At 39.7% G+C, this 57,671-nt stretch carries 33 protein-coding genes (1 of these 33 running past the window's edge); 15 read left to right on the forward strand and 18 right to left on the reverse strand.

Annotation, left to right across the window (positions count from 1 at the left end; translation table 11 throughout):
* The first annotated feature begins 51 nt into the window (after positions 1–51).
* From DW173_RS15585 to DW173_RS15615, 7 genes are all read left to right on the forward strand, one after another.
* A complete protein-coding gene (locus DW173_RS15585) occupies positions 52–1,578 on the forward strand; it encodes a TonB-dependent receptor domain-containing protein (protein ID WP_233562190.1) in 1,527 nt (508 codons plus the stop codon).
* 12 nt (positions 1,579–1,590) lie between these two features.
* Positions 1,591–3,273 carry a SusD/RagB family nutrient-binding outer membrane lipoprotein gene (locus tag DW173_RS15590; protein ID WP_120144728.1) on the forward strand — a complete coding sequence of 561 codons (1,683 nt, stop codon included), beginning with the start codon at positions 1,591–1,593 and terminating at the stop codon, positions 3,271–3,273.
* Between the two features lie 12 nt (positions 3,274–3,285).
* The gene (locus DW173_RS15595) at positions 3,286–4,380 is read left to right on the forward strand and encodes a glycoside hydrolase family 99-like domain-containing protein (protein ID WP_120144752.1); all 1,095 of its coding nucleotides are present in this window, start codon (positions 3,286–3,288) and stop codon (positions 4,378–4,380) included.
* Positions 4,381–4,448: 68 nt separating this feature from the next.
* On the forward strand, positions 4,449–6,473 hold the full coding sequence (locus DW173_RS15600; RefSeq protein ID WP_120144729.1) for a metallophosphoesterase: 2,025 nt from the start codon (positions 4,449–4,451) through the stop codon (positions 6,471–6,473).
* Between the two features lie 120 nt (positions 6,474–6,593).
* Positions 6,594–9,218: a hypothetical protein gene (locus DW173_RS15605; RefSeq protein WP_120144730.1), complete on the forward strand. Its 2,625-nt coding sequence runs from the start codon at positions 6,594–6,596 to the stop codon at positions 9,216–9,218.
* Positions 9,219–9,350: 132 nt separating this feature from the next.
* The gene (locus DW173_RS15610; RefSeq protein ID WP_120144731.1) at positions 9,351–11,942 is read left to right on the forward strand and encodes a zinc-dependent metalloprotease; all 2,592 of its coding nucleotides are present in this window, start codon (positions 9,351–9,353) and stop codon (positions 11,940–11,942) included.
* Entirely contained in the window at positions 11,939–14,437 is a 2,499-nt protein-coding gene (locus tag DW173_RS15615) for a zinc-dependent metalloprotease (protein ID WP_120144732.1), read from the forward strand. Before DW173_RS15610 ends, DW173_RS15615 begins: the two co-directional genes overlap by 4 nt.
* Before the next feature lie 100 nt (positions 14,438–14,537).
* On the opposite strand, the gene DW173_RS15620 is transcribed toward DW173_RS15615, so the two are convergent.
* Genes DW173_RS15620 through DW173_RS15635 form a run of 4 tightly spaced genes read right to left on the reverse strand, consistent with a single transcriptional unit; the run spans position 14,538 to position 20,786 of the window.
* Positions 14,538–15,824 carry a hypothetical protein gene (locus DW173_RS15620; RefSeq protein ID WP_120144733.1) on the reverse strand — a complete coding sequence of 429 codons (1,287 nt, stop codon included), beginning with the start codon at positions 15,822–15,824 and terminating at the stop codon, positions 14,538–14,540.
* Positions 15,825–15,836: 12 nt separating this feature from the next.
* Positions 15,837–16,043 (reverse strand): hypothetical protein, encoded by a 207-nt coding sequence (locus tag DW173_RS15625; RefSeq protein WP_008646870.1) that lies wholly within the window; start codon positions 16,041–16,043, stop codon positions 15,837–15,839.
* Positions 16,044–16,069: 26 nt separating this feature from the next.
* On the reverse strand, positions 16,070–17,455 hold the full coding sequence (locus tag DW173_RS15630; RefSeq protein ID WP_008646868.1) for a RagB/SusD family nutrient uptake outer membrane protein: 1,386 nt from the start codon (positions 17,453–17,455) through the stop codon (positions 16,070–16,072).
* A gap of 13 nt (positions 17,456–17,468) precedes the next feature.
* Positions 17,469–20,786 (reverse strand): SusC/RagA family TonB-linked outer membrane protein, encoded by a 3,318-nt coding sequence (locus DW173_RS15635; RefSeq protein ID WP_120144734.1) that lies wholly within the window; start codon positions 20,784–20,786, stop codon positions 17,469–17,471.
* A gap of 1,193 nt (positions 20,787–21,979) precedes the next feature.
* Between DW173_RS15635 and mutS the strand changes: the two genes are divergently transcribed.
* Positions 21,980–24,568 (forward strand): DNA mismatch repair protein MutS, encoded by a 2,589-nt coding sequence (gene mutS / locus DW173_RS15645; protein ID WP_032849410.1) that lies wholly within the window; start codon positions 21,980–21,982, stop codon positions 24,566–24,568.
* Between the two features lie 128 nt (positions 24,569–24,696).
* Here mutS and lgt read toward each other — a convergent pair whose 3' ends face one another.
* The 14 genes from lgt to DW173_RS15715 form a co-directional block, all read right to left on the reverse strand.
* Positions 24,697–25,533: a prolipoprotein diacylglyceryl transferase gene (gene lgt / locus DW173_RS15650; protein ID WP_008641392.1), complete on the reverse strand. Its 837-nt coding sequence runs from the start codon at positions 25,531–25,533 to the stop codon at positions 24,697–24,699.
* Positions 25,534–25,550: 17 nt separating this feature from the next.
* Complete coding sequence (locus tag DW173_RS15655; RefSeq protein ID WP_004322665.1) at positions 25,551–26,468, reverse strand: ketopantoate reductase family protein; 918 nt, start codon at positions 26,466–26,468, stop codon at positions 25,551–25,553.
* 47 nt (positions 26,469–26,515) lie between these two features.
* On the reverse strand, positions 26,516–27,619 hold the full coding sequence (ychF, locus tag DW173_RS15660) for a redox-regulated ATPase YchF (RefSeq protein WP_004322666.1): 1,104 nt from the start codon (positions 27,617–27,619) through the stop codon (positions 26,516–26,518).
* Positions 27,620–27,778: 159 nt separating this feature from the next.
* A complete protein-coding gene (locus tag DW173_RS15665; RefSeq protein WP_004324099.1) occupies positions 27,779–29,140 on the reverse strand; it encodes a DUF4302 domain-containing protein in 1,362 nt (453 codons plus the stop codon).
* Between the two features lie 6 nt (positions 29,141–29,146).
* Positions 29,147–30,145, reverse strand: coding sequence for a putative zinc-binding metallopeptidase (locus DW173_RS15670; RefSeq protein WP_004317346.1), 999 nt, complete (start codon positions 30,143–30,145; stop codon positions 29,147–29,149).
* A gap of 1 nt (position 30,146) precedes the next feature.
* On the reverse strand, positions 30,147–31,829 hold the full coding sequence (locus DW173_RS15675; RefSeq protein ID WP_049701427.1) for a RagB/SusD family nutrient uptake outer membrane protein: 1,683 nt from the start codon (positions 31,827–31,829) through the stop codon (positions 30,147–30,149).
* Positions 31,830–31,843: 14 nt separating this feature from the next.
* The gene (locus tag DW173_RS15680) at positions 31,844–35,164 is read right to left on the reverse strand and encodes a SusC/RagA family TonB-linked outer membrane protein (RefSeq protein WP_049701426.1); all 3,321 of its coding nucleotides are present in this window, start codon (positions 35,162–35,164) and stop codon (positions 31,844–31,846) included.
* A 21-nt stretch (positions 35,165–35,185) separates the two neighbouring features.
* Positions 35,186–37,315: a DUF4906 domain-containing protein gene (locus DW173_RS15685; RefSeq protein WP_120144735.1), complete on the reverse strand. Its 2,130-nt coding sequence runs from the start codon at positions 37,313–37,315 to the stop codon at positions 35,186–35,188.
* Positions 37,316–37,599: 284 nt separating this feature from the next.
* A complete protein-coding gene (locus DW173_RS15690; protein WP_004324097.1) occupies positions 37,600–39,222 on the reverse strand; it encodes a hypothetical protein in 1,623 nt (540 codons plus the stop codon).
* Positions 39,223–39,338: 116 nt separating this feature from the next.
* The gene (gene araJ, locus DW173_RS15695) at positions 39,339–40,481 is read right to left on the reverse strand and encodes an MFS transporter AraJ (protein WP_049701424.1); all 1,143 of its coding nucleotides are present in this window, start codon (positions 40,479–40,481) and stop codon (positions 39,339–39,341) included.
* 248 nt (positions 40,482–40,729) lie between these two features.
* On the reverse strand, positions 40,730–42,037 hold the full coding sequence (locus DW173_RS15700; protein WP_008023589.1) for a Fic family protein: 1,308 nt from the start codon (positions 42,035–42,037) through the stop codon (positions 40,730–40,732).
* A 148-nt stretch (positions 42,038–42,185) separates the two neighbouring features.
* Positions 42,186–43,592: an alpha/beta hydrolase family protein gene (locus tag DW173_RS15705; protein ID WP_120144736.1), complete on the reverse strand. Its 1,407-nt coding sequence runs from the start codon at positions 43,590–43,592 to the stop codon at positions 42,186–42,188.
* A gap of 24 nt (positions 43,593–43,616) precedes the next feature.
* On the reverse strand, positions 43,617–46,001 hold the full coding sequence (locus DW173_RS15710) for a hypothetical protein (protein ID WP_120144737.1): 2,385 nt from the start codon (positions 45,999–46,001) through the stop codon (positions 43,617–43,619).
* Positions 45,998–47,029, reverse strand: a complete 1,032-nt coding sequence (locus tag DW173_RS15715) for a hypothetical protein (RefSeq protein ID WP_120144738.1) — start codon at positions 47,027–47,029, stop codon at positions 45,998–46,000. Before DW173_RS15715 ends, DW173_RS15710 begins: the two co-directional genes overlap by 4 nt.
* Positions 47,030–47,309: 280 nt before the next feature.
* On the opposite strand from DW173_RS15715, the gene DW173_RS15720 reads away from it, so the two are divergent.
* From DW173_RS15720 to DW173_RS15750, 7 genes are all read left to right on the forward strand, one after another.
* Positions 47,310–48,836: a sulfatase-like hydrolase/transferase gene (locus tag DW173_RS15720; RefSeq protein WP_120144739.1), complete on the forward strand. Its 1,527-nt coding sequence runs from the start codon at positions 47,310–47,312 to the stop codon at positions 48,834–48,836.
* Between the two features lie 113 nt (positions 48,837–48,949).
* A complete protein-coding gene (locus DW173_RS15725) occupies positions 48,950–50,608 on the forward strand; it encodes a hypothetical protein (RefSeq protein WP_120144740.1) in 1,659 nt (552 codons plus the stop codon).
* A gap of 21 nt (positions 50,609–50,629) precedes the next feature.
* Positions 50,630–51,040, forward strand: a complete 411-nt coding sequence (locus DW173_RS15730; RefSeq protein WP_074556622.1) for a hypothetical protein — start codon at positions 50,630–50,632, stop codon at positions 51,038–51,040.
* A 12-nt stretch (positions 51,041–51,052) separates the two neighbouring features.
* Positions 51,053–52,684 (forward strand): DUF1735 domain-containing protein, encoded by a 1,632-nt coding sequence (locus DW173_RS15735; protein WP_120144741.1) that lies wholly within the window; start codon positions 51,053–51,055, stop codon positions 52,682–52,684.
* Positions 52,685–52,719: 35 nt separating this feature from the next.
* A complete protein-coding gene (locus DW173_RS15740; protein ID WP_118408732.1) occupies positions 52,720–53,703 on the forward strand; it encodes a glycoside hydrolase family 43 protein in 984 nt (327 codons plus the stop codon).
* Between the two features lie 140 nt (positions 53,704–53,843).
* Positions 53,844–57,032: a SusC/RagA family TonB-linked outer membrane protein gene (locus DW173_RS15745; protein ID WP_120144753.1), complete on the forward strand. Its 3,189-nt coding sequence runs from the start codon at positions 53,844–53,846 to the stop codon at positions 57,030–57,032.
* A 20-nt stretch (positions 57,033–57,052) separates the two neighbouring features.
* Positions 57,053–57,671: the start of a RagB/SusD family nutrient uptake outer membrane protein gene (locus DW173_RS15750; RefSeq protein WP_049701418.1), read on the forward strand. The gene runs 1,268 nt beyond the window's last position; 619 of the gene's 1,887 nt are visible here — the first part of the coding sequence; the start codon lies at positions 57,053–57,055; the stop codon falls past the right edge of the window.

A 57,671-nucleotide genomic window follows, 5' to 3' on the forward strand; every position in this document is an offset into this window, starting at 1 on the left:
AATAACAATTTAACTAACTGAATCAGCTAGTGATTTCAACTACTGATTCGCATGTATAATAAAACATTTCATAAAATATCAGTCAATGCCATTGCCGGTATTAGCCGATATGAACGCAACTCGGAGAAAAGAACGGAAAGCGTGAATAGCATATTGGTTCCTGATTTCAAGAATATTTCTAACTCGAATGAGTATCCTAGTGCCACTCAACTGCAATCTAAGAAGATAATCCGTTCTGCTTATGGCTCGGTGTCATTAGGTTACAATAGTTATGTTTATTTAGATGTAACGGCCCGCAATGACTGGTCGTCTACTTTACCACTGGATAATTGCTCTTATTTTTATCCTTCTTTTGGTGCTACGTTTATTTTTACCGATGCATTTAAGATCAAATCACCTATCTTGTCGTTCGGTAAGATTCGTGCTTCTTTTGCTTATGCCGGTTCTGACACAGATCCATATCGGATTAATCAAACCTATAAGTTGGGTAGCATTTATAATGGTTCACCTTTGCAAACCATTAGTACAACTTTAAATAATGATCAACTTTTGCCGGAACGTAACCGTTCTTTGGAACTTGGAGCTGATCTCCGCTTTTTCCATAATCGTTTGGGTGTAGATGTAACTTATTATCGTTCTGATGCCTATGACTTGATAACGAAAGTCGCTTTGCCGGTGCCTAGCGGTTATAGTTTTAAATTCTTGAATACAGGTCATGTACGTAATCAAGGATGGGAAGTTGTGTTGTCTGCTACTCCCGTCAAGACCAAATTGTTTGAATGGAATGCGAATATCAACTGGGCGCGTAATCGGTCGAAAGTAATTAAGGTAGTGGACGGAAATCCTAATGTACAATTATTGAAATCAAGTAATGTCAGTATCATGTTGGAAGAAGGCATGCCTTATGGAGTCATTCGGGGACGTGCTTGGAAACGTGATGACCAGGGACGTAAATTAGTTGATTCTTCAGGTAAAATATTGGTAACGGATAATACGCAATATTTAGGCTGTGCCGAGCCGAAATGGACGGGAAGTTTTGGAAGCAATTTCAGAATCCAGAATTTTACAGTTAGTTTCCTGTTTGATGCACGTATTGGAGGAACTCTTTATTCGGGAACATGGAATAGAGCGACAACAGCCGGTGTTGTTGCCGAATCTGCCGAAGGACGTGAAGGATATTATTTGAGTAATGTGATTTATGGTGAGAGTAGTGCGAAGGCAACTTCCGGTTATCAATATCCGGACGCTTATTTTGAAGACGGAACGCCTTGTCTCTTGTTTGTCAAACCTAATAACCGCTATGCTAGTTTTGATGAAAGATCTGTATTTGATGCTTCCTATATTAAATTCCGTGAACTCTCTGTTGCCTACAGTCTTCCGAAGTCTATCCTAAAGAAATTGCCGATTAGTGGTCTACGACTGGCTGTGGTAGGACGTAATTTGGCTATTCTTCATCAAAATACTCCTAAAGGCATAGATCCGGAGGCTTCTTCTTCATCAGGAAATGCTCAAGGTATAGAATATGGAGGAATGCCGCCCGTATCTTCTGTCGGATTTGATATTAAACTAACCTTCTAAAGATAGAATATTATGAAACAGATTAAAATATTATTAGCCGGTTTTGCTGCAATGGCCATTTCTTTCGTTTCGTGTACGAATGACTTTGAATCTGCCAATGCCAATCCCAATGAACTTAATGAAATTAATCCTGAATATTTGTTCAATACGAGTTCTTATTATACGCTGAATGCTTTTTGCGGAAGTATGAAAAAAGTGTTGTTGGCCAACTATAGCCATTATTATGGTGGAGCTACCGGTGGACAGGTACAACGGTATGGAAATCAAGGTTCAACCAATGATTCATATTGGAAGAATGTATATAACTATGCTATTTTTCCTGTTCACTTTATACAAACGCAAATGGAAAATGACGAGCAATATCACAATCGTGTACTTATTGCTAAAATATGGGAAAATTATCTTTTTTCACAAGCAGTTTCTATTTGGGGAGGTATTCCTAAAAGTCAGGCTTTTAATGCCGGCGAGAGAGTGCCTTACGATAAGGAATCGGATATTTATTATGCTATGCTGAATGATTTGAAAGCATGTGCCGACGGGTTGAAGATGGATGGAGATGTTTATAAAGCAGACCCTATTTTTCCTTCAGGACAGAAATCCAGCGACTTATTGAAATGGAAGAAGTTTGCCAATTCACTACGTTTGCGTTTGGCCGTTCGTATTTGTAATGCTGACCGTTCGAAAGCGACTGAAGTGATTGATGAACTTATGGAAAATGAACAGAACTTGATGACAAGTAATGAAGATAATTGTCTTTTGCAATGGGGAGATAATGCAGATACAAGAAATTATTTTTATGATTATCTGGTCATCAACCGTGAAAGTAATTTGGATAAGCTTCACTCTGCCGGCGAATCGATTCTGATGTATATGGCTCCCTATGCTGATCCGCGGTTGGAGAAATTTTTCACTCCTGCCAATGCTGCTTCTATGCCTGATAACTTCCATTGGGCACCTTATTGGGGACAACCGAAAGTTTCTAATTTGCCTTCGGGAGTCAGCTTGTCTCCCAATCCGCATAGTGGAAAGACGGCTGATGATTACTCTCAATTACAGGATAAATTCACGGAGCAAAGTTATGAAGAGGTAATTATGAATTATGCAGAAGTGTGCCTGTTGAAAAGTGAATTGGTTCATAAAGGTTTGGGAAGTGGTTCGCAAACAGCCGAGGCTTATTACAATGCGGGTGTGAACGCTTCAATGGCTCAATATGGCGTAGATGGTGGAAAAGTGAATAATTATCTTCAGACTCCAGGAATTAAATGGAATACATTGACAGATCTCACAGTCACAGAAGAAGGTGAAGATTATTATAAAGATTTTATCGGCATTGTATCTTCTGCTATTACTTCTGATGAACCTGATCCGATTTATCGTCAGATTATCATGCAGCAATATATAGCTATGTTTTATCAATCGTTGGATGCGTGGACACTGATTCGCCGTAGCCAAGTATTGGAATTTCCGCCGCATTTCCAGCCGGAAACCGGATATGGTGCTGTGAATGCCGGCACCAAGGATAATCCTTATGCTTATATTCCACAGCGATTGGTATATCCCGATAGCGAGAAAACAAACAATGAATATGAATTGACGAAAGGTATTGCAAATCTCGATGGTGGACAAGATGCAATGTCGACTAAGTTATGGTTTGCATTGCCGACTAAGACTAACCCTTATTTGACGAATAATTAAAAAATGAAGGATATGAAAAAGATAACTATTATATTGCTCGGATTCATCGCTTTGTTAGCTGTATCTTGTGATAAAGACGATCATTTGGCTCCTGATAAGAGCAAATATGTGTATGATATACCACAGACGGATTTACCTGTGGATGCGATAGTCGGTGCTTATTATACCAATATAACTTCCTCTTCCAGCTGGTTAAAGTCCGGTAAGAAAATATATGCCGGTACTCCTTTGTTGGGTGAATATTTGTCTACAACTAGTGGAGTGTTACAGCAACAGCTTGCTTGGGCGGATGAGGCTGCCTTGGACTTTCTGATAGTTACTTGGGATGCTGCTTCAGCAGATAATACATTGATTACAAACTTTAAGTCTGTACGTACGGCAACCAATGCAAAAGTCCGCTTGGTGATCAATTATAACACCAAACATCTGAAAGTATCTAATGACAAACCGCTTCAAGAGGAAGAGAATTTGAATAAGATGATCAATGACTTTACGAATACTTTAGTGCCTTTATTTAATGATGAGGCCTATTATAAAATGAACGGAAGACCGGTTATTCTAATAACTCCGTCTAACCTTTCTTCTTCTGCATTGAAGAGTATTGATTATTCTTTGGTCATCCCGGCATTAAAGAAGGCTGTATCAGAATTGGGGTATGATCTTTATACGATTGGAGAATTTACTACCGGTTGGGTAGCTCCGGTGAATTATGAGGAACATCAGATTGCTTCTTTTGATGGAGTGACAGTGAACGACTGGTCAACGAATATGTATGACCGTTATTATGCCTTTTTCAGTTTTGTTGATTTGAATTGGGCCAATTGGAAGGCTACAATAGCCAAATGGAATACAGACTTTGTTCCTTGTATCTTTCCTTCTTATAATGACCGTATCAATTCAACTTCAAGTTATAAATATACTTTCGGGCAAGATGGAGAGACTGCTGATTATATTAATTTCTGTAATGTGGCTAAACGGAATATCGGAAGTAAAAACATTGTGTTAGTCAATTCATGGAATAATTACCAGAAAGGAACGAATTTGGAACCGACGGAGGAAAACAAATCAGAATTTCTGAAGATAACCAGAAATCAATTTAAGAAGTAATAGTTATTAATAACGGGATACGACACATCAGGCAGATCGTCGTATCTCGTGATAACAATAAATAATTTATGAGAAAGAAAATAATATCGGTCGTTTGTTTTCTCTTGGCTGTTTTTGTATCTCATGGGATAGCTGCGGATTCTGCTCCCTTTTTCTTTTTGCAATTAAGTGATCCCCAATTTGGCTTCATGGATAATAATAAGAGTATTTCGGCAGAAACAGAGGCTATGAATAAGGCTGTGACAGCTATAAATCAGTTAAAACCTCCGTTTGTGGTGATAACCGGTGATTTTGTAAATAATTCGAAGAGTAAGGAACAGATTGCTGCTTATAAGTCGATGATTGCTCAAATAGACTCTTCAGTAAAGGTTTATATGATTCCGGGAAATCACGATATAGGTAAGGTCAGCCGAGCTTCTATAGATAATTATAAAAAAAACTACGGAGAAACCCATTTTTCATTCAGGTATGGTGATTGTGCATTTATAGGTATTGATTCAAATATAATAAAAGAGGAGGACAAGGAGAGGGAAGAAGTTCAATTTAAGTGGCTGGAACAGGAATTACAGAAAACGAAGGATGCCAGATTCAAGTTTGTTTTTACCCATTGCTCTGTTTTTCTAAAGCGGATGGATGAACCTGTGAATTATTCGAATTTCTCTTTGCCTATGCGAGAGAAATATGTGCGTTTGTTTCAGAAATATGGAGTAAACGCAATATTTGCGGGGCATTTACATAACAATGCTTATGGAAAGGTGGACGATATGGAAATGATAACGATAGGTCCGGTAGGAAAGGTGCTGGGGACAGGGTATCAAGGGATGAATCTTGTGAAAGTATATCCGGATCGGTTTATCAGTGAATTTATTGCCTTAAATCAACTTCCTAAAGAGGTGGTGATGTCTGATCCGGCGACAAAAACGACGGAGTCGATGAGTCGTGTCCGTTTCAAATCAATAAAGAATTTAGTGATGGCAGGGTATCAGGGTTGGTTTAATACTCCTGAAGACGGTGCTGGTTTGGGTTGGAAACATTTTGAAAAAGAAAAAGAGTTCAAACCGGGCAAGTGTACCATTGATCTTTGGCCGGATGTTTCTGAATATGAGAAAACCTATGAAACGGCTTTTAAGTTACCTGATGAGACACCAGCAAAGGTTTTTAGTTCGTATGATGCTTCTACTACAGATCTGCATTTTAAATGGATGAAGCAATATGGAATTGATGGGGTATTTATGCAACGTTTTGTTGTTTCTATACGAAATCAGAAAGGGAAGGATAATTATAATAAGATACTGAATAATGCTGTTCTTTCGGCGGAAAAGTATGACCGGGCAATTTGCCTGATGTATGACCTTTCCGGTATGGAAGCCGGTGAAGAAGATATATTGATACGTGACTGGAAAGAGCTGTGTGAGAAGTATAAACTAGTTTCCCGGAACAACAATCATTATGTTTATCATCATGGTAAACCGTTAGTTGCTGTTTGGGGAATAGGGTTTAATGATCGCCGTAAATATGGATATGAGCAGGTAAAGAAAATCATTGATTTCCTGAAGAGTGAAGGTTGTTCCATATTGGTAGGTGTACCTACTCATTGGCGGACATTAACGATAGATGCTGTTTCTGATACGAGATTACTTGAACTGGTAAAACAGGCGGATATTGTCCATCCATGGTTGGTAGGACGTTTTGATAATAATACGTATGAGCCATATCGTAAATCGATAGAGGAAGATATAAAGTGGTGCAAAGCGAATGGTAAAGATTATATACCGGTGTTGTTTCCGGGCTTTAGTTGGCATAACATGAAAAAGGATGCTCCGCAAAACATGATTCCGAGATTAGGGGGACGTTTCTTCTGGAAACAGGTAAAAGGTGCTGTAGATGCAGGAGCAGAAAGCCTTTATTTGGCAATGTTTGATGAGATAGATGAGGGGACAGCTTTCTTTAAATGTACAAATACACCTCCGGTGGGTGAAAGTTCTTTTATAACTTATGAAGGAGAAGCACCCGATCATTATCTTTGGCTGGCAGGTGAAGCTGCTAAATATTTGAGAGGAGAACTGCGTTCGTCCCGGATGCCGGTTCGATAGGGATGTGGAGTATAATAGCCGGATATATTTCGTTATTGGTGCAGAGTAACTATATTATTTTAATATCCTAAGATTGAAAAAACATATTTTTTATATCTTTGCTTCAAATAAGCTTTTGCTATGAAATATATCCGACTGTTATTTTATATTTTATTTATCTCGAAGACTATAGTCACTTGGGGTGGTGAAAATATCGGAGGCCTTTCTTTTCGTGCTTATGAATATTCAAAAGATGAACGTACTTCATTCATCATACCGTCCGGCAATCAGGGAGTGAGATTCAAAGATTATTTATCTGTTTCTTTTGATTTGAAGATTAGGGAAAAAGGCGAGCATTTTGGTTATGTATGCCGTATGATTGTTGACAATAAAAATAGCCTCAATCTGATATTGGTTAATCCTGTGAACGAAGAGCCTTATTTGTGTTTGATTAAAGACCAGCAATATTTAGGAAAGATACATTCTTCTGCGACTATCGATATTCATGAGTGGAATAGGATAAAGATAGAATTGGAGTATAAAAATGATACGTTATATGTCAGAAATAATGGTTCTCTTATTTCTAAAGAGAAAGTTGCTGCCCCGGATAATCATTCTGTTAAAGTCTGCTTTGGTGCTAATAAATTAGCTTCTTACACAACTTCGGACGTGGCACCTATTATTTTGAAAGATGTACAGATCGGTCTGGAACCTGGGAGCATAAAATATGAATGGTCGTTGGAGCAAGCAGTATCTGACACTTTGCTTCAGGACAAGTTTCGGCAGATGACAGCTTTTATATCAAATCCGGAATGGATTATTAATAGTCATATGTATTGGAAACATAAGAAAACGTTATCTTTTTCATCCAAGACTTTTCCTGTCCCGTGTGAAGATCAGTCGGCATGTTATTTTATTGCAAAAGATCGTATTGTCAAATATGATTTAATACGGAGTACAACAAAAGAATATGTTTTCTCGCCATTGATTGATGTAAATCGGATCACTAACCAGTTTCTTTTTGTTCCTTTGAAAGATAAAGGTAGTCAGTTGGTTTATTATGACTTTGAGAAGCCTGATGGGGAGAATTTGTCTTTCTTCAATTTTCAAACAAAAAGTTGGTCTATTCCTATCCAACGGAAAAGGCAGTCTTCTTATACACAACATAATCGGTTTTTCAATCCAAAAGATTCATCAATTGTACAAATTCTGGGATATGGATTTCATTTGTATACCCGTGAGTTGAATAGAATATCTCTATCGGGTGAAGTGATAAAGGGAGAGTTGCCGGATGTGATTACTCCTCGCTATTTGAGTGCCATAGGGAAGACCGATTCGCTGGTTTATATTTATGGAGGATTGGGAAATGACTTGGGCAAACAGGAGTATGGGGTCGTTCATTATAAGGATTTGTATAAATTGAACTTGAATGATTATTCTTTGGAAAAAAAGTGGGCTATGCCGGAGAATCTTTGTGATGAGGTAGCTGCTTCTACGTTGATAGTTGATGAAATAGAAAAAGGTGAACATGCAAAAGGATTGTTTTTTTCTTCAGGTCGTTTTCTATCTTCTCTAGTTTTGAAAGATTTAAATTTGGAGAATGGACAAGAAACTGTTTTAGGTGATACAATACCTTATACTTTCTTAGATGTTAATTCTCATGCAGATTTAATTTATCTTGCTTCAGAAAAATGTTATTACGCTGTAACAGTTCACCAAGTAGAGGGGAATAATTATGAAGCTAATATTTATTCTATTGCATCTCCAGTGTTGCCTATTCAAAATATAACAGTACAGGAAAACAGGGGGACTTGGTGGAAATTACTGTTTATATGTATTTGTGTAGCAGGTTTAGGGGGAATTGGGTGGAGATTAAAGAATAGCAGAAAGCATGATAAGAAAGAAGCTATATCTATTTCACAACAAGATATTTGTGAAAAAGAAGAAGGGGTTGTTTCAGATATAAATAGTGAAAAAGAAATTCAAGAAAATGACCACCTATATTCCTCGTTTGAAGCTCCTGTATTGAACACCACACCAGGAATTTATATGCTAAACGGATTTCAGGTTATTAATCGGGATTTAAAAGACATTACCGGAAAATTTACGCCTATTATGCGTCAATTATTATCTGTTATTATTCTTTATTCCAATCAGAATAATAAGGGGATTTCTAATATCAAGTTAAAAGAATTGTTGTGGTATGATAAGTCCGAGGAGAGTTTCTCTAATAACCGTAGTGTAAATATACGTAAGATACGTCTTTTGTTGGAAGAGGTAGGAGATACGGAGATATCATCAGCAAATGGTTATTGGTACTTTCTTAATAAGGGGCATGTATATAATGATTATACTATAGCAAATCAATTGATGCAAAAGATGGCGCCTTTAGATGTGGTCCATAAGGAAGATCTAGAAAAATTATTGAGTCTGGCTTCATTTGGTCAATTGCTTCCTAATATGCAATTTGATTGGGTAGATAGTTTTAAAGCAGATTATTCCGATTCAATGATTGATCTTCTGAGTCGGTTAAGAGATAGCAAGCAATTTGTAGGAAATGATAACTTGAGAATACAAATCTCAAATTGTATTCTGCGATTTGATTCATTAGATGAAGAGTCTGTTCGCGTTAAGTGCCGTGCTTTAGTGGATTTGAAACGTATGGGAATGGCATATACTGCATTTGATCAATTCACCAAGGAGTATAAGCTAATATTGAATGAGGATTTTAAATATAGTTTTGAGCAGTTTATAAGTGAAGTGTAATTTATAGGTTGATGTATTACAAAAAATATTGTGTAGTTTTTCTGGAGGAAAAGTCGATTTTATTGGAGTTAATTCTTTATAATTCTTAAATTTGTATCCTATTACAGAATATGAATTAACACTATTATCAAAATGAAAAGAATTTGGGTGGCTCTTTTGGTGTTTTCTATACTAGGAGGGAGTGTATCAGCAAATGCTATTTCTTTTAAACGCAAAAAGTCAAAAAAGAAGGAGTCTGTTGAGAAAGAAAAAACTGCTTATGATAAACTGTTCTCATCTAATCATTCAAAAGCAGAAGGTTTTATCACTGTACATAAAGTAAAGGAGAAAGTTTATTTTGAACTTCCCTTATTAATGTTGCAACGTGATATGTTACTAGGTTCTACAGTAACAGAAATTAGTGATAATAAGAATGCTATTATTGGTTCGAAACCTACCGAACCTCTTCATTTTCGTTTTGAGAAATTGAATAATAAAGTCTGCTTGTCGGCAGTGCAGACCAATAATGTGGGTGATGACAATGGTCACCGATTGAAGGCAGCTATTGAGATGAGTAATATGAATGCCATTCTGCAAGTATTTGATATTTCGGCTTATAATAACGACAGTACGGCAGTTGTTTTTGATGTTACCGATTTCTTTGTAAGTGACAATAAATTAATGTCCCCGTTCGATAAATACAGCGTGAATACATCAGGGGGACGTAAACGTTTGACCTCATTTCAAAGTAACAAATCATTTATTGATGGTTTTAAGGCTTTTGAAGATAACATATCAGTCCGTAGTTGCTTGAATTATACTTATTCGTTGACTGGGGGCAAAGGGAAAGACATAAAAGACGAACCTCTGACCGCAAAGGTAACCCGTTCGATTATATTATTGGATACGATTCCTTATCGTCCCCGATTGATGGATAGCAGAATTGGCATTTTTCCTACAATGAAAAATGAATATTCAGCTGCTAAACAGACAACTCGTTCTATCTATTATGCAAATCGTTGGCGTTTGGAACCTTCAGATTTGAGAGGTTATATTGAAGGGAAGAAAGTGACTCCTATTAAACCGATTGTATTCTACGTAGACAGTTGTTTTCCTGAAAGTTGGAAAGCATCTATATTTGAAGCTGTCAATCAATGGAATGAGCCATTTGAAAAAATCGGTTTTACACAAGCTATCCAGGCTAAAGAATTTCCGAAAGACGATCCGGAATTTGATGCGGATAATTTGAAATATTCATGTATCCGTTATGCTCCGATAGGGATTGAGAATGCAATGGGACCATCGTGGGTTGACCCTCGTAGTGGAGAAATATTGAATGCTTCGGTATATCTGTACCATAACGTCATAAAATTGTTGAATAATTGGCTGTTTATTCAAACTGCTCAAGCCGATAAGCGTGTACGTCATAAAGTAATTCCAAGAGAGGTGATGGACGATGCTTTACGTTATGTCGTTTCTCACGAAGTGGGTCATTGTTTGGGATTTATGCATAATATGAGTGCTTCTTCCGTAATTCCCGTAGATTCGCTCCGTTCTCCTTCATTTACGCAGAAGCATGGTACTACCACTTCCATTATGGATTACGCGCGTTTTAATTATGTGGCACAACCTGGTGATATGGAACGGGGAGTACGTATGATGCCGCCATATTTTGGTTTGTATGACGATTATCTGATTCGCTGGAATTATACACCTGTGCCGGAAGCTAAAACTCCGGAAGAGGAATATGCCATCACTTCGAAGTGGATTACGGATTTATCAGATAATCCTGTATATCGGTATGGCAAGCAGCAGTCGGATATACTCGACCCTCGTTCTCAAACGGAAGATTTGGGTGATGATGCAGTGAAAGCAACCCGATATGGAGTGAAAAATCTGAAATACATTCTGGCTAATCTGAATCAATGGCTAGGAGAAGAAGATGTGGATTATACACATCGGTCGGATATTTACGATGGTATAATCATGCAATATCTGACTTATATGTTGCATGTATATCATAATATAGGAGGAATCTATTTGCATGAAAAATTGGTTGGTGATAAGGTGGAAGCCTTGCAGGTTGAACCTAAAGAGAAGCAGAAAGAGGCAATGAATTACTTTTTGGAGCAATTGGCGACCTTGGATTGGCTGGATGATGAAAATGTGCTGAAGGTACTGCCTATGGTAGGGAAGCCATCGGAGGCTTTGCGGGATGTAATGATGAAATTATTGATGAAAGCTCCTGCCCGGGTAGAATTCTCGGCATTAAAAGCCGGTAAAGAAGAAGGATATGATGTTGATGAATGTATGAATGATATTTATACATATATATGGAATCCTACTATACAAGGACGTAAATTAAGTGCTGCTCAAATGAAACTGCAGAATTTGTTTATCAAACACCTGGCTTCGACTGCCGGAATCCGATTGAGTAAAGATACTAAATCATTGAAAAGTGAAGAAGATGCATGGGGGCAGTTAGCTGCTTTTCATCATAAAACAGGTGTAGGGCATAAAGGATGTTGTTGTGCGTCCGATCTGGGGCGTATGTTTAATCCAGTGGCTGGATTTGACGAACCAATGGCAGAGTATTTTATTCCCAAAAACCAGGATAGTATGTGTTATGGTTATTTCCTGCGCATACGTAATTTATTAAACAGCCGGAAGCAACATGTTGATAAAGATACGCGGCTTCATTATCAGTTATTGCTTCATCAAATGAATAATGCATTAAACAGATGATTATGAAGAATAAATATATCTTTTTGCTCTTTTTATCAGTATTTGGTGTGTTTGTCTTTTCTCCTTTGGAGGCTGTTGCCAAAAAAAAGAAAAAAGGGAAAATAGAGCAGGTTAAACCCAAAAGCGCATACGAAAAACTGTTGAAGGATAAACCGAATAGCGTCGAAACTAAAGGACTGATGAATCTTTATTGGGTAGACGATAAAGTATATATGGAAATACCCAGAGATGTGTTGGGTAAACGTTTGCTGATGGGAGGTGTAGTCGATAAACTAAGTAACCCTCAGGAATCATCTGTTGGCTTTTGCCCTGTTGCACCTTTACAAGTGAAATTCTGCCGGTCCGATTCTTTGGTTAGGTTATATCAGGTAGCGGACCGTCCGGTGACAGAACAAGATTCCCGTATCGGAGATGCGCTGAAAAAAAGTTTCAGTGATGTCATTTTAAATCAGTTTTCTATAAAGGCTTATTCTCCGGACAGCGCTTTGGTGATTGACGTTACATCTTATGTTTTTCAGGATGATAAATACATGAATCCGATTGATCCGAAAGCATACAATACGATGGGGGGCTGGGTGAAGCGTAAAGCCTCTTTCAAACAGAAACAATCAATGATATCCGGAATAGCTTCTTATCCAGATAATGTATCTATTTCATGCTATATGAGCTATGAATTAGCGATGTCATTATTCGGTATTTTTCCGATAGCAGAAAATATTCCCTTCAGCGCAGTTGTGAAGCGTACTTTTATGTTATTACCGGAAGATGGGGATTATTGTCCTCGTTTGGCTGATCCTCGTATCGGAACTTTATGGAGCGGCAAGGTGAATTTTTCGGATAAGGAGCAAGGCAGCAACATACAGTATTGGGTGAATCGCTGGAACCTGGCTGTTGATAAACCTGTTGTTTTCTATGTGGATACGCTGTTGCCTGAAAAATGGCAGAAGTGTGTGTATCGTAGCGCTGAGATATGGAACAAAAGCTTTCAGAAAATAGGTTTTTCTAATGCGTTAGATGTGAAACCTTACCCTAAAGATATAGGATTTGATGCCAACAGTATTACTAAGTCTTGTATCCGGTATGTCGTTTCACCTTCCGGTCAGATTACGGATAATTATTGGAGTGATCCGTTGACAGGAGAAATAATAAGTGCCAATATTTATATCCCTCATAATTTAGCTTCGAAAATTCAGCTGAATTATTTCTTGCAGACAGCTTCCTTTAACGAGAAAGCCCGTACATTGATGCCGGATGAAGATTTGGTGGAAGAAGCATTGACTTCGTTGTTGTTGAGGCATTGGGGGCATTGTTTGGGGTTGACGGATAATATGGCAGGATCTATTGCTTATCCGGTTGATTCGCTCCAATCGAAAGAGTTTGTAAAACAACATGGGTTGTCTGCGTCAGTCATGGATAAGTTGCCGATGAACTATTTACTTTCGGTTGATAATTATAGTACTGATATACCTTTGACGCAACAAGTACTGGGAGAATATGACCATTGGGCGATTCGTTATCTTTATCAGCCTATGAATAAGAAAACACCGCAAGAAGAATTGCCGGATCTGCGGAAACTGGTTTCTGAACGGAATCAGAACCCATTATTGCTTTTTAAACGTCCGCAGAGCAGGAAAGCTTATTATGATCCTCGCGGAATGGAGATGGATTTGGGAAATGATGCTATTCGTGCGGCAACCATTGCTTTTGAGAATTTGGGTAAAGTAGTGGCGAATGCAAACCAATGGTTAGACAAGGAAGATTTCAACTATGAAAAACGAGCCTCACTATATGGAGAAATTATCAATCAGGCGGATGAATACGTGAAGCATGTATTGCAGCAAGTTGGTGGAATCTATTTGAATGACAGTTATCAAGGGGATAGTTACCCTTCTTATCAACCGGTATCCAAAGAGTTGCAACGTCGTTCGTACCAGTGGATGATGGAAGCTATCAGTCAAATGAACTGGTTGGACAATCGGGAACTGTTGAATCATTGTGCGCTGACAGGTAGCGCTGCTGACTATTCACAGAAGTTTTTCGCCAATTTGCTATTAATACAGCTCAATAACCTTTGGCTTAGCGAAAGCAAATCGAGTGACCCTTATACGCAACAGCAGGCTGTTGAAGATTTGAAGAATCATCTTTTCAAGGAAACAAGGGCAGGAAAGGAGCCTGACGACTGGAAACGTTTCTTACAGGGACAATTGCTGAGTTTTGTCATTTCTTGGTCGAATGTAAATGTGCCGAAAGGGAAAGATGAGACAGCTAATGCTTCTTCTAAACTGACTATTCAGACTGTCTGTCCTTACCGGGGGATGACGGCAATTGAGAGCATTCCTTATTCTTCTGCTCCTGAACGGGCTCCATTCTGGTATGGCTGTCTGTTGGATTTGAAAAGTGAGTTTACGAGAGCGAAATCAGTAGCACCTAACCGGGAAATGCAAGAGGAGTATGATTACCGATTGTTTACGATTGAGAAGGCACTGCGGAAATAGATATAATCTATAAAATGATTAGATATAAAAAAGCCAATTAATTCGTGATAAGATGAATTAATTGGCTTATATTTTTAATGAAGTTTTTCTTCTGTTTTGTTTATTCTACTACCCTTGTGAATGCGTAGGTTATACCAAAGAAACTCGCATCGAAATAATGACCGTACTCTTCAAACGTTGAGCTGAAGAAATCAGTTGGTATAAAATCGTGAAAGTAAATGATGATATTATTATCATCTATCTTATCCAATCCTATAAATGCATTTCCAAGCTCTGTTTTTCTCTTTGAGAAACAACGATTCACTTGCGAGGTGATGAAATAAGGAGCGTCATATTCTTCGTCAGCTATCCAGTTATAGATGCCTTTCTCTATATGGTCGAAAACAACAGTGTGTCCTTGAGGATTGCAAAAGAAGTTCTTTAAATCTCCCGTCAGGTATGGGATTATTTTATCTGTACCATCTTCTTGATGTACAAATTCCAGGTAGTCATTCGCTCCATTGTTTTCCGGCAGACTATTTACCCAGTCTTCGTCAGGCATACCAATATATACATAGTTGTCTTTATCTTTAATCTCTACAGGTTTCCATTTGCCCAGCATGTCAGTAAACTTTAACTGATCCAGTTTTATATTATAGGATACAAATGAGCCCGGATAGTAGAGTTCGGAGTTGTCAACTGGTGTACCTAGTTTAAGGATAGCGTTTTTTCCTGTATAATCTTCTGCTCCTTCTTTTATTTTTATCTTAAAACGTGTGTAGTAAGAACCTTTTGGAATGGTGACGGAAGTTATTCCGTTTTCAAGTTCAAAATCTTCGTTCAATATGGCTGTACTGGACGGGTCTATTTCTATCGGCAACACGATGTCTGTTGTTGCCCTGAAACTGCTGCCGCTATTTTCTCCTTCCACTTCGATTCTAATGTCTATTTCACTTAACAGACGATAGATCACAGGCTTGAAAGTATACATAATGTGCTCTTTCACTTCAACGGGGATAATCGCTATTTTCTTGTCACCGAGCGCATATCCGGAAACCGGGTTGATGGAAAGGCGGATTTCACGGTTGGCAGTCAGGTTGTTTTTGGGAGTAATGGTTAAAGTGGCACTTGTTTCTCCGGCTTTTATCATGAACCCGTTAGCAGAAATTTCATAGTCTTCATCCAATATGGCAGTACCTTCAATGATGACAGGAATGCTTAAGTCTGTTTCAGGTGCTACAGAAGCTCTCAATTCCACTTCCAGGCTACCGTTAGAAGGTAATATGTATATGGAGCGACTAAAAGATAACTTTGCACCCGACGAGTCGTCATCACTGCAAGCTGCCGACACTATGATTAGTATAATCATTAGCAGGAAGGAGCCTGTTATTTTGATTTTTGTTTTCATTTTAATCCCTTTTTATTGGTTAATGGCATTGTTGTATTCATCCCATAATGCTTGTACTTCTTCACGGTCTTGTGCATTCAGGATATTTCCGGTGGGAAGTAAATAATCTTCTGATGTATTATCTACTTTTGGGGTCAGTTCTTCCGGTTTATCACATGAAACCAAGAAAGCGGAAGAACCTGTGAGAATGAAACATAGGATATATAGTATCTTTTTCATAACTGTTTCTGTTTTTTATGGATAAATTATTCTATGTAGCCTGGATTTTGAATGAGCAAATCAGGAAATAATCTGATGTCTGCTTTGGGAATAGGAAAAGTATACAGATACTTTTCTGTGATAAATTTCTTTCCTTTGGCAGCGACCCAAAATTCCGGACGTCCGTTGCGTTTTAATTCAAACCAGCGGTCGCCTTCAACAAACAATTCTTTACGGCGTTCACAGAGGATGGCTGACATCAATTTTGTCAAAGGGATCCCAGTGGCGTCGGTTTTTATATTTTGTTGGAAAACTTCTGGGAGATTGTCAATCGTGTAGGCTATATAATCCTGAGTGATTCGTTTGGAACGAAGCTGGTTAAGATAACCTAGTGCGTCTGTTTCCTGATTCAGATGTGCGTGGGCTTCGGCTATAATCAGGCAAAGTTCTTCACTACGAAACTTGGTGGTGATGATTTTATTGACAATCCGTTTGGAATCATAGTTGCATTTGCGACGTACGTCATTGTCGGTGGCCGCAAATAAATCAACCAAATTTCTGTCGACAGGTCTTGATTTTATATCGGCTTGTGCAGTTGCGTAACTCATGGTTCCTATATCATCATCCATGGTGAATGAACGGATAATGACATTGTGTGCTTTTGCTTGTTTCTGGTTAATGGCTTCTACATATTCGTCAGCTTCCAGCATCGGGTATTTTTCCAATACTTCTTTGGCATAGGTAATGGCACTACTCCAGTTCTGTGTCCAAAAGAAGAAACGTGCGAAGTAGGCTTTTGTCACGGATGAAGTAAAGATAAAGTCTTCATTAGACACATTATATGAGAGGGCTTTCCGGAATCCTTCTTCTATAAATTCAGCAGTTTCTTTCAGATTGGCGCGTGCAGGCTTTGCTTCCATATCAAAATCGTCGACAAGTGGAAGTCCGAGAGTCTCTTTTGCCGTCTCCGGCTGGTATGGCTCACAGTAGCGCTGCATAAGGTTATAATAGCAAATAGAACGAATGCTCCAGGCTGTTCCCAATAGGGTTCTAGCTAAATCGGATTCCGTATCATCCATGTTGCCGATAACCATATTACAGTCTTTGATAACAGAGTAGAGTGTTTTGTAAGTGGCCTGATTTTTGTTAATGGCACTTCCCACATAAATGCTCGTATAGCCGAAATTGCTGGCAAGCGTTGCATTCAAGTCATCGGCAAACATCTCTAAAGTTGTCATTACTTCTGGATTGGGAATGATAACGTCATCTCTTCCTTTTTCTATCTGATCCAACCAATAATGGATAATGGTCGAAAAATCTTCAGCTGTTTCAGGAATTATCTTTCCTTTGGGCTTTACGTCTAAGTAATTGTTGCAGGAAGCCAACAATATCATCAGACCACAATAGATAGATATGAATAGTTTATTTTTCATCGTTTATTGTTATTTAAAATCCAACATTTACGCTAAACATCACAGAACGGCTTATCGGATAAGTAGCACCGGGGGTTTCAGGATCCATGCCTGAATAGCTGGTGAATGTGAAGAAGTTGTTCAGTGACAAAGAGAAATCTACATTGGAGAGAGCCGAATTACTTATTAACTTCTTAGGTAGCGTATATCCTAAAATGATGCTCTTAATTCTGGCATAAGATAAGTTGGTAAGGAAAGCTCCATGCGTGATTTCTTTGTGCATAGGGTTATAATAGCCAAATCCGTAAACCTCACCGAACGGATTCCATACGCGCGGATAAGTGCCATTTGTATTATTGGGCGTCCAACGGTCGGCTGCTACTTTCGGAACATTCAGATGGTGTGCGAACAAATCATTTTGGAAGACTTGTTCACGTTCTGTGTAATTAAATACCCCATTACCGCTTACGGTGTTAGCTGAAGTTGGCGACTTGATGAATTCAAAATTTTTGGCTCCTGTGGCAAAAGTTCCGTTTACGCTAAGGCGAATACCTTTATATTCGGCGGTTACATTAAATCCTCCGGTTACGGGAGCTTCACTCGTGCCTAGATAATACCGGTAATTATCGGGCTTATTCAAGTCGGTAGCTGTGTGTATTTCAGCATCGGGACGCAGCTGGTATGTATATAATCCTGTTTCGGGGTCAATACCTGTGTATCTCCCACTATAGATGGCGTCTACAGGATAGCCCTCCCATAAGTTATTATATCCCATGCTGCTATAGGAAGCTTTATATTTGGTCACTTTATTCTTGTTGTAAGCTATGTTGGCAGAAAGAGACAGACTGAAATCTTTTGTTTTAACAGGAGTTCCATTCAGGGTAGCTTCGATACCTTTGTTGTCAATATTGGCAGTATTGTATTTCTGTTGGGTGAATCCTGTGCTGCTTAGTACTTGCACACCTGTTACAATATCTTTACTTTTCCGGTAGTATCCTTCCACTATACCTGTCAAGCGGTCGTTAAACATTCCGAAATCAAGAGCCACTTTCACGTCTTGCGTCTTTTCCCAACGTAGATTGGGATTCGGTGGACTAACTACTTTTCCTATATGATAAATATTGTTGGAAATATTCCGGTAGTCATCGTAGTAACTGATAATCATTTGTGGGCTGACACTACGGTTGATGTTACCAGTAAATCCGGTTGCTATACGGAGTGTTAATCTGTTCAGTACGGGTTTCAGCGAAGCCATGAAATCTTCTTCACTAACATTCCACGCTGCGCCGGCTGCCCAGTTAGGATTAAATTGTTTGTCACTACCAAAATTAGAACTACCGTCAGTACGGAAAGAGACATTCAGTACATATTTGTTTTTGTAGTAATAGTCAGCAGATGCATAGAAAGAGACAAAGCGTTGTTCGCTCCATGTTTCTCCGTTCGAGCCATCAATAGCAGCGAGATAGGCTTTCAGCTTCTCGTAGCCTACTCCTGTCGGGTCATCAGGAAGTGGGGTTATGGCATTTCCGGTGATTTCGTCGTAACCGTATCGTTTGCTGTACAAACCGTCTGATTTACTTCCGCGGAATTCGGCACCGGCTATAAGGGAGACAGAGTGGTCTCCAAAAGAATCATCATAAGCAAAATGCCCGCGGACCATATAGCTCTCATTATCTACATTGCGTTGCAAGATAGAAGCATATTCCTTATTAGTATTGTTATCGATAGAGAGACGGTTGTCTAAAGCTGCTTTTGTGTTTTTACCATATATTTCCTTTAGACGGTTGGTGGAATAAGTATATGAAGCCAGACCCACAAAACGCAAATGGTTGATAATGCTGTAATCAATTCCTGCACGAACCATTGTTTTTATATTCTTAGTGCGTGAAGAAGTTTCGTCCATTTCGCGAAGTACATTAAATCCACAATCAGGTATAATCTTGGAACTAGTCTTTTTATTGTTATATTCTCCTAGTGCATAATATGTTTCATCTGCCCGGTAACTGCCGTCTTCGTTATACGGACTTTCGTATGGATTGGCAAAATAAGCATATTGGAAAGGATCGAGACTATTCAGTGCCGGGGACTTTGAATATTGATAAGACATGGATGCCCCAAAGTCAATCTTGACTTTCTGGCTGGGGTGCATTGATAGATTAGCTGTCAGGTTATAACGGTCGTAATCATTATTTTTCAATAAACCAGCGTTGCGGGTATATGCTAGTGAAGTATAATAGGTGTATTTGTCTCCACCACCATTAATGGATAGGTTGTGGGTGGTAGAAACACTGTTGCGAAACAGTTCATCGTACCAATCGGTATTCGTTTTACCTAATTCTTCGATATACGTATCTTGTTGTTCTTTGCTCCATCCGGCAAACTTTCCCCTACCAGCACGAATGATGCCTACTACTCCTACCACCGGATAGTCATTTGCCCCGGCTTCAAATCCAGGAGCAGAGAATTCATCCCATAATCCCTGTTCATAGGCAAGCTTCTCTTGTGAATTCATCAAAGAGTAGTTCCGTTGGGGTGGTAAAGTGACTGATACATTGCCTGAATAGTTTATTTGGGCTTTTCCTGATTTGCCTTTTTTGGTGGTGACAACAATTACCCCACCGGCTGCTCGCGAACCATAAATAGCAGCGGCTGAAGCATCTTTCAAAATAGTAATACTTTCTATGTCGCTGGGATTGATGCCAGCGACACCATTCATGAACAAGTCGTCAAATTGACCGGATTTTATTTCAGCACTGGTAGGCATATCGGTACTTCCACTTTGCATGGGAACTCCGTCGATAACCCATAGTGGCTCACCATCTCCGGTGATTGTATTGGTACCTCTGATTCGTATTTTTTGTGTACTACCAGGTTGTCCGGATATGGCTGATACGGCCACTCCTGCTATTTTACCTTGCATGAGGGCGTCTACCGTTGGTTGGGCTTGGTCTTTTAACTGGTCGGCCGAGATAATTCCGACAGAACCAGTCATTTTCTTAAAAGTAGTTTGGGTATAACCTGTAACGACAACTTGATCCAGTTCACTTGTTGCAGATTCCATTTTAATTTTGATAAAAGGTGTTGCTCCTTTCAATAAGTGCTCTACATTTTTCATGCCAATGTAAGAAAAAACAAGTGTCTTGCCTTCTTTCATCTCTTTGATGGAAAACTTACCATCAATATCTGTGGTAACACCGACTTGGGGGAGCTCCTTATAGCGGACGGATACGCCTACTAATGGTACCCCACTTTCGTCAGTTACAATACCTTTCACTGTTACCTGTGCATTTGCAAATAAAGGTAAAATTAGAGCGAAAAGTAATGTTAATGAAAAAATGGTAATTTTATTCATAATTGTATTATATTGGTTTGAATATATGCAAATGTATTATTATTAGCTGATATAAACAAGAAAAATGATAATATTTGTATTTAAAATGTGTGCTTTTGTTTGAGTGAATATCATTCGATGTTTATTATATTTTTATAAAAGTATAGAAAATTGGTTCATGGTATGTTACGACTGGCTTTTTGCATTATACTGCATATTGGGGAGTTTGATATGTTGTAGAAGGCAAAAAAGAAGTGGCTTAATTTGACAATTTTGGGGCATAATTGCTATACCCAAAACGGTTCGTTTCATGTATGGTTATAAATTTATTCCATATCATTATATTTTGGACATGATAAGATTATCATTGAAATATATTTCAACATATGCATTCCTACGATAGAAGTGTCAAAAATAAAAGAGACTAACAATTTCCTTAATTATAAGTTTAGGACTTTATCAGTTAATTCGTTTCTCGGTGAGAAACACTTCGTTTCTCGGTGTCGAACAGGTTGTTTCTCGGTGAGAAACGGGGCGTTGGTTTTAAAGGAAAGCCCCGAATAGTAACCGACTGGATAACAGTGCTTTACAAAACAGTGTTATCTATCAGAAATACATAGGAGTTTTATTGACATTTTTTTGGTAACGCCATTTGTTTCTATTGCATCTATTACTGTAATAATATTTACATTAAAACTAAAATATGGCATTTATAAAAGAATTTGTTTCATTCCTTTCTGAGACAGGAATGAATCTATTTTTAAAGGTGGGGTTGCTCTGAACCGAATCTCTAGGATTTCAGATTGCGCCAAAAGAATCTGATGATTGAAAAGAGAGAGTTCTGCTGGTTTATATCAAATAGGGACGAAGCGTATAGGCATAAAAAAAGGAGCAACGCCTTGCTCCAACCTTTGTTAACCTTAAATCTAATACTATGAAAAACACATTGCAAAGATACGGACTCTTGGGAAATTAGCAAATTATCCAAGAAAAATAGCATGTTTTATAACACGTTTTAATAGTTTTCCCCTACTTGTTAAGAAATCAGTCCTCCTTATTTCAAGGTATGTAACATTAATTTTGAAAATTGAATCGGAGCATACCGTTGATTCTCTGCCGAAAAACCGTTATCTTTGCAAGGATAATCACATTATGCACTCAATAAAAAAGAAAAGGAGACACCCGTGAACGAAGAAGAGATCGTCCTCACCCCGATGATGAAACAGTTTCTGGATTTGAAGGCAAAACATCCGGATGCAGTGATGCTGTTTCGTTGCGGTGACTTTTATGAAACATATTCTACGGATGCCATCGTTGCAGCCGAAATTTTAGGGATCACACTGACAAAACGTGCCAATGGGAAAGGAAAAACTATCGAGATGGCAGGTTTTCCTCATCATGCCCTTGATACCTACCTTCCGAAACTGGTTCGCGCTGGAAAACGTGTCGCTATCTGCGACCAGCTCGAAGACCCCAAAATGACGAAGAAGCTGGTGAAGCGTGGTATTACCGAATTGGTTACTCCTGGTGTTTCTATCAATGATAATGTTCTGAACTATAAAGAGAATAACTTCCTGGCTGCCGTTCATTTCGGAAAGGCTTCCTGTGGAGTTGCTTTTCTCGATATTTCTACCGGTGAATTCCTTACTGCAGAAGGACCTTTTGATTATATAGACAAACTGTTGAATAACTTTGCCCCTAAGGAAATTCTTTTTGAACGTGGCAAACGCCTGATGTTTGAAGGTAATTTCGGTAACAAGTTCTTTACATTCGAGCTGGACGACTGGGTATTTACAGAAACGACTGCCCGTGAGAAACTGCTGAAACACTTTGAAACGAAGAATCTGAAAGGTTTCGGAGTGGAGCACTTGAAAAACGGTATCATTGCTTCCGGTGCTATCCTGCAGTATCTGACAATGACGCAGCATACGCAGATTGGTCACATCACTTCATTGGCACGTATTGAAGAAGATAAATACGTCCGTCTGGATAAGTTCACGGTGCGTAGCCTTGAGCTGATTGGCAATATGAATGATGGAGGCAGTAGTCTAATCAATGTGATCGACAGAACGATCAGCCCGATGGGAGCGCGTCTGTTGAAACGTTGGATGGTTTTTCCGTTGAAGGATGAGAAGCCGATTAATGAACGCTTGAACGTAGTGGAATATTTCTTCCGCCAACCAGATTTTAAGGAATTGATTGAAGAACAGTTGCATCTGATAGGTGACCTGGAACGTATTATTTCCAAAGTGGCTGTAGGGCGTGTGTCGCCTCGTGAAGTCGTTCAGTTGAAAGTTGCCTTGCAAGCAATTGAGCCGATAAAACAGGCATGTATGGAAGCTGATAATGCGAGCTTGAATCGCATTGGCGAACAGTTGAATCTTTGTATTTCTATTCGTGACCGGATTGCCAAAGAGATTAAAAATGATCCTCCTTTACTGATAAATAAAGGTGGAGTGATTCAGGACGGTGTGAACGCAGACTTGGATGAATTGCGGCAAATCTCCTATTCAGGAAAAGATTATCTGCTAAAGATACAGCAGCGGGAGAGCGAAGAGACGGGTATTCCGAGCTTGAAAGTAGCTTATAATAATGTATTCGGTTATTATATCGAAGTCCGTAATGTGCATAAGGATAAGGTTCCACCCGAATGGATTCGCAAACAGACGTTGGTCAACGCAGAGCGTTATATCACGCAGGAACTGAAAGAATACGAAGAAAAGATTTTGGGAGCGGAAGATAAGATTCTGGTTCTGGAAACGCAGCTATATACGGACTTAGTACAGGCATTGATGGAATTTATTCCACAGATACAGATTAATGCGAATCAGATTGCACGTTTGGACTGCTTGTTGTCATTTGCCAATGTGGCCCGTGAGAATCGTTATATCCGTCCGATTATTGAGGATAATGACGTACTGGATATTCGTCAGGGACGTCACCCGGTAATAGAAAAACAACTTCCGATAGGTGAGAAGTATATTGCCAATGATGTAATGCTGGACAGCGATACACAGCAGATTATTATTATTACAGGTCCGAACATGGCCGGTAAGTCGGCACTCTTGCGTCAGACGGCGTTGATTACGCTATTGGCTCAAATCGGCTCGTTTGTTCCTGCGGAAAGTGCGCATATCGGTTTAGTTGATAAGATATTTACCCGTGTAGGAGCGAGCGATAATATATCAGTCGGTGAATCTACATTTATGGTAGAGATGAATGAAGCGGCTGATATCCTGAATAATGTTTCTTCCCGGAGTCTGGTATTATTTGACGAATTGGGTCGTGGTACTTCTACTTATGATGGTATTTCCATTGCCTGGGCAATTGTAGAGTATATCCATGAACATCCGAAAGCAAAAGCACGTACATTATTTGCTACGCATTATCATGAATTGAATGAGATGGAGAAATCTTTCAAGCGCATCAAGAATTATAATGTATCGGTGAAAGAAGTTGATAATAAAGTAATCTTCCTTCGTAAACTGGAACGTGGCGGTAGTGAACACTCTTTCGGTATTCATGTGGCAAAGATGGCCGGTATGCCGAAAAGCATTGTGAAACGTGCAAATGAGATATTGAAACAGCTTGAATCTGATAATCGCCAACAGGGCATAGCAGGTAAACCGTTGGCAGAAGTGAGCGAGAATCGTGGAGGTATGCAGTTAAGCTTCTTCCAGTTGGACGATCCGATTCTCTGTCAGATTCGCGATGAGATATTGAATCTTGATGTGAATAATCTTACTCCTATTGAAGCGCTGAATAAACTGAATGATATTAAGAAGATAGTCAGGGGGAAATAAGCTGAAAATGTATATAATGTCTTAGGATATGTTTTCGATTGTTGTCCTGACATTAGGGAAATGGCATTTGTTTTATTGATAAGAAAGAGGGATTAGTGATGTTTGAACCGCTAATCCCTTTTTTTGATTTAGGCTATTTTCTTTTTCTTCTTGTCATAGAAGAACATGAAATAGACGCCTATTATGATAAACGGAACGCTTAGCCATTGCCCCATATTGAACATCATGCTGTTTTCAAAATCTTCCTGATTTTCTTTTAGGAATTCGATGAAAAAGCGGAAGGTGAAGATGTAAGTCAGGCAGAGCCCGAAGAAGAAGCCACGGTGCAGTTTCTTGCTGTAATTCTTATACAGGTAAATCATGATGAAGAACAGGATAAGATAAGCGATGGCTTCGTAGAGCTGTCCCGGATGACGGGGGAGCATATCTACACGTTCGAAAACGAATGCCCAGGGCACATCAGACGGTTTGCCGATGATTTCGGAGTTCATCAGGTTGGCAAGGCGGATGAAGCAGGCGGTGATTGGAGTAGCTACGGCAATCATATCCAGCACGTCCATATAATGGAGCTTCGTCTTGCGGCAATACAGCCAAAGGGCGATTATCAGTCCTAATGTACCGCCGTGGCTGGCAAGTCCTTCATATCCGGTAAATTTCCAGTTTCCGTCCGGCATGAACTTGATAGGAAGAATCATTTCCCAAAAATGAGACAGGTAGTATCCCGGGTCATAGAACAGGCAGTGTCCTAGGCGGGCACCGATTAGAATACCAAAGAAACAGTAAAAGAAAAGCGGGTCAAACTTCTTTTCCTCTATCTTTTTATCCCGGTACTGGTAGTGAACAACCACATAAGCAAAGAATATTCCTACTGCCCACAGTAATCCGTAATAACGGATAGAAATGCCGAACAGGTTGAATAGTTCGGGATTCGGGTTCCAGTTGATGGATAATAGCATGGTATTCATTCTATATTGGATTAATGTTAATGATTAGATTTTTTGAATTTCTCTGCAACCATCCGGTAGGTCGGTATATCTATTCCCTGTTCTTCGGCTGCTGCAATCATGTCGAAGAGCAATCCTTGTATTTCCGAGTCGTGTCCGCGTGCCAGGTCTTTTTGCATAGAAGCGGTACTTTCGGGGTCGAGCTTGTCAATCACTTTCAGGTTGTAGCTGACTGGGTCTTCGGGAAATTCGACGCCTAGTTTCTTTCCTAAGGCAGCGCTTTCCGTAGAAAGTCCGATAAATGTATCCCGTATCTTTCCCGGTTTCTGTACTTTTCCCATCGGAACGTCGTAGTAAGCACCCGTTACGGCCATTGCAGAGATAAACGACCATTTGATAAACGTATCCCGGTTGATGTCTGGTGACAGGTCTACCTTTATGCCTGCTTCCTGCAAGTCTTGTTGGATAGCTTCCAGCAATCCGGGCTTCACAACCGTGCCGCGATGAGCGCCGTATACCAACCGGAATATCTTTCCCATTTGGGTGATTTCTCCGGTGCCGGATACGAAGCCTACGATATAGATGCAGCCGTCGAGGACAGTGACTTCCGGTACCAACTTTTGTATGCGTGGCCCTGTGCCGTACACATTCAGGATAGGGATGACAACCGTGTCTTTGTGCGCTGCTCTTTTAATCAGTTCTACGATAGAATCGACCGAATAACCTTTTACGCATACAAATATCACATCTGCTTTTCCATTGAATTCTTCAGCGGTAGTTGCCGGAATCCGGAGCGTATGTTCGCCCTTCAAATCCGATTTCAGTTTCAAACCGTTCGTTTGAATCGACTGCAAATGAGCTCCACGGGCAATACAGGTTACATCTTTGCCTGCCAGCGACAAGAATCCTGCGATACTGCCGCCTACACCTCCCGTTCCTGCAATGAGATATTTCATATTGTTAGCGAATTAGTAATTAATAAGTCGTCGGTGGTAACCGATAATCACACGTTGAAACGGAAATGCATGATGTCGCCATCCTGCACCACATATTCTTTTCCTTCCACACCCAGTTTTCCGGCTTCTTTCACTGCTGCTTCCGAGCCGTATTTGATATAATCATCGTATTTGATAACTTCGGCACGGATAAAGCCTTTTTCAAAATCGGTGTGGATCACTCCGGCACATTGAGGAGCTTTCCATCCTTTTTCGTATGTCCAGGCACGTACTTCTTGTACACCGGCAGTGAAATATGTTTCGAGATTCAGGAGTTTGTAAGCAGATTTGATAAGACGTGCTACGCCCGATTCTTCCAAGCCTACTTCGGCAAGGAACATTTGACGGTCTTCGTACGTTTCCAGTTCGGCGATGTCCGCTTCTGTTTTGGCTGCGACAATCAGGATTTGAGCATTCTCGTCTTTTACGGCTTCGCGTACCATATTTACGTATTTATTTCCGTTTACTGCGCTTGCTTCATCAACATTGCAAACATACATTACCGGTTTACTGGTCAGTAGAAACAGTTCGTGAGCAATCTTTTGTTCGTCTTTTGTTTCAAAAGTCACTGTACGTGCAGATTTTCCCTGTTCCAATGCGTCTTTATATTGAACGAGTACATCGTAAGCTAACTTTGCAGCTTTGTCTCCGCCCGTCTGTGCTTGTTTCTGTACTTTCTGGATACGGCTTTCGATGGTTTCCAGGTCTTTCAATTGAAGTTCGTAGTCAATGATTTCTTTGTCGCGGACGGGATTTACGCTTCCGTCTACGTGTGTCACATTGTCGTCATCGAAGCAACGGAGTACGTGGATAATTGCATCTGTCTCACGGATATTGGCAAGGAACTTGTTTCCCAGTCCTTCACCTTTGCTTGCGCCTTTCACCAGTCCGGCGATATCTACGATTTCTACAGTTGTAGGAACAATTCGTTGGGGGTGCACCAATTCAGCGAGTGCGTTCAGACGTTCGTCAGGAACAGTGATTACACCTACATTGGGTTCAATTGTACAAAAAGGGAAATTTGCCGCCTGTGCTTTCGCATTCGACAAACAGTTGAAAAGTGTCGACTTACCCACGTTCGGTAGTCCTACAATACCACATTGCAATGCCATTTATCTATTTCGTTTTTATTTAGTTATCGATAATCTGACTGCAAAGATAGGCATTTTTAGATTATATACATTGGTTGGAAAACAAATACTTCTTTCTTATATCTATTTAATGAGTGAGGGATGCCGTTTTCAGGCATCCCTATAAATGTAAAGTAAACTTTAGAACGTCATAGGTACGCCTACCATGACACCAAGTGTCTTATCTTCTGCAGGAATTAGCGAGGACATCACATATTGGCTGGAATTGTTGTACAAAGCCGGCCAGCTTTTAATGAAGAATTTGTGTTTTTTAAAGTAACCATCTAAAATAGGTGACAGACATTTGTCGAACTCTTCGTGATTAGGATTGCTTGTATCGAACGGTGTATAATCTCCAAAAGTGATAGAACCATCTGAATTCTTCTGATAGTTGAATGTATAATAGAATCCGTAAGTATCGGCTCCTAATGAACCGTTTTGATATATTTTATAACCAATCTCCACTATACTTCCGTCTGTGTACATGTGTATGGCAACATACACAATATAGAATTGAGTTTGAGTGAATGCAAATAAATTCGAAACAGCAGCTTTATGTTTATCAAAATATTCGGATGACCATTGATTTTGCATATCGTTGTACACTACCATTGTCTGATGAATTGCTCCTGGAGGTGCATTGAATAGAGGAACAATTGGTGTAGTACCTCCTTTAATTTCAAGTATATCATTGCCTACTTGTGTAGTGTATCCGGTGGATGTCTTGTTGAACTGATAAATTTCGTAACCATTAAGGATTAACGGGTTCATCATTACGATATTTCCGTTCAGGTCTATTTTAGAACCTTCTATTTGTAGGGTCGGATTTCCATTGTTAGCGGATAAGAAACCTGTTTTTCTACCATTAGATACAAAATCATACGCTTGTCCTTTATAACTGAAAGTGAAGTATTTTTTTTGATAGATAGGAGCCTGATCCTGATTTTCCATTAAGGCGCCATTTTTGATGGCCTCTCTTTCCTCATTGGTAGCTTTAGTCAGTGTAGCTTCCATTTTGTTTTTTCTTCCTTTTAGGAGAAACTGATCGTTTTTGTAGGATATAATCTCGTATTCGTAGTCTGCTCCTAATCCGGTTCCTGCTTGTCCTGCACCATTCATCAGCTGGTTGGGATCTGCAAAGATAGATAAGAAAGAGTACGTATCAAATGATATAGTTGGTCCTTGTAGTGGCTTGAGTATATAGCTACTTTCAAACGGACTTGCTTTCAAGTCGCGGTAATATTCTACATAATCGAACATCATAGATACTCGATTGTCTGCAGTGAATTGCATCCATAAGGTGTGAATACCTCCTAATTGGGTATTTATTTCTGCAATCCATCCATCGGGAGCTCCTGTGAGTATATCAGTATATTCCTGCATTTTAGTTTGAATCCGTTTATCCGGGTTTTCCATATAAATGTCGGTTTCATTATTGCAAGATGAAAATATACTGCACAATGCTACACAGGTTAGAAGATAATATGTATAAACTATTTTCATAATTATTTATTCTGGAGTGTTTTCATTTACAATTTGATTAATAGCATCTTGTACTAAAGATACTAATCCTTTATTTCCCATTGCGTCGTCATAAAACTGTACGTTCCATACATTTTTAAAGTAATTGATCACAATTTCTTCTTTAGCCAGTAATCTGGTTAAAGCCGTTTGTGCCTGATTGGCAAGGGCTATACGCTGTGCTGTTTCTTCTGCTGTTTCTCCCTCTGAAGGAGGAGACGTTGTTAAACTTTTGAGCAAATTAATTCGATAGTCACGCCATTCTTTTCCATACACCATAATTAATGATGCCACTTCAACGAAATCTTCATCAACTCCCGACATTGCGTATGCGGAATAGAATCCGGCAAGTAATGCGCTTACTTCCGTTTCAGAAGTCCATCCTGTCGGATTATAATCTCCGGCGGATATATCTTTGAAACTGGAATCATACATTTTGGTTTGATGGAGAATATGAGCGAATTCGTGTTCAATGGTATGCATGATAGAACGTATCCAGTCTGCATCACTCGGATTGTAGCTATTACCATCAAATAGTGTAATTTTACGAGCGCCTTCAGCCTGTCCTAATACTTGACTGCCATCTGCATTATATTCCGGGCTACCTACCAAAATGATTTTCTTAGGTGTCATTTCTCTAAGAAATTTATCTCCTGCCAATTGTTTATAAGGCTCAAACCACACTCGTTGAATCATATCCATAGAAGGTTTTACGAAGCGTTCCATAATGGGGACTAGTTGGGCGGTAGTGTTCAGTTCATAACTGTTCCATTTATATTTCACTTCGATATTGTAAGCTTGGGTATAGTTTTCATATAACCATTTATCCAGTTCATTTTTTTGCTCGTCATTTCCACCCAATCCATAAATCTCTTGGTCAAGATTGAGTTTGTCCTCATTACAGGCAGTGAAAATAACAGTACTAATGCAGAATAGTAGCATGAAATATGCTTGTATCCATTTGGCAATGTGATTTGTTGTTTTCATTTTATTCCCATGAATTATTTACGTTATTTCTTGGATTAAGTTTTATTCCCGAAATAGTTGCCATTTCCGGAATTTGTAGTACCCTTCGGTCGTCGTCCGGCATTAAGCTGGACTTGCTGCCGTTAGCCTGGGTATGGGTGACGGGGATATTCCAGCGTACAATATCATACCATCTAAGTCCTTCATTATAAAACTCTATACTTCTGAAATCAAGTATTGCAAGTAGGATACCTTTTTTCAAATCACTCCAAGAGTCTGACTGATTGTACTTATTGATAAAGTGATCAGTATTATTAAGTTTGGTTTTATAGAAATTGAGTATCTTATCCCGTGTGATACATAATTCTTTAGAATCATAATATCTGCTTGATGCCGGGCTTCTCGCTATAACAAAACGTTGGCTGGCATATAAATTTAGATCAGCGATAGCTTTGTCATATTGGTTAAGCATTAGGTAGGCTTCTGCACGGTTTAATAACACTTCTTCCATTCTCAAAACAGGAATATTGGCATACGGCAAAAAGTTGGATGCGTCTAAAGATTCTTGTTTAGTAAATTGGGTAAATTTAGGTATAAAGTAGAAATTGGATGTACCGTAATAGGGAATAGCCCACATGCCATTTGTAACATTATCCGCATTGATTGTCTTGCCAATGTCAGTAGAAGATAAACCATATCTTGAATAGAAGGGTAATTCTCCCCAGGCGATTGAAGACAATGCTTCTGTAATCAATAAATTGGCATTGGTGGAAGAACTGCAGAAATACGAACGCATTTCAATATATCCGCTTGCATCCATGTAAGTTGTTGCAAAAGGATGAAAGTTGTTGCTTACAAACGAAAATGCAGGATCATCCTTTGAGATATATTGTTGCGGGGTGCCATCTTGATTTTTAAGAGGTTCTCCTTTACTATCCGTCAATGTTTCAAATTGTGACGGTATGGAAATGAGTTGATTGGCATATTCAAGTACCTTATCATATTGTTTCATTAATAGATAAAGACGGGTACCAAAGGCGGCAGCTGATTTCTTATTGAAATGATATTTGGGAGCTGTATAAATGCTTCCATCCGTCATAAGAGGATAGCTGTCCTCAAAATCTTGTGTGATTTTTCTATAAGTGTCTGCCACTGTCTCCCGGTCATATTGTTCTACTGGCTGTGTTTCTGGTTTCTCTACATAAGGAATACCCGGATATAACGATGCAGTCGATTCGTCATATTGTTGGGCAAAGAGTGAAGCAAGACAAAAATGTGAGAAGGCTCTGGTCATGAGTGCTTCTCCCTTTTGATTGATTGTGCTTACAGGTGTTCCTAACTCATCGATAGAAACAAGCGCTTGGTTAGATACTGCAATAGCTGCATAGCATCCTGTCCAGAAGTTTTCGAAGGAATCATTTCCATTTTCTATCACGTCTTTCCATAAGAAATTTTCCCCCATAAAGCTGAATAAGGCCCCTGGTTGTGCACCAGAGTAAACGCTTCCGAAGTCGGTTATGTAATCACAACGGGTATTGACAATAGCCGCATAAGAAACTTTAGGATACGCATTTACTAATAATGCGGATACTTTATCCGGAGAATCTATTTGAGTACGTTCGTCGGGCACTTTGTCCAGAAAGTCAGAGCAACTGGTACAAAAGGACATGATTCCAATATATAAGTATATTTTAATTCTCTTCATTGTATAAGGATGATTTAGAAACTGACATCTAATGAAAAAATAACTTGTTTTTGTATCGGTTGGGCTACACCACCGGTATTGACAAATTCAGGGTCTTGTCCATTCAATTTTTTATCAGAGTATAGTAACCATAAGTTTTTGCCGGTTACTCGTAAACGAATATCAGAGAACAACTTCCACGATTTAAAAAGCTTCTGCGGAATGGTATATCCTACAGATAATGATTTAAGACGGATGAAATCTCCTTTCGCTACCCGTATATCTGAATAATTGTATGCTGAATAAGGATAAGTACTGCTCAAATCTGATATCAGATCTTTATCAGCTATTGCAGGGATATTAGTATGTTTCTCATCTCCTCTGAATTCCCATCTGTTAAAGAACTCTTTGGGGGTTGCTTGAGAGTCATTATAACTGCTGTTAAATACAGGATTCAACCGGATTACATTTCCGGCTTGGAAAGTGAAGAAAATATCTAATGAGATACCTTTCCAAGTAAAGGAATTGTTAAATCCTCCTGTATATTTGGGATCTGTCGGTCCTTCGTATTTTAAGTAATCTGTTGAAGTACTTTGGAAATTGATATCACTGGTGATAGTACCATTCTCATCATAGAACATCGGTACACCATTTTCCGGATTCAGACCGGCAAATGGTATAGAGAAAAGCCCGTTCACCGGATACCCGTTTTTGTTTCCTCCTGTGATTCCTACCAACGTGTTGACTTGTGGTTGTTGCATTGAATTCTTGATTTCATTTTTGGAATATCCCATAGTGAAAGAACTTGACCACATGAAATCTTTTGTTACAATAGGTTTTCCTGACAATGTTATATCGAAACCGGAGGCGCTTAAGTCGGCACTGTTGGCCCATTTATATCTTTCTCCTCCAACTCCGGAGACTTTTATTACACTTAACAAGTCGAAACTGTTTCGGATAAAATAGTCAAAAGAAAAGTCGAGTCTTCCTTTAAGGAAAGTGGCATCAAAACCAAAATTAGATTGATAACTCTTTTCCCATGTCAAATCAGAATTACCTAATGTGTAAATTTCAATGCCTGATTCGATGTCCGTACTTGGTCGCGTAGTATTGGAATTTATAAAAATGGGTGTTGCATTTGATAATGGAGGCATACTGGCTGTTAATCCAACGCCGGCACGTAGCGCTAATGCATCCAGCCAGACAAAATCTTTCATAAACGCTTCATTACCTATATTCCATTTCCCACTGATATTCCAGGTAGGCAGCCAGCGGGCTGAACTGGAATTTGCCATTGTGTTGGAGCCGTCATACCGTACTGTTCCGGAAATGGAATATCGTCTGTCATAGGTGTAATCAACATTTGCATAAAAAGCGGCAAAACGATCGTATGTCAAAGCTCTTGAATAATAATCAAAATTTTGCTCGATCATTTGTTTCATTATAAGATAGTTCATACTAACAGTGCCTCCCATGTCATATTGGAATCCGTAGCCGGTGTTGCTGTTCGTTTGTCTATCGGAATATTTGATTTGTTGTCCTAATAATGCGTTGAACTCATGTTTCTCATTCCATATTTTGCTGAAACTAACAGAGTTTCTTATATCATAATTTAATAATAAGTTTTCGGCAGTATTATAGAATCCCCCTTTGGGGAGAACAACAATCGGTTCGGCTGACGGATCACTAGGGTCCTTGTAGAGGTAGGGATTGTTTTCTCGAATGGTAGAATTGCCAGCTGCACGATAAGCATTTGCCATATTAGAATTTTCGTGTATTTCATGCTCTTGCTTTGAACGTACATAGCGGATAGCTCCGGTAAAATTGTATTTTAATCCTTTAAAAATTTGCCAGTTAAATTCGGCTTGGGCTTTTAAATCTATCACATTCAATTTAATATAGTTATTATCGAGTTCTTCTAAAATATTGAATGGGGCAAAGTTGAGTGTATAATATTCCCGTTCTCCATTTGAGTCGTATGCTCGTAATGCACGGCTTGTGTTTAATGCATAATTGAACGGATTTATATCAAAATTACGTGAAGAAATACCGCTTACAACGTCACTGGAACGACTTAATGAACCGGGAGCGTTCTGCATTCTGACAGAACCTACCGTTTGAAAACTAAATCCGATTTTGTCATTTAGCTGGTAGTCATTTCGGAAGTTCATTGTGATTCGATTCACTTTGTCGGCAACAGTCCATCCCGGATCGTTCAAAAAGCCTAATGAAATGTAGGATTTCGACTTTTGTGAACCACTTGATACACTTAATGTATGTTCATTCATTATGGAATTAGTAAATAGCAGATCAAACCAGTCTGTATTAGCTGCTGCGTGTTCCATTAAAAAGTTGTGACGGGCTGCATATGTATTCTCTAAAAGGTATTGTTGCTTTGATTCATCCCATGTGTTGATTCTATTATACATGATTCCATAAATACCGGAAGACTGGTTATTTACAATGTCCGAAGTTAATAAGCCTTTTCGTTCCATTTCTGCATACACAGACATTTGATCGGCTGAATTCATAATATTGAATTCAGAATAACGTGGTTTGGTCCGTACTGTGTAGTTTCCGCTATAATGAATACGTGGTTTTCCTTCTTTTCCTCTTTTAGTCGTAATTACAACTACTCCATTCATGGCTCTGGCTCCATATAATGCTGTTGCGGCAGCATCTTTTAGTACGTCAATTGTTTCGATATCGTTAGTATTGATACCTGCTACGGAGGAGCCTAACAGGGTGGTAGGGTCACCGCTTGCTAGTTGGTCGTTAGATACATTTACCACATCTTCTAATACGATTCCATCTACTACCCACAAAGGTTTGTTTTCTCCATTGATAGACGTGGCACCACGTACACGTATTTTGGGGGCACTACCAAAGGTACTCGATACATTCTGAATAGATACTCCGGCTGCTTTGCCTTCCAGCATACGGCTTATGTCTGTTTCACCGGGCAAATTAATATCATCAGCTTTGATTTTAACGGAAGAGCCGGTAAAGGTTGTTTTTTTAAGATTCTGAAACCCGGTGACTACTACCGCATCCAATAAAACAGAAGATTCTGATAATAATATCGTTACTTTCTTTTGTGTTCCAATGTTAACCTCTTTAGTTTCGTATCCCATAAAACTGACGATAAGAATATCGTTATTATTGACCTTTAAGGTAAAATTACCATTATTGTCCGTAGTTGTTCCGCTCTTGACGTTCTTTATAGTAACACTGGCAAATGGGATAGGCTCCTGGTTAGTAGCATCTAGCACCTTACCGGTAATACTATGTTGTGCACTGGCCTTTGTAAGGCCAATGCACAATATGATAAATAATAGAATAATGTGTTTATTCATGTACCTGTTTTCTTTGGTGATTTATTCTTTTACACAACGTACGCTATAACCTAAGTATCTGCCGTCTGCATTGTTAGGCATGATGGGAAAGAATGGTCCGTCATATTCGTCCACTAATGTTGCAGAGAATATATGATAACTATAGGCATTATTAGGATTGTCCGGATAACTGCCTAGCCAACCATTTTGTGCAGTTTTGTATTCAAACAAACTTCCTCCCGGATATTGACCGGTAATGGCATTTAAATGTCCTCCAAACGGGTAAAATATTTTTATGGAACTATTATTAGGGCAAAGATATATACCATTGTCAACATCTTCTCCGTTTATTTCACCATAAGTGTTCATCTTATAAGGCACTCTCCAGCCTGCCGGACATGGATCGTATAGTGTTTTGGTTTTTTCATCACTCTTTTTGTACCATAGTTCAGTACTACCGCTGCCTTCAATTAACCAATCTTTATAAGTAAAATGGTCTGCATCTCCCAAGAAATAGGTATCCGGGTTTTTCACAGCTGTTTCTTTAGATACGGGACCTTTTGCTGTTTTGATATGAATGGAGTAAACGTCTCCCCCTAAAGAGCTGGTTCCTAACTTAGTGATTTGGCTCCAATCAGTCATTATCGGATCCTTTCGACCGCATTGATAATACATACCGATCGTTTTCGCACCGTCAGTTGGTGTTGCACTTAGTGCGCCTAAGTTACGATCCATCATTGCCTGTGTGGATCCATCTTTCGTTTGATTGTTATCAACTCCCCCAAAACGGTAGATAGCTCCTCCTGTAACATCTGCTTTTCCTGGGTTTTGAGAAATTGCAGGAATTATTCCATTAATATCTCCTCCCGGATTATAATCTGTAATCCAAATGTGCCAGCTCCATAATGGTTTAGCGTCTTGAGCAGGTTCTCCTGCTGTTGCGTCGTAAATACCTATTAATACATTACCTTCGTTTCCTGTAGGTTTGATTCCTATATAATCATTGGCGGAGCTTCCTTGTTGGGTGGTGAATTTCAGTAATTCCTTGGAACTATCTTTTGTTATGATACGGGCAATCCATTTAGTTACTTTTCCTTGGTTGTTTCCGTCATTCAACATATGATCTGTTTTGAAGCCGCCTTCTTCTGTTCCCCAAAATGCATTTACTCGTTTCACAGGAACCAGTAGCTCATGTTCTGAATTTGGATTCAGTATATAGCAGTTAGCTTCAGCTGCAATGCCTTCTAATGGAATCTTTTCAATAGTGATGCGTTTATCACTGGCATCTGCCAGATTAAGATTAATATTGTAATTATATGCATTATTTCTTGTTACATTGAAATCTTTTTCATTTTTCCCAATGAACATTTTGAAAGTTGCTATTTCTTTATTGCCTTCACTCATTCTTTCACCAACAATTTCAATGAAAGTCGCTAGTTTATCTGTTACCTTGTCTTTGTCTGTTGTGATACTAGAATTTGTTCCCATCAGGTTCTCAGCTATGTAATGGGTATAATTTTCTTCACCGATAGTACATGGGATTTCACTATAGTCTGCAATATTACTTTGAGATATTGTTCCCTTACTAAAGTAATACATTTTATATATATTCTTTAATGCTATGGAAGTTAACTGGAAATCAGAAGAGGTATTATTGATAGTGAATTTTACTTCAGCTGCAATTCGTTCTAATGTGATAGCATCTAATGTCTGATTTTCTTTGGTAATAGAAACTACTTGCTCTCCTACTAGCGGAATTGCGTTAGATGAATTGACTGGTAATGTATAAATAGTATTCTTTAGTGCTTCATAGTTTTGTTTTCCTAATTGGAAAACAATGCTTTTATCTACATTAGCAATTACTACCAGTTTCATATTAGCCCCTGCTACTAATTCTACTGTTTCTGCAGAGTTGATACTGAATCGTAGTTCTTTTATAACTGCAACATTTTTACCTTGTTGATCGAATTCTAATAACCAAAAGTTTTCAATAGAAGTTCTGTTATCATTTATATTGGTTCCCATTGCGTTGATAGGAGCAATATTTAATGATACATTTACATTTGTTTTTTCTCCTTCCGGAATAATAGAGGTGTTTTCGTCGTCTTTTGAACAAGAACTGAAAATTGCGCTTATGATAAGATATGCGCTAAGCCAAATTAGGTTCTTCATAATTCTAGTTTTAAATAATTAATATTGATTTTTTTGCTATATCACATTTTATATTATATATTAATAGTTTAATCAAGATGTTATTATAGAATCTGATTTTGCTTACGTTTGATATTGCAAAGTTATGGAATATGATTTATGAATACAAAAAAAGCATTGGACAATAGATATTATATAAATCGCTAATAATTAATGTGTTAATGTAAATAGGTATAGATTACCATTGGACAAATGGCAATTAAATCCTTTTATTATGAATAGATGTTAATGTAAGGAGGGATATTTCAGAATCTTTGAATAAAATCATCTAAAGAGATGTTTTTATCTGTAATGTTTAGTTTTTCTTGTTTGATTCTAAGTTTTCTTTTGCTAATTGCAGCTTTACTTCTGCAGTAGATATTGGCAAGGGTATTTAAATCTAATTGTATTTTTATTAAACAGCAGAACTGAATTTCATTTTTGTCGAGTAGTGGATATTCTTTCTTTAGTCTTACTGTAAATTGATCAAAAGTAGCATTAATATCTTTTTCCAGATTAGCAAAATCCTCATTAGAAAGTTTGATAACGAGATCGTTTGCTTTATTATTTAGAGATGGAATGTTGATAGCCACTAATCTGCGTAAAAAGTCTGCTTGTAGTGAAGATAGTTTTTCTTCTTTTTGAAGATTTTCTATAGCTTGCTGTTGTAGTTTATCTTTGGCTTGAGATATTTCTCTTTCTTGTTTTCGTATACGTTCACTCTTCTTTTTGTAGGTTATGAAGTAGCATAATCCTGTAATTAGTAACGCGAAAGCTGCAATTGCACTTATTTTATATACAAGAGAACTAATTTCTTCCATCTTTTTAGATAGTTCTTTGTTGTTTTTCTGCAGTTTTTCGTTTTGAAATAGATTCTGCATTTTAATAATTGCCACGCTTTGGTTTTGATCTTCTATTGAATCTCTTAATAGTTCATAGGTTTTGATAAATTCTAACGCTTTAAGAATGTTCCCTTTTTTTTCATAAATTTCTCCCAGATAGCTATAACTGAGTGCTTTTGCATATATATATTGGTTTTTACTACTTAGGGTAAAATAATGGATAGCAGAATCATATTGTTGTATATCTTGAAAGATTACTCCTTTGATAATGTAATTGTTATATCGGTCAATTGAATCCTTTTCACATGCAATGGCCTCATTGCAGATTTTTAGTGCGGAAATATAATCTTTTTTATTTATATATGCATAACATATATCGTTTAAAGCAGAAGAGGTGGCTTTGGGATGTACTTTTTGAGCAATAGGGAATGCCTTTTCGAAAAAATAAAGTGCGCTATCGATTTGCTCTTTGGTAGAATAAGCATGTCCCAGATCTGCCAATGCATAATAAATAGACAGACTATCTTTAGAAATCTGTGCATAATTATATCCTCTCCATGCCTCTGTTAACTTATAATCAAATAATCCTTGTTTAGAGTAGATGTCGCACAAGTCATGGGAAATTTTGAATGCTAGATTGTAGTCATTTGCTTTCTCCGCGAAATCTCTTGCTTTTAATAAGTATTGAGCAGCTTCTTCTATGTTTCTTATTTCTTTACTGATAAGTGCAGTATAAAAATATGTTCTTGCTGTTAGTATCGGGTCGGATGTGTCTTTGGAAAAATAATCAAAAGCTTTAAAAACAAATGAGTCCGGAACTAAGCTTTGAGCATTGTTATATTTTGCTTGAGCTACTAATAGGCACCATTTTGCATAATCCTTTGGGGACATATTTTCAGGATGCTGGATAGCTTTCAAATATGTCAGGGAACTATCAGGATAAAAATTTATTAGTTGGTCAGCCTTTGATAGATTGGGATGCGGATTACAAGAAGTAAATATACTAATTACTCCCATAATAATTGTGATAAGTGTATCTTTCCTCATTCCCATTTATCAAGACTTAACAGACCTTACAAAAGTATGAGTAAAAATATAATTCTACAAGACTTTAAAGTGAATTTTATCTTGCAGCAGAAAGTAGGGCAGCTTTTACTAGTTATTTAGTATTTTGCCTGATATTTCTTATAAAAAATCAGGAATAAAGTAAATCCGATCAGGGCGAATGGTACACCCGCCAGGGACGGATAACGGTAGCCACCATTAACAGCCAGTCCGCCTGCATAAGCACCGATGGCATTTCCGAGATTGAATGCAACCTGCACGCAGGCTGCTCCCAGCATTTCTCCTCCCTTTGATACGCGGATAATTAATATCTGCTCCGGACTGGATACAGCGAACAGTCCTGCCGTACAAAGGCACATCAACAGGGCTGCTGCCCATTTATAGGGAGAAAGGAAGAAGATGAGCAATAACATAATACAGATAAGTGCTTGAGCGGCAGTTCCTACTTTTCCGGGGGTGTAGCGGTCGGAGAGACGTCCGCTAATCAGGTTTCCCACTACCATACCGAAGCCGGCAAGGATCATTAAAGGCGTAATGCTTTCCGCGGAGAAGCCGGACACATTGGTAAGCATCGGATTGATGTAGCTATACCAGCAGAATACACCGCCATTACCTAATGCCGTAGCACCGAGAATCAGCCACGGAGCCGGAGTTTTAAGAAAGCGGAATTGTCCTTTAAAGCCGGTATCCTTCAGACCCTCTACATGAGGAACCCATCGCCAGATATAATATAGGATAACAATTCCCCAGATACCGACCAGCAGGAAAGTGGCACGCCAGGAAAGCATGGTACTTAAGGAAGTGCCCAAAGGTACACCAAACAGATTGGCAATGGTCATTCCTGCAATCATGATGGAGACGGCTTCCGAACCTTTACCCTTGTCGGCCAGTTTCTCTGCAACAATAGAGCCTACTCCGAAGTATGCACCATGAGGCAAGCCGGAGATAAAACGGGCAGCGAGCAACACCCAGTAATTGGGAGCCATAGCCGCACAGATATTACCTATCATAATTAAGGTAACTAATACTAACAGAATATGTTTTAGCGGATATTTGCGAGCCAATGTCAATACAGGTGCACCGACACAGACGCCTAATGCATAAGCAGAAATGAAATGCCCTGCGGTCGGAATACTAATACCTAAATCTTTTGCCACATCGGGCAAAATTCCCATCATTACAAATTCGGCAATACCTAATCCCAGTGTGCCGAACGCCAATGCAATAAGACTCTTCTTCATACAAAACTTAACCTTAATACCTGTTACCTTTTTACCTTACTATTATTTGCCGCTTATTTGTTTTGGCTGCAAAGGTAAAACAAAATCTTTCAGGGTGAGTTCGATGAGATGGATTTTGATTTAAATCAATTTAGACAATGTTGATGTAAACTGATGACGAGTGATTTATGTAGTATATATAAATTGTAGCTATTTACTTTCTTTCCAATTCTTGCAAATATTTGAGGAATTTGCAAGAATTGGAAAGATTATGTGATAGACTTAACTGTTTTATCAAAAAGTTCTCCTTTTACATATCCTTTCTTTACTTTATTAAGTGATATTTCATCAACCAGTTTTCTTTCCACAAGACCGTCAATATCATTTTTGGCGGTAGTATGAGTAATAGAAAACCTGTTTTGTAGCTCTTTCACGGTGAATAATATTTTAGGATTATCATTAATAAGCCTAAGAATATCTGCTTGCCGTTCGTTGATATTATCTAATTTATAGAATACAGAAGCCTGATGTTTTTGATCTAATTTGCGTTTGATATAAGTTTGTAGCTCTTTAAAAGCAAGCTCTAGTACTCTTAGGTTGTAAGCTATAAAGTATCCCATATCTTTTTCATCAGCTTCTGTGTATAAATAAGCATTTTCATAGGACTTTTTTGATTTGGCGATTACTCTTGAGATAGATAAATATTCAGTTAACCAATAACCACTTTTTAGCATATACCAATAGAATAAAGCTCTTGCTGTACGTCCGTTCCCATCTACAAACGGATGCATATAAGCAATCATAAAATGGATGATAATGCCTCTGATTATTGGGTGAATAAATACTTTAGAATCACTTTCATTGAAGAATATGCATAAATCTTCAATAAATGAGGGGATATCTTTGTATGAGGGGGGAGTATGTACTACTTCATGCGTAATAGCATCTTCCACTACTACTTCGTCATTCGTTCTGTATGCTCCTGCATCTGCTGGATTTTCTAACGTTTTTTCAGTCATTAAGACATGAATCTGCTGTAATAGTTCGGATGATAGTGGGGTATGTATATTTTGGGTTATAAAACGTATTGTTTGATAATTATTGAATATCATTTGTTGAGATTTGTCCTGTGGAGAAAGGCTTTTTCTTAGCATCTCCTTAGCTACTTTTCTGGTAGTTGCCGCTCCCTCCATTTGGCTGGAGGAGATTGCTTCTTCCATTAATGAGCTAATTAGATACTGTTCTTTGTTTTCTGCCGGAATGATTGAATTACTTCCCCAAGAGCCGCCAAAGTTCATATCAAACTCGTGACACATCCGCTGCATGGCGTTGGTTATACTGATAGATATGCCATATTTTTTCCATACAATAATTCGTTTTGCTCTCCGTGATGCTTTTATGTAGCACCATAATTCTTTACTCGACATGCCTTCAGGAGCCTTTTGGTATTTTACATCAGACCAATAACTATATTTATCATTGTTTTTTTCTATGATTGCCTTGAGTTTTTCAAGCGGATCAGTGAGAAGAACCTTTAAATATTCTTCCTGACTTATTTGAGGAGGGAATTCAATCATAATACCATCTGTTTATATTATATTTGGTCTACAAATATAATTCTTTTCTTTCCAATTCTTGCAAATATTTGAAGAATTTGCAAGAATTAGCAAGAAAAGAATGTGATATTGAGAAATGTGTACTTGCTAAGTAATATCATTAATAGACTTATTGTTTCCTTATCCATTCAATGATATCTTTCAAGACTTCCGGATTGATTGTTTCTTCCAACTGCCCGTATTCGGCCAATGTTCCTTTTTTGCAAGTCTGAAACAGGTGATTTAAGTTCGGATAGGCTTTGACTGTTACATTTTTGTTTCCATTTCCGGTGATTCTTTCCTGAATGGTAGCAAGATTCATGGCGGCATCCACTTGAATATCCTTTTCTCCGTTCAGAGCCAGAACCGGACATTTTAGTTTCTTCAAATCCTGGGCCGGGTCATATCTCATAAAATGAAGATACCACGGAGAAGTCATCGAACTGATTTGTGCGGATAGTTGCTGGATGGTATTCAGGTCTTTCAATTGTTCGGGCGACATTGTTTTTGTAACGTCTGCATACAGTTCTTTCTGCAACTCTTCGGGAGTTTTGTCTGTTTGTTGCAGTATGGCATATCTGTTCCGTATTGAAGGCTTCATCCCTTGCCAGACGACATCCGGCATTCCCTGGGATTTAGAGATTAACTCAACCTGCTTCAGCATCAGACTGTCGCCTCTTACACCAGCTCCTGCCAATGAAACGACAAATGCAATGGAGGGGTCTTTGGCAGCGACGATGAATGCAATGATTCCGCCTGCGCTATGTCCGATAATTCCGATCTTCTTTGCATTTATTTCTTTTCTGCTGCGCAGGTAATTCACCATTGCTTCCGTATCTGTGGCAAAATCTTCATTGGTAGCTGTTGCGTGAGTACCTTGTGAGGCGGCAGTACCCCTGTCATCACATCTAAGCACAGCAATTCCATTCCGGGTCAGATAATCGGCGATGACAAAGAAAGGTTTGTGTCCCATGATTTCTTCATCCCGGTTCTGCGCACCGCTTCCCGTCACCATTACCACTGCCGGAAATTTAGTTCCTTTTTCGGGAAGAGTCAATGTTCCGGCAAGGTTAATTCCATCCCGTTCATTCCTCACGGTGACTTCTTCACTTCTGTAAGGGAAAGGCGGTTGAGGCTCCTGCGGACGTTTGGGGCGGCTGGCTTCTCTCTTTTTCAAATTCAACGGAAGGGGCATCCCTTGCGTAAATGTTCCGTTGATTGTGTTATCACTGTTCAGCTTTCCTTTGTACGAAGCATGAATCATAGGTATCTGGATAATTAAAGTAGAATCATTGAAAGAAGTGGTCTGTGTCTTGATACCGTTGGCTCCCTGGTCGGGACTGTCCAGTGTGGTCACATAAGCGCCTTGTTCCGTTTGACTGATATGGAATACAATAGTCAATGAACCGGTGGGAAGGGAAAGTTTTCCGTGCCAGGCTCCCGAAATATCTTGGGCGGATAAGGAAGAGGATAAAGCCAGCCCTGCCAGTAATAAGACGAGAGTTCTCATTTTTGTTTTAAATACTGCTGTTTTCATTTTATAGTGATGATGATTAGGGAATTAGAGTTCAGTTTTTACGTAATATTCGAAATACTTACATTCGTACACGGCCTCCTTGAAGAACTGTGTATCGCTATATGATTTTTTTAATTGACGGAAATAGCTGTCCACTTTCTTTTCGTCATCCGACCTGCTGAAATCAGGATTAAGGATATTGTTCCAGTTACTCCACCAGTTTTGGGCATAAAGATCCATTGTACAGGAAGAGGCCATGAACAGTGCGCGTGCTTTATATTCGCGGTCGGTGAAGTAGGTGGCAGCTTGTTCATACAGAGCGAGGGCGTTCTCCATATTATCGACTATCATATATTCCTGGGTGAAGTCTCTGTAATTATACTCTTTGCTGTAATCAGGAATGGAGTTTGGGCCTGTTGTGCCGTATGAGACGTATGCAGACCAATAGTAGGAGTTGTCTGTGAAGTATGCAGGAATATTTCTGTAATAACCGGTAGGAGATATGTTATAATAATAGTTGGCCAGCATATAGGCAGCCCGTGCGCCTTTTTCCGTCATCATCTGGCTTTCCTTTTCCAGTTGCATCAGGGCGGCGGTCAATGTAGCCTTATTGTGTTCTTTGTTCAGATAGGGATACTGTTCGTACATCACGTCCGTTAGTTGTGAAGAGGCAGGAACGCTGAATAGTCTCTTGAATCCATTGCTGAATATCAACGGGGAGATTTCCGAATAGCCGTTGAAATCATCCGAGGAGATACCCGTAGGGATATATTTCTCTGTTTCATAATCGTATTTATAGTGAGTGAGGCTATAGGATTCCGGAACTTTGGCAAACCATTTGGCTGCTTCTGCAAAGTTATTCATGCGTAGGTAATAAGTTCCTTTCAGTTCGTAAAGCTGGGTTAATAGCGTCTGGTCATTCTCTTTCCCGGCATTTGCCAGAAGCGAATTGATAATATCCGGGTCCGGATTTTGCCGCAGGTTCTCTATGCGGTTGTGGGTAAGGAATGCTTTGCCGTAGTCTTTCTGCATTTTATAAAGATGACCGACAATTTCGTTGATAAAGTCCTCATCGGCATGGCTTGTTTGCAGGTATTGCCGGATGTTTTTTTCTTCATCTTCACCGATAAATTTCAGTTGTGCCAGGTAAAGACTGAATTGGGTACGGCTTTTTTGTTTCAGCAATTCGGGCTTCGTGGTCTGGAGGGAGTCGATGAATGTGGCTGCCTGCCGGTAATCTTTGCAGAGGAAAGAGATATGTGCATGGTAGAGAGCCCAAAAGTCTTTGTCGCCCACTTTGGGGTGATTCATTACCGCTTTGATTATCTGCTGTGCACGCTCATATTCTGCGAGTACTTTTCCGGAAGGTTGCATGAATGAACTTGTGTCGTCGGTGGCATCCGAATGACTGTAGCGCGTCAGAATATCCCTTTCCATCTTGTTGATATACCGGATGGCGAGCAGCTTGATATAGGGTGATTCAGGATATATATTCAGGATATTTTCCACTTCTTCCAGTTCATTGGAGAACGTATTATAACCCCGGAGTGCATACATGGCTGCTTTCTCCCGATTGTCTTTACACCAGGACATTGCTTCGTTCCAGTCTATTTCGTTTTGTATTTTGAAGCTGGTATAGGCTGTTTTTTTCCTGTTATCCGAATGGTCGAACACACGGGAGTAGAGGTAGTTGGCATTTGCCAGTTTACCTATGTTGTAGAGGGCACCGGCTGTCTGTTCGAGGGCGGCGTAGTAGATGTAATGTTCCTGTTTGAGAGGTTTCACGTATAGGTTGTACATTCGGATAGCTTCGTTGTTCTTATTTCGCATATAGTGTGCCAGGCGTACGAGTTGGTAGCCGTACCTTAGTTTCAGTTCATCGTATGGGCAGTTCCGGTAGAGTTCCAGTCCTTTGTCTTTGTAGTGGGTGTATGTTTCTTCAGAGGGGGAGGAGGTGCGTTTCATTTCCCACCAGTCGCCGTTATTCGATAGTTGGGCGTATGGCTCCAGTTCTTTCGCATATTGCAGGTAGGTAAGGGTATGCTTTCCTGCATCTGTCTTGTTCAGGGCGGTGATGTATGGGGAAGAAGGTTGCTTCAACGACTGGTAGGAAGCGGTGTAAAGCAATGCTTTGAACTGCTCTTCATTCATGTCCTGAAGGGTTTTGTTCTTCTTGAAGAATGTCATCCATGCGTTTATATTTTCGTCGGGCTGCTGTTGTTTCCCGTCCGGGTCCATGTCTTCTCCGTAGAATGCATCATCCGTCGTCAGGAGGAAAGGTTGCAGGCCTTTGTTCTCGAGAAGAAGCTGGTCGAAAAGGTTATAGTAGTTCATATAATCGTAAAAATCGCCTCCGCATCCGTTGACGTAGGAGTGGAAGGGGAGTACGGTTATGGCAAGTGTGGCGATAAAGCGTTTCAGATGTTTCATGAGAAAGTGTTTATGATGTTGATTAATTGTTCGGTAGAATATTGCTTGATAATCTCTTTGTCCAGGTGGTAGAAAATGATTTCCCTGTTTTCCTTTCGTAGTTTTTTGCGCAGGAGTTTGGCCGCTTCGAGCAGTGTTTCCGGGCTGACTTCTTCTACTTTAAGTTCGTAGTCTTTATTCACCCATACTCCGTTTATATAGTGCGATTGGAGTATGGAGTAAATATCGTCTTTCGTTGGTTGGTAATAGTCGGGGCGTGCGTCGATGGTAGCTTTGCGGACTCCGTTTATCAGTTTAATCTGTCCGAACGGATTTCTCACGATTCCCCAGCTGTAGAGCGGCAGTGCGATGTCCAGATGCAGCGGATAGGAACCGATCTTTTCGATGTATGAAGCAGCGTCTTTATTGTTTAATATGGTATTTTTATTCTCGAAATCCGTAGGTTCGGATGAAGCGTAGTACATCAGTGTTCCCTTATCGACGGGAGGTATTCCGGTTTTGTCTTTGAACTTGATCTGATGGAGGCGGATGGTGCAGCTTATCGGGACTCCTTTCCTTAGCTTGCGGATGTGGTTCAGGAAGTTAAAATAGTTTTCTTTTGTCTTTTCCGTCCAGTCGCAGTCGAACTGATATTCGGTCGGGAGATGGTTGAAATGCAAGTGGTATAAGGTATCTATCCGGTCGGCACAGTTGCGGGCAAGTTTTTCTATATCAGCGGCAGTACATTGCCGGATTGCCTTGTTGGTGATAAATATAACGGGGACTACCTCTTGCTGAAAGCCGGGACTACCCAAAGAAAACGAAGGCGAATAGTCTGCCGTAGGGAATACCCCGTTTCCTTTGTTGTCTACATCAAACATCCGGGCGTATATCTTTTTGGCTCCGAGTGTATTCAGGTAGGCAGTATCCGCATCTTGTACGCTTAATTTGCTTTTCCATATATAAAATGCGGGAGTATTGGTATGTTCATTGGTGCATCCGGACAGGCAGATGAGTAAAATAGCCAGTTGTAGTAGTTGAGTCTGCATATATTATCGGGTATCTTGGCTCATTAAATTGTATTCCGCAAGAGAGGCAACCAAGATATTGCGAACAAAGTTATGAAAAAAAGATGCTTTTGCAATCGAAATGCGGAAGTAATTTGTCTATTATCTGTAAACTCACATAAAGCCCCTGATTGATATATATGCTACATTCGATTCATAAGAATAATTGCAGGATGGACATTACTCCTCATTATTAAACATTTGTTCTACACAAATAAATAAGTGGTGGCTAAATTTGCATCGTTATTAACTACATAATATTATGAAAAAGATAATCTATCTAGTTCCTACGTTGTCTTTAGTAGGTTGTACCTCACAGCAAGTAGAAGAAAAGCCGAATGTGATTGTGATTCTTGCCGATGATCTGGGATTTGGCGATGTCAGCGCTTATGGCTCTACTACGATTCATACTCCGAATATCGACAGTCTGGCTCATGGCGGAGTTTGTTTCACGAACGGATATGCCACTTCGGCAACTTCTACTCCCAGCCGTTATGCTTTGATGACCGGAATGTATCCGTGGAAAAATAAGGATGCAAAAATCCTGCCGGGAGATGCTCCTCTTATCATTAATGAAAATCAGTTTACCTTGCCGAAGATGATGCAGCAATGCGGTTATGTGACCGGAGCTATCGGAAAGTGGCATTTGGGGATGGGAGACGGCAATGTCAACTGGAACGAAACCGTCAAACCGGGTGCCAAAGAAATCGGTTTCGACTACTCTTGCCTGATTGCAGCAACCAACGATCGTGTCCCGACAGTTTATGTGGAAAACGGTGATGTAGTGGGACTTGATCCGGCCGACCCTATCGAAGTGAGTTACGAACATAATTTTGAAGGCGAACCGACTGCCATCTCTCATCCGGAGATGCTAAAAATGCAGTGGGCACACGGACACAATAACTCTATAGTAAACGGAATTCCCCGTATTGGATATATGAAAGGCGGACAGAAAGCCCGTTGGAAAGACGAGGATATGGCCGACTATTTTGTAGATAAGGTAAAGAACTTTGTTACTGAACACAAAGATGCTCCTTTCTTCCTGTATTATGGCTTACACGAACCTCACGTACCTCGTGCTCCCCACCAGCGATTTGTGGGCAAAACAACGATGGGGTCTCGTGGCGATGCCATCGTTGAGGCAGACTGGTGTGTCGGCGAACTGCTTGCCCACTTGAAGAAAGAAGGATTGTTGGAAAAGACACTGATTATTTTCTCCAGCGATAACGGGCCGGTTCTGAATGACGGTTACAAAGACGGTGCTCCCGAATTGGCAGGCGATCATCTTCCTGCAGGAGGTCTGCGCGGAGGTAAATATAGTTTGTTCGACGGTGGTACGCATATTCCTCTGTTTGTTTATTGGAAAGGAAAGATTCAGCCGGTCGTGTCCGATGCACTGGTTTGCCAGGTAGATATTCTCGCTTCTCTGGGTTCGATGATACATGCCGATTTGCCGGGAGGTTTGGATAGTCGGAACTATCTGGATGCATTCTTCGGAAAAGAGCAGACTGCCCGCAAAGATGTAGTGCTGGAAGCGCAGGGACGTATGGCTTATCGTTCGGGCGACTGGATTATGATGCCTCCTTATAAAGGTTCCGAACGAAACCTGACCGGAAATGAATTGGGTAATCTGGGTGAATACGGTTTATTCAATGTAAAAGCCGACCGGACTCAACATCAGAATGTGGCGGCACAACAGCCCGAACTTCTGGACTCTCTGAAGCAGAATTTCTTTGCTGAAGTGGACGGTTATTATCGCAGTGAAGTAGAAGAAGAACCATTAAAATAAGGTCAAATGTTTATTCTGAACATAAATCCCGTTGATAAAACAATCGTTCTATTCTACCGGAGTTTATTTCTCTACCTTTGTTCTGTTCGATGTCGGACAATTAACCTTGAAGTATGTATATGAAAATGAAAGCTTTTTTAATGTTTGTATTGCTGTTCTTATGTTCGATGGGAACAAAGGCGCAGGATTTGGGGGCGAACTATAATGAAAATATAGATTACCCGATTACGGAAATAGAGATGTTGAAACAGTCGAAAGTGACTTGGGTGAGAGGATTTGTCAATATTCCCAATCTGTTTCTTCAGAATGAGAACGGGAAGATTGTTGGTGTGAAAGAAAATGCCATCAGGACACATATTCCTACATTGAAATTTATTCAGGCCAAGAAAGCCTTGGGCGATCGTGTGAAATTTATATTGAGCCTGAAAATACCTTTTGAATTATATACTGACACGGTTCCCAAAGTAGGAACTAAGGAGATGGAGTACATATTTCAGGCAACAGAAGTATTACTGAAAACCTATGATATGGCGAAGAATATTGAAATACTTGTCATGGGTAACGAACCGGAATGGGAGAATGCATTAGATACCGATCTCTGTCATGCGGATGGTGAGGATTATCGGGCATTTCTGAATGAATTTGCCAATCGGCTGACTACCTGGAAACAGGCTAATGGATGGACATTTGATATTTATGCCGGAGCATTGAACCGTGTATCCGAATTGCCGAAGAGCGAAACGGTACCTGCGGTAGTCTCTGTGGTTAATAACAATCCTAATGTTGTAGGGCTCGACTTACACGTTCACGCATTGAAAATCAACCAGGCGGAAGATGATTTCCGTATTATCCGCGATAAATATGGTGTAACAAAGAAACTGATTTGCACGGAATTCTCTATGGTACGTGCTTTAAATCCTCATGTAGCCGACGCACTGGGAGAATGGGGAACCAAGCATGGTTATACGGCCGGGATGAAAATTTACGAATACCTTAATCTGATAGCTGAAAAAGCTAATGCCGGTACACCGGTCAGTGCAACCGAGTTCAAGAGCCTTTTTGAGAGTTATTCCTGGTATCCGAAGAATTGGTATAAAACTTTTTATGAGGTGTTCAAGAAATATGATACGTATGCCATTACCGGACGTTTTAGTGTGGTTCCCGGTGGAGCGAGAGCTGTTTACGATGCGAAGACTGAAATGTGGGAACTTGGAGGAATTTATTTTTCCCGTTATTTAGGACTGGATGCAGACGGATTCTACAATCCCAATCCATTGCTGTATCCCGATTTCATCGCTGCCCGGGATGGATTGGCAGTTTCCAGCCTTGTCGGAGGGCAACGGGAATTGTTCATTCGTTGGGGGAATGGAGCCGATAAAACAGGTATATTGTCAGTAACAGATGAAAATGGAACAGAGGTAGTACGTCGGTCGCTTGATTCGGAGAATGACTATACATTGGTTGAAAATCTTGTTCCCGGAACTGCCTACCATGTAGCATTGCTGAAATCGGATGATGCCGTGTTGTGGAAGGATGATGTTAAGACCAAGTCTGTAACAGGAAAGTTTCCTTTGTTGAAATATCAACAAGTGGATGAATATATGTTAGTACAACTATTAAATTTGCCGGCTGATGTCTCATCTTATAAAGTAAAGCTGGATGGACAGGAAATCAATATAGTGAATAAGAACCTGAACGGACAAATACTTACCGCCGAAGTGACTTATAAGGATGGATCGGTAGAAATATTGTCGACAACTATTAGAAAGTAATTATCTTAAATTTATTCGCTTATGAAAGTAATATATGTAGTGTTGGTATGTTTGTTGGCTTTCACCTCTTGTGCGGAGACGGAATATGCCGAAAACGGGGTTGATAAGAAGAATATAACAGGATATACCGAAGTTGGGTTTTATAGTTTGGATGGAATTTGTACTTTTACAGAGCAGGAACAACTTCAGGCTGCAATTAATCCTAAACGGTTGACTTATCGCCTACAAAATTCGGATCAAAGCAAATACATTCATGTGAAGTTTGACGGGAAGCCCACGGCTGTTGGTCAAAAGATAAAGACTGAATTCTCATTCCAAGGAGTTTCTTTCCTCAAAGAAGGGATGGAGATGGAGGTAGTTCGTATAGACGGAGATAAAGTTTGGTTGTCAGGAGATAACGTCGGTATAGTAATCCCTGTTTTTAATAATTAAAAGAAAGATATTATGAAAAGATACATTCCTATTGTAGCGTCATTAATGGTGTTTTCGTTGATATCATGTGGTGAAGTCATGGATCTGACACAGCCGGAAAAGGCTGAAGTTACCTATTCCAATATTACCTTGTCGCTTTATCAGACAGGCAAATATGATTTATATCTGGATGAGCCGGAATACCAATATAACATTATGGTGGAGAAAAGCCATTGCGAAAAAGAAGCAAAGGCGGAATTGGCTGTTGTCGATGCCAAAGAGTTTGGTGAAGAATATCACCTCTTACCTGTGGAATATTATGATCTGGATGGAAGTAATTTTAATTTTAAGGGGGACGATGTCCTGCGTATGGTAAATTTGCGCTTCCATGATTTAGGTACGCTTGACGGATCAAAGAAATACGTTCTCGGTTTGAAACTGGTTTCCGACGATCTTGCAGTCAATCAAGAGAAAAGTACAATGACTTTCTTCCTGCAACAGAAACAGGGAGAAATCGACAACCCTTATACCGTGGCGACAACGAGCGACTTGATAACTCTCGGAGAGAAACTCAAAGATGGTAAGACGATCTATGCCAAGATAGAGAATGATATTGATTTGCAAGGTGTAGACTGGCAACCGATAGAGACCTCGGTTTCCAAACAACTTGTATTGGATGGAGGCGGACATACGATTCGTAATCTGAAAGTAAATACTTCCTCTTCTGTTAATCAGGGATTCTTTGGATTGTTGGTTGGTAAGTGTTCCAATATAAACTTTGAAAATGCGCAGATTACAGCCAATCAAAAGTTGACAGGAGTTCTTGCCGGACATGTTGGAAATGCTTCAGCGGCAGGAGTTGTTGAAAATGTACGGGTATCTGGTACGATAAATCTGACTTCAGGAACAGGACCGACTGCTTGGGAGAATGGACAAGCTGGTGGTATATGCGGAAGAATTCAAGGAGCGGAAAGTAAAATCTATCAATGTTCTTCAGAAATGAGTATTAATGCTACATGGTCTGCTGGTGGTATTTGTGGAGAAGCAAAAGGAGGCGCTACTATTACTCAATGTTATTTTGTAGGAGATATTGTCACAAAGTCATGTGTTGGTGGTATTGTAAGCAGGATGTTTCAGGGTACTGTTACTCATTGTTATTCATCAGGAGTGGCTAAGTCCTATCCTAATGTTACACCTCCGAATCCCGGAGCTGGTATTGCAGGACTTGTAGAGCCGAGCCCAACAGCGCTCATCTCACATTGTTACTCTGAATGTGAAATTGCTGCTCAAAATCAAGTAGGAGGCATTTTGGGACTTGCCAATAAAGGAACAGGAGTAACAGTGACACGTTGTGTGGCTTGGAATTCTTCCTTATATTCGAATGGTGCACCTAAATCAGGAAGAGTATGCGGACGTTTCGATAAAAATGAGGCAAATAATTGTTATGCCAATCCGAATATGGAGTGCCGTTTTTCAGCTAATACACCTGCAATAGTAGATGAGGTAGTTCCAAATTATTCGGCAACTGTTAATGGTGCTGACCGTTATAACGGACTTTCTACCATACCTACTCTTATGGCAGCAGTAAAGGCTCTTCAATGGGATGAGTCTATTTGGGATCTTTCAGGAGAGAAGCCTCGTTTGGTTTGGGAATTGGCTCAATAAATGGTTTTATAAAATAAATCGTAAGAAATATGTTTATGAAAGAATGTAAGACTATCCAAAAAGTAATTTTCATATTAGCGGTGATATGTGTATCTATCACCCAATCATGGGCGGATTCATGGAAAGAAATATTCTTTGCCGATCCCACTATCTTTGTGGAGAACGGAAAGTATTATCTCACAGGTACACGCAATCGGGAACCGCAGGGTTTTGCTATCCTCGAATCGACCGACTTGAAGCATTGGACTGTGCCTAATGGAAAAGATTTGCAACTTATATTGAGAAAGGGAGACCAAGCTTTCGGTGAAAAAGGCTTCTGGGCACCTCAATACTTTAAGGATAAAAGAACTTATTATTTCACTTATACCGCTAATGAGCAAACAGTAATTGCTTCCTCAAAATCGGTATTCGGACCTTTCCGGCAGAAGGAAGTCAAGCCGATAGACGCTTCCGCTAAGAATATAGACTCTTTCCTATTTAAGGATGATGATGGGAAGTACTACCTATATCATGTCCGCTTTAATAAAGGTAATTACCTTTGGGTAGCCGAGTTTGACATAAAGAAAGGAAGTATCAAACCGGAAACATTGAAACAATGTATGGACTGTACGGAGCCTTGGGAAAAGACTCCGAACTATAAGTCTGCACCGGTGATGGAAGGACCGACTGTTATGAAGTGGGACGGGGTATATTACCTCTTCTATTCTGCCAATCATTTTATGAATATCGACTATTCGGTAGGTTATGCCACTGCTTCTTCCCCTTTCGGTCCGTGGAAAAAGCATCCGAACAGTCCGATCATTCATCGCAGTCTCGTAGGAGAAAACGGATCAGGACATGGAGATGTATTTAAAGGTCTGGATGGAAAATATTACTATGTTTACCACGTTCATCGTTCAGATTCCACCGTGTCCCCTCGTAAAACACGTATTGTTCCGCTCATCCTGAAGAAAGGAAACGATGGCATATACAACATCACCGTAGACAAAGAGCACGTCATAAAGCCAATGTGGAAATGATTTGTTCAGAAATGTAGTAGAGAAATCTATTTTGCACATTTGTACGAGTTTTGAGGATAATCTTCCTTTTCATTTGAAGATTTTCCCGCTTAATTTGTGTCTTGAGATAAAGAATTTGTTAACAGTTAAAAATAATGTTTATGAAAAGAGACAGACTTTATTTTTCTTTCTTATGTCTTTGTTGCTTTTTGTTTTGTGCGCTGGACGTGCAGGCACAACAAGATTATTGGAAGGGACAAGTGAAGGATGCAGTATCTGGTGAACCGATGATTGGCGTCAGTGTTCGCGTGAAAGGTACGGGAAGCGGTACGATTACTGATTTTGACGGTAATTTTACTGTGAAGGCATCGAAAGGAGACATACTTGTCATTTCTTATGTGGGTTATAAAACTCTGGAACTGGATTTAAAGAATAAAACGACTTTAGGAGTAATCTCTTTAGGAGAAGATACGGAGACACTGGAAGAAGTAGTAGTGGTTGGATACGGTGTACAGAAAAAGGTATCCAGTGTCGGTTCCATTGCTACTGCAAAAGGAGATGATTTATTAAAGATAGGTAGCGTGAACTCCGTTTCCGAAGCCTTGCAAGGTCAGATGCCGGGTGTGGTTGCCATCAATTCCACTTCAAAGCCGGGAGCCGATAAAGCTTCTTTATTGATTCGTGGTAAGTCTACTTGGGGAGAAGCGGAACCACTGGTATTGGTGGACGGTATCGAACGTGACTTCAACGATGTAGATGTGAACGAAATCGAATCTATTTCTGTACTGAAAGACGCTTCGGCAACTGCGGTTTACGGTGTGAAAGGTGCGAACGGCGTTATCTTGTTGACAACCAAACGCGGACTCGAACAGAAACCGGAAATCTCATTCACAGCTAACTTCGGTTTTAAACAACCTTCTGCTGCTCCTGAATGGTCTGACTATGTGACCTCTATGAAACAGTATAACAGAGCCCAGGCTAATGATGGTAACTGGGGAGCAATGGTTCCCGAATCTACCATTACCGCATGGGAAAATGCGTATGCTACCGGAAATTATGGTCCGTATAACGATGTCTTTCCCGAAGTGGACTGGTGGAAAGAACTGGTAAAGAATGTAGGTTATGAACAGGCTTATAATCTTAATGTACGCGGTGGTACGAAGAAAATGAGTTATTTCGTATCTTTGGGTTATTTGCATGACGGAGATATTTTTAATACTACCAAACAAGAGGATTTCGATCCTTCCTTCTCCTACCGTCGTTATAACTGGCGTAGTAATTTCGACTTCAATATCACAGGTACTACTAAACTTTCGTTCAATGTGGCCGGTAAGATGGGTTATCAGAACCAACCGTCTTATTATGAGAATGTTGATTCTCCGGATGAGCGCTTTTTTAAAACGTTTTTCACGGCTCCAAGTAATGAATTTCCGATTAAATATAGCAATGGAATATGGGGGGACGGGTTAAGTTCCGATCAGAATATAGCCTGTCTGATGAACGAAGGAGGTAGTCGTAATATCAAACAGCATCAAGGTTTCTACGATGTAATCTTGAATCAGAAACTAGACTTTATTACAAAGGGGCTATCATTGAAAGCATCGTTGTCTTATACTACTTCTTCATCATGGACCACCCAGTTGATGCCGGGTAAGGTTTTGGGTAAAGACGATTTGGTTGCCCAGCGTACGCATATTCGTATTAATCGTGTGTATGATTACACGAATCCTATTTATAATGCTGACGGAACAATTACTTATAATTATACCGAGAAACGCTATCCGGATGAAAATGCTCCCGGAGATTTACCTGTTGGTGGTGTTTATGACGGATTCAAGGCTTACGGACGTAAACTTTATTACGAATTAGCATTGAATTATAGTCGTCAATTTGGCGATCACGATGTAAGTGCCTTATTTGTGTTTAACCGTAAGATGAACGAATCGACCAATACTGCTAATTCGGGTGTGATGAACTTCCCGGCTTACGAAGAAGACTGGGTAGGCCGTGTCACTTACAACTTCAAAGAGCGTTATCTTGCTGAATTTAACGGTGCCTACACTGGTTCGGAAAAATTTGCTCCGGGACGCCGTTTCGGATTCTTCCCCTCTGCCTCTATTGGTTGGCGTATCAGTGAAGAACCATGGGTAAAGAAATTGACCAAAGGTGTACTGACCAACCTGAAAGTGCGCTATTCGTATGGAGTAGTTGGTAATGATAAAGGTGCTACCCGTTTCAACTATATTCAGAAGTTTGAGCAACTATCTGCCAATGCGCAGTTTGGTAAATATCAGACCAGTAACTGGGGACCTTTGTACAAAGAAGGAAAACTGGCCGACCCCGATGCTACTTGGGAAGAATCTATTAAGCAGAATATCGGTATCGAAATAGGTTTGTGGGGTAAACTAAACTTTACTGTGGACTTGTTCGATGAAAAGCGTAATAACATTTTGATGACACGTAATACGATTCCGTCATGGGCCGATAGTGGTATTGCTTTTCCGCAGGTGAATCTGGGTAAGACTAAAAATCACGGTCTTGAACTGGATATTGCTTGGAACGACCGTATCGGAAAGTTTAATTATTACGCGAAGTTTAATTTTGCAACCAGTGAGAACCGTGTTGTCTTTATTGATGACCCGAAGAATCAGAGCGAATATTTGAAAAAAGCCGGAAAGTCAATCGGATATGTGAATAAATACCTGGCAACAGGAAACTTCCAGTCATTGGATGATATTTATAACTCGGCGCAGTCCACTATTGCCAATGGTACACATAATACATTGATTCCGGGAGACTTGTATTACATCGATTATAATGGTGACGGCATGATTGATGCTAAGGATATGGTTCCGATGAAAAACCTGAACTATCCGACTACTACCCTCGGATTTACATTGGGAGGTTCTTACAAAGGAATCGGATTCAATATGTTGTGGTACAGTGCTATGGACGTTTATAAAGAAGCGATTCCTTCCTATTTATGGGATTTCCCGGAAGGTAATATCAAGGCTCAACCAAATACGTTGAATACATGGACAGCCGATGCTCCGATTCAAAGCGGTCCGGTTCGCCCCAGTATTCATGTTCAGAGAAGTTATAATTCGGTGGCCAGTACATACACATATACCAACCATGCTTATCTTCGCTTGAAGAACCTGGAAGTGAATTATCAGATTCCGAAGCGTTGGTTGCAGCCTCTACGTCTGACAAAACTGCAAGTATATGTCAACGGTACCAATCTGTTGACGTTCTCAAAAGGTGATTCCCGCCGTGACCCCGAACATTCGGGACAGAATGTTTATCCGGTGGTGAGACGTTATAACATTGGTTTTAGATTAGGATTATGAGACACTTTAAATTTACTGATATGAGAAGACATAAGTTGAATTGGATATGGATCATTCTATTGGGGCTGTTTGTAGGAAGCTGTGAGGACTATCTGGACCGCTCTCCTGATGACGGACTTTCCGAAGATGATGTTTATAAAGATTATAGCAGTTTGTTAGGGTTCATGGACCGCATCTTTCAAAATGATGATATATTAATCTTTACACATGGTATCAACTCTTATTCGAATACATACGTAACGGTAGGTAATTTATCGGATGAATATGCATCCGTTCGCGATAATGATCCGTCGAAGTTTGTCAATGCAGGTAATTGGCTGGAGAATGCTAGTACACGTTTCGAAATAGGAAGTAAAAGTGACGGGAAGAATAACAAAAGTGCTATTGCTCGTGCCTATACCGGACTTCGTATCGTGAACCGTGTAATTAGTGGAGTCGATCAAGTGAAATCCATCACAGACGACCAAAGGAGAAAACTGTTGGGACAGGCTCATTTCCTGCGTGCCTACTTCTATTTTGAGATTATCAAACGATATGGCGGAATGCCCATCTTTGACCAGCTTTGGGGAGCATCGGACGACTTTGACTTTCCCCGTAAAACTTATCAGGAATCCAATGCTTGGATGCAGACAGACTTGG

Source organism: Bacteroides sp. AM16-13, assembly GCF_003602705.1.
GTDB classification, from domain to species: domain Bacteria; phylum Bacteroidota; class Bacteroidia; order Bacteroidales; family Bacteroidaceae; genus Bacteroides; species Bacteroides xylanisolvens.

Coding starts and splice junctions, on each gene's coding strand:
- DW173_RS15690 (WP_004324097.1), bottom strand. CDS start 39,222: ATGAGGAAAGATACACTTATCACAATTATTATGGGAGTAATTAGTATA.
- DW173_RS15625 (WP_008646870.1), bottom strand. CDS start 16,043: ATGAAAAAGATACTATATATCCTATGTTTCATTCTCACAGGTTCTTCC.
- DW173_RS15735 (WP_120144741.1), top strand. CDS start 51,053: ATGAAAAGATACATTCCTATTGTAGCGTCATTAATGGTGTTTTCGTTG.
- DW173_RS15670 (WP_004317346.1), bottom strand. CDS start 30,145: ATGAAAACAACAAATCACATTGCCAAATGGATACAAGCATATTTCATG.
- DW173_RS15635 (WP_120144734.1), bottom strand. CDS start 20,786: ATGAATAAAATTACCATTTTTTCATTAACATTACTTTTCGCTCTAATT.
- DW173_RS15665 (WP_004324099.1), bottom strand. CDS start 29,140: ATGAAAATAGTTTATACATATTATCTTCTAACCTGTGTAGCATTGTGC.
- DW173_RS15715 (WP_120144738.1), bottom strand. CDS start 47,029: ATGCAGACTCAACTACTACAACTGGCTATTTTACTCATCTGCCTGTCC.
- mutS (WP_032849410.1), top strand. CDS start 21,980: ATGATGAAACAGTTTCTGGATTTGAAGGCAAAACATCCGGATGCAGTG.
- DW173_RS15745 (WP_120144753.1), top strand. CDS start 53,844: ATGAAAAGAGACAGACTTTATTTTTCTTTCTTATGTCTTTGTTGCTTT.
- DW173_RS15700 (WP_008023589.1), bottom strand. CDS start 42,037: ATGATTGAATTCCCTCCTCAAATAAGTCAGGAAGAATATTTAAAGGTT.
- DW173_RS15680 (WP_049701426.1), bottom strand. CDS start 35,164: ATGAATAAACACATTATTCTATTATTTATCATATTGTGCATTGGCCTT.
- DW173_RS15730 (WP_074556622.1), top strand. CDS start 50,630: ATGAAAGTAATATATGTAGTGTTGGTATGTTTGTTGGCTTTCACCTCT.
- DW173_RS15620 (WP_120144733.1), bottom strand. CDS start 15,824: ATGAAAACAAAAATCAAAATAACAGGCTCCTTCCTGCTAATGATTATA.
- DW173_RS15725 (WP_120144740.1), top strand. CDS start 48,950: ATGTATATGAAAATGAAAGCTTTTTTAATGTTTGTATTGCTGTTCTTA.
- DW173_RS15585 (WP_233562190.1), top strand. CDS start 52: ATGTATAATAAAACATTTCATAAAATATCAGTCAATGCCATTGCCGGT.
- DW173_RS15705 (WP_120144736.1), bottom strand. CDS start 43,592: ATGAAAACAGCAGTATTTAAAACAAAAATGAGAACTCTCGTCTTATTA.
- ychF (WP_004322666.1), bottom strand. CDS start 27,619: ATGGCATTGCAATGTGGTATTGTAGGACTACCGAACGTGGGTAAGTCG.
- DW173_RS15605 (WP_120144730.1), top strand. CDS start 6,594: ATGAAATATATCCGACTGTTATTTTATATTTTATTTATCTCGAAGACT.
- DW173_RS15740 (WP_118408732.1), top strand. CDS start 52,720: ATGAAAGAATGTAAGACTATCCAAAAAGTAATTTTCATATTAGCGGTG.
- DW173_RS15710 (WP_120144737.1), bottom strand. CDS start 46,001: ATGAAACATCTGAAACGCTTTATCGCCACACTTGCCATAACCGTACTC.
- DW173_RS15610 (WP_120144731.1), top strand. CDS start 9,351: ATGAAAAGAATTTGGGTGGCTCTTTTGGTGTTTTCTATACTAGGAGGG.
- lgt (WP_008641392.1), bottom strand. CDS start 25,533: ATGAATACCATGCTATTATCCATCAACTGGAACCCGAATCCCGAACTA.
- DW173_RS15600 (WP_120144729.1), top strand. CDS start 4,449: ATGAGAAAGAAAATAATATCGGTCGTTTGTTTTCTCTTGGCTGTTTTT.
- DW173_RS15615 (WP_120144732.1), top strand. CDS start 11,939: ATGATTATGAAGAATAAATATATCTTTTTGCTCTTTTTATCAGTATTT.
- DW173_RS15675 (WP_049701427.1), bottom strand. CDS start 31,829: ATGAAGAGAATTAAAATATACTTATATATTGGAATCATGTCCTTTTGT.
- araJ (WP_049701424.1), bottom strand. CDS start 40,481: ATGAAGAAGAGTCTTATTGCATTGGCGTTCGGCACACTGGGATTAGGT.
- DW173_RS15590 (WP_120144728.1), top strand. CDS start 1,591: ATGAAACAGATTAAAATATTATTAGCCGGTTTTGCTGCAATGGCCATT.
- DW173_RS15655 (WP_004322665.1), bottom strand. CDS start 26,468: ATGAAATATCTCATTGCAGGAACGGGAGGTGTAGGCGGCAGTATCGCA.
- DW173_RS15720 (WP_120144739.1), top strand. CDS start 47,310: ATGAAAAAGATAATCTATCTAGTTCCTACGTTGTCTTTAGTAGGTTGT.
- DW173_RS15630 (WP_008646868.1), bottom strand. CDS start 17,455: ATGAAAAATAAACTATTCATATCTATCTATTGTGGTCTGATGATATTG.
- DW173_RS15595 (WP_120144752.1), top strand. CDS start 3,286: ATGAAAAAGATAACTATTATATTGCTCGGATTCATCGCTTTGTTAGCT.
- DW173_RS15685 (WP_120144735.1), bottom strand. CDS start 37,315: ATGAAGAACCTAATTTGGCTTAGCGCATATCTTATCATAAGCGCAATT.